Consider the following 57,671-nt stretch of genomic DNA (forward strand, 5'->3'; position numbering starts at 1 on the left):
TGGGTGGGGTTCTGCAGGTGAAGCAAATGAGGGACTTGAGCGCTTAGTATACAACAATAAGACGCCTTTTGAAATGAAAGCAGTAAGAGCTATGCCAGACGGTTTTGAGATCGAATTTACACAACCTGTTGATTTAAAATCTGCTGAAGATCTAGCTTCATACAGCGTTGAAAGCTTCATATATAAATACCATCCTGTATATGGTTCTCCTCCAGTAAATAAAGAGACTTTAAACATAAAAGGAGTTAAGGTTTCTTCTGATGGACTAAAAGCAAGAATTGTTGTCGATGGTTTACGTGAACATTATATCCACACCATAAGTGTAGATGGTATTCGTGAGAAACAAAACTTTTATTCAATTGTCCATCCTGAAGCTTACTATACTTTAAATGCAATTCCATCTGGAGAAAAACTAGCAATAAGTTCACTTAGCACAAGGAATTCTACTCACGACCCTGTAGTTGAAGTTACAGCTAAACCGGCAGAAAAGACAGTAACAGCAAATAATAAAACTGTTGCCGGTAAAAAAACTGCGACTGTTAAAACAAAAAACACAGAAGCGAAACCTGTTGAAGCAAAGGCTAAAGTACATGAAGTGAAAACAGTAACTAAAGCTCCTACTTATGCTGAGGTGAAGGGAATTTTGACTAGTAATACTTGCTTAGCCTGTCACAATCCTACGAAAAAACAGATTGGACCGTCATTCACTGATATTGCAAAACGCAAATATTCAAATGAGAAAATTTTGCAGCTCATCTACAATCCTAAACCAGAAAACTGGCCGGGATACGCGACTGAGATGCCTCCAATGCCACAAGTTTCTAGAGCCGATGGCTTGAAAATCGCGGCTTATATCAATTCATTGAAATAATACTTTGATGGTATCAATGTCTTAAAACAAACAAAGCCATTCTGTAAAAAGAATGGCTTTCTTTATTTTAGAATAAACTATGTTCGGCTTGTTACTTATAGATGTATTATACAAGTAGTAGTAAAATTACTTCTCGCTATGCAAAGATTTCCAAATTAAATCGTAAACCTCAGTTGCCTGTACATTGCCTATACTTAGATCAGGATCTGTAATTAAAACAGGGTGAAATTCCTCAGGTGTATTCACGCTACCATGTGAACCTTTTACCAAATTAGCATTTAAAGGTATTACATCCATAACGTAACGAAAACCTGCTTTTTTTCTCAACAGTTTATATAATGCACGAAATTTAGAAGACATAAACATTTCAACAGGATCATATCCTGGTTTTTTATGGATATCGACGCATCTTGCATAATCGGGTGCTTTAGCATCATCCTGCCAGAAATAATAAGTAAACCAACTTTCTGGATTTGCAACCAAAACAAAATCTCCTGCACGGTCATGGTCTATCCCATATTCCTTTTTACCTTCTTTGTCAAGCACTATCGCAATTCCTGGTAATTTATCTAAAATATCCTTCACCTGATCGACTATCGATAAATCATTGATATAGACATGTGCAACCTGATGATCTGCCACTGCAAATGCTTTAGAGGCTCCAGCATCCAATAATTCCAAACCTCGTTCTACACGGATCTGTAATAATCCGGCTTCCCTTAGTATTCGATTAATATGAATGGGATTATTTACAGGTACAATACCATATTCCGAAAGAATAATGATGTTCGCTCCTCTTTTTTCATAGAAATCAACTAATTCTTTAATCAGAATATCAATCTCACCTAATTCCTTACTGATATTAGACCAATCATTTCCAAATTTTTGCAAGCAATAATCCAAATGTGGCAAGTAGATTAAAGACAGTGTAGGATCATACAGTTCATCTGTGATCATAGATGCATCAGCAATCCATCGGCTTGATTTAATATTAGCACCTGGCCCCCAAAAATTAAAAAGAGGAAACTGACCAAGTTTATCCTGCAAAAGATCTCTCAATGTTGCCGGTTCTGCATAACAGTCCGGAAGCTTTCGACCGTCGGCCAGATAATTAGGTCGTGGTGTAACGCTATAATCTGCATTTGAGTACATATTATACCACCAAAATAGATTTGCGCACGTGAAGTTCGGGTCTTCTTTTTTTGCTCTATCCCAGATCTTTTCCGCTAATACAAGTTTGTTAGACTGCTTCCAAAACTTAATTTCCGAATCTACATGATCATACCAACCGTTTCCAACCACACCATGCTCGGTAGGTTTTTTACCTGTAAGATATGTAGACTGGACGCTGGTAGTAACAGCCGGTAACATTGGAGCTATAGTTGCTAAATTTTTTCTATTTATGTATTGTTCCAAAAATGGGGTATACTTTCCTATTAAATTTGCAGATAGCCCAACTACGTCAATTACAACTGTTTTCTTCATCTTATACATTTGTTTTAATTACCCACTCCAGTTCATTACTGATAGAGGCAGCTATTGGTATCTTTAACTGTTCGGGCAATACTTCCCAAGTATAGGTTTCCACTTCCAAATGTTCGGTAAAAGGCGCAACTTTTTGGAGATTCAACACTTCTATAATATCTTGTTGCGTTGACTGCAAGACTCCAATATCCCGAACAGATATAGGAACATGAAAATGTGCGCGCCATTGCATCACATCCTGGTGCTCAAAATCTGCTATGGCTGGTGTTAGATCTGTATAACGAATAAGCTTGCCATCTCTTTTTAAGGCCACGACCTGATGTAAATATGTCGGTTCGTTGAATTTTTGAAAACTTTCTTTAATAGCTATACGCTGATCAGGGGACTGATCCATATTTGCTTTCAAAGCAGCAGATATCTGTATCTTCCCTACTGCAATACCTTTCTCCTTAAGTTCTTTTAATACATCGGCGTGATCTTCATAGCCAATTGCAAAATGGCATACGTCATAACAAAGGCAAAGATGTCTCTTGGTAAGAGCTTCAGCTTCGATAGCGGTAATGCCAAATGAATCTACAAGATCTGAAATAGCAGTTGGAAGCAGATCGTCTGTATACCAATCTATAAATTCTCGTCCAGTTTCAATGATTCCATCAGGTTCTGGTTCCAAGTCAAGGTGCATAACCGTACCTGTCGCATTTGCTATTGTAACTAATTCTTGTATTACAGCAACTATATTTATCGTAGCAGCATTTTTGGCTTCCGTAAAATCGGTAGTCGTCTTGAACCAGTGTCTATAACTAAGCGGCGATGTCGAAATTCCACCGACCATTCCTTCTGGTAATAAGGATTGAAGAATAGTGAAAAGTCTGATTGTATAATCTTTACGTGCTTCTGTAGTCCAGTCAGGGGTATGTACATCTTCTTTGACAACAGTACGGTGAAATTCTCCATAAGGAAATCCATTCATTGTAAAAACATAAGCATTATTTTCTTTTAACCAATGTTTAAATTCCGCTATATTACCCTGCTCGCTAAGTTCTAAACTCGATACATTTGATAATCTTAATCCTATTCCCAATGGCTGGCCAGGCGAAACTGATTCTTTGATAAAAGAAAAATTATCTTTTAGAGCTGTAAAATCATCATTCCAATTTTTCCCTGGATGAATATTGGTGCAATAGGTTAAATGTCCTGTATTAACTTTCATTTTAACTAATTTAATGATCCAAACCAGCTGTTGTGCTGGTAAAATTTAAGACATAGTTACTTGCCGCTATCAATAACTGGTGATCCATGTGGTGAACTTCCTTACCTGTTCCGAGATCCGTCAATAATGTAATGGTCAATTTACCGCCAAGATGTTCCTGGAATTCAGTTAAACCGCGAAGTATTGGTGATTCTTCATCATTGATCTGAATAAATGGATTAGAAATATCAAATGATAAATGAAGCAGCACATTCAATATGCGCAAAAGCTTATCTTCTGTTAACAATCCACTTAAGAAAGAATACGTGCTATCCAAAGCTATTCCCATGGCTACAGCCTCCCCATGCAGCACACTGAAATTACTCAATTGTTCTAGTTTATGTGCACTCCAATGACCGAAATCTAATGGTCTCGCAGATCCCATCTCAAATGGATCGGCTGATGCGATATGGTTTAAATGCAATTCGGCACAACGTACAATTAAGTAATCCATGGTCTCTAAATCACGACTCACCAGTTTCGCTGCATTATCTTCGATCCAATAAAAGAATGTAGGATCTTTGATTAAAGCAACTTTAACTGCTTCAGATATTCCTGACCGCCAATCTCTATCCGTTAATGTTAACAAAAACTGATCATCATTAAACACAGCAGCGGGGGGAGCAAAAGTGCCTAAAAAATTTTTCTTACCCTTATAATTTATACCGTTCTTAACACCAATCCCAGAGTCATTTTGCGAGAGTACAGTCGTTGGTATACGAATATGTTTAATTCCACGATGTGACACTGCGGCTGCGTAACCGACAAGATCAAGCACGGCACCACCACCGATCGCAGCAATGTAAGAATGTCGATCTATTCCGTATTGATCTACTGCTTCAACCAAACGATCGAATAGACCTGTATCATTTTTTGAGGCTTCTCCTCCTTGTATAATCAAAATTTCAGGAATCAGCTGTACTTCTTGCTGATGATCGAAATAGGTTCTGATCGCTGAAACCAGATCTGGGTGTGCATCAGCAACTCCCTGATCTAGGACGAAAAAAATCTTACGCAATACATCTGTCGGATTGCTTTTAAAAAAATCTGTAAAAGTAGGGTTATCGGTGTGAAATAACGATTTAGTAAAATGTATTTTATATTCAAATTTCACACTAAATGACTGTTCTAAAAAACTCATAATTAAAAATCATTAATTAAGTAACTGCGAATGCTTTACTCAGTATAATAGATAATGGTAATAAAAAAATAATGACAAGTGCAATTTTCCAATCAGCAAATACACTTGCCCATGCAGCATTCATGAGGATCAATGCAATCACTCCTGCTTTAACGGCTTTACCTATATTGGGGCCTATCGGATTATTTATAGCTCTTAATAGGGGTTTAAAAATCATCCAAGCGAACGGAATGATAAACAAAAGAGTAATAATAATATCCCCCTTCGTTTGTGCAAAAAATAAAATGCTAGTGATAACAATTGCATAAAGTACAGCGGCAAAATAAAGCATTTTTTTACTTCCTCCATGTACTTCTCCCCGACTTATCATTGTAATAGAAGCGATGTAGATAATAGGTACAATAGCCAAGAACCACCATTGACTTACCTCTGTACTTATAATACTAACTCCCAACAAGAGGTTTAGGCCACGGCAAAGTCCCATATTAAGCGGACCTAAAAATGAATGATGTTTTGCCCATCTGTTGTAGACAAGACAAGCTAAAATAATCGCTATAGCTAATATTACTGTGATATTTCCTACGAAATAGGCTGCTATTAGTCCAACTAAGAAGAATAAAGATCCAAATACTGTGGCCTCTTTTTCGCTGATCAATCCACTAGGTATGGTTCGCTCAGGTCGTTCTATTCTATCCAGATCTGCATCAAAAACATCGTTAAAAATAATTCCACCACTATACAGCCCTATTGTTGAAATGCAAAGTAAAATAATAGGTGCTGGAGAATTCCATCCTTCTGTTAATAAATATCCGGATATTGCTATACCAGCGAGTGCGTCGGCTACTGCAGTAACGACATTTGCTGGTCTCATTAATCGTATATATCCTTTTAATTTTTTCAATATGTGTACGATTAAGTAATAATGATCGAATTCTTATCTATCCTTGGTTGTTGACCACCACGCAAAATAGAATTACTTTCAAATTTTTGAGACTGATCAATATTTTTTATAGTTACAAAATCACGTTCGTCTATCTGTCCACTTTGACCAAAAGCCGTAATTGCATTCCGGTAACTCACCAATTCAATATCATCTAAACTAATACCTGATTGTTTCATCAGAGCTGCCGTTTTAGGAACAGCGAGCGGATCAGAAATTCCCCAATCTGCAGCTGAATTAATCATAATTCTTTCAGAACCATATTGTTTAACAACCTCAACCATACGTTCATTTCCCATTTTCGTAAAAGGATAAATCGTAAAAGCTGCCCAAAACCCTCGATCTAAGACTTCTTTAACCGTTTCTTCATTATTATGATCTATAATCACTGAATACGGAGAAAGTCCATGTTCAATAGCAATATCCATGCTTCGTTGCGTGCCTTTTTTCTTGTCTCTATGTGGTGTGTGAATCTGCACTGGAAGTCCAGCTTCTTTAGCAAGCTCCAGCTGTAACCGGAAATATTTTTCTTCGGCAGCAGTCTGATCATCAAAACCAATTTCACCAATACCGACCACACCTTCCTTGAAAATAAACTGAGGCAGTAATTCCATCACCTGTTCGGCTAATTGCTCATTGTTCGCCTCACGTGAATTTAATCCTATAGTACAATAATGCTTAATACCAAACTGAGAAGATCTAAATCTTTCCCATCCAATTAAGCTACTGTAGTAATCCGTAAAACTATCGATCCCTGTTCGAGGTTGTCCTAACCAAAAAGCAGGTTCAATAATTGCCACAATCCCGGCATCAACCATTGCTTGGTAATCATCGGTAGTTCGTGAAGTCATGTGAATATGAGGGTCAAAAAACTTCATTCCACTAATATCATTTAAATCAAGAGTACTTTGGTTTCTTTCGCCTAAATTTCTTTCTTGGAAATTTTCATTACAGCACATAATTCAATATTTTTTTATTTTCCTAATTCTATTAATTGGTAGATTTCTGGATGAACAGTTCTATGGGCCGCCAAGCGTTCCTGTACATAATCGTTCAAGGTATTCGCTAAAGCCTGATTAACGCGCTCTTTTAATCCAGTAATTTTTTTAACATCTTTCTCTGTAAAAAATGCTTTCAAAATCATTTGATTCCATGCTCCTTCTGAAAGCATAACTGATGGATAAGGATTATGATACATAATTGCTTCCAATACAGTACCTATATTACTACGGATTCCTTCTTCACATTTACCGACCCATTCTTCGGTATGGCTCAAGAAAGGTAAAGCGGAGTATAATGCAATCAGTTCATTCATTTCTGAAGCAATAAATAAAGTATTGATTTTTTTCAGATATTGTTCCTTGTTCTGATCAGGTAACTGCATCAACAACCATACTCTACATAATCGATCAATGGTCCATGTTTCCAAAGAAAAGCCAGGTAATAATTGTTTTAGATCAGCAACATCTTCGGATTGGACAACAATATTTTCTTTTCCAAGCTTTCTTGGGAGCTGGGAAAAACTCAAATTTAATTGAAGTGTTTTTTCTTCATTTTTAATCAATTCCACTTTATTGTCCAACCAAGACCATGCATCTAATTCTAGGTTTTGTTGGATAATTTTTTGAAATATATCACTTAGCTGTTTTTTCCTTTTTAAATCAATCACAAGTATAAATTTTATAAATTAACAGCAACAAAATAATTTATAGCTAATGCGCCACTAACAATCAGAAGACCAAAAAACTCTCTTGTCTTCTCAATATATGGCTTCGTTGCTTGCATACTTTCCACAATACTTGGTCTACGATATTTCATCAACCAATCGCGAACGCCATCTTTTGCAAAAAAAAGTATAATTGCATAAACTAGATAAAATACAATAGCACCAAGGTATATAAATGGATAGTAGAAATTAAACACGGCTAGTCCGCAACAAATAGAGGCCAGCATATAAATTGGGATCCATAGCCATGAATCTTTATCATTGAGATTTACATAGGCAAATCCAATAAAGGCAATACAAAAAATAATATTTAAAATAATTAACGCCATACGGTTAGGTTTATTCGATGAAATTTCATCATTACTGATACACAAATAAACAGATTATAAATCTGTTTTAATCAGTCAAATTGTAAAAAAATTAAGACGAAAGTAAAATCACAATAAGAGAGATGCTTAAACAACTAATAAATAGGTTTAAATTTCATCTTTTTCTATCCATTTAGTAACCTTGGGTGCTTCGTACCGTTCCATTTTTTCTAATAACTCTTCAATGGTATTTCCAAACAGAAGCATGGATTTATTTTCGCTTTTCAATAAACCTTCTACTGTCATATGATCAATAAACAATATCAAATGATCGTAATAACCATTTGTATTTAGAATTCCTACTGGTTTTTTATGCAAACCCAGTTGTCCCCAGGTTACCATTTCGAATAATTCTTCGAGCGTTCCAAAGCCACCAGGCAATGCGATAACTCCATCTGAATAATCATGCATAATCCGCTTACGGTCATGCATGGTATCTACTGTAATTAACTTCGTAACACCGGTATGCTCTCTTTCCTTGGAATTGAGAAACTCAGGAATGACACCTATCACTTCGCCTCCTTTTTCTAATGCACCATTGGCAACTGCTCCCATCAATCCAACTCGCCCACCACCATATACTAGACGAATACCTTTTTTCGCAAATACGTGCCCAACATGTGAAGCCTGCTCCTCATAGATGCTTTCTTTACCTAAACTAGAAGCACAAAAAACAACGATACTTTTAACTTTTCGCATCATAAAACTTTTTTTTATTTAAACAATTGAGGAACAAAATCATTGAGATATTTTCTCCAGTTGCTCCAAGTATGACCGCCTTCTGATTCCACATACTGATAGCTAAAATTCATCTTATTGAGTTTATCCCTAAAGCCGGCAACATGCTTGTATAAAAAATCCGTTTTTCCAATGGCAATCCAGTACAAGCGGTAAGCGTTGTTTTTTTGAATCTGAAGCTTGGCATCAAGATTTTCGTAAATTGGACTTTTCTTATTTTCTGGAGGAAGAATTGCAGGAGAAAATAATCCAATATAATCAAAAGTTTTAGGCTGGTTAGCTGAAATATACAAGGAATGAAAACCTCCCATTGAAAGTCCAGCAATAGCTCGATTTTTCGCATCAGCTTTCACCCGATAATTCTGTTCTGTAAAAGCTATGATTTCATTAAAATTAGCTTCCATATCTCCTTTAAAAATATCCGGAGTTACCATATCAATTTTATAAAAACCCTTAGAAGACTCCCCTGGTGCAGCCGCATTACTCGTGTGACCATTCGGCATAATGACAATCATCGGCTTTGCTTTTCCTTGCGCTATTAGATTATCTAAAATTTGTGAAGCTCTCCCTAAGGTCATCCAAGCTTCTTCGTCCCCCCCCATCCCATGTAAAAGATAAAGGACAGGATATTTTTCTTTTGAAGCCTCATAACCGGGAGGTGTATAAACGGTTAATCTACGATCTTCTTTTAGCCCTCTTGAAGTATACCATCTTTTAGCAACAGTACCATGAGGGACATTTTGAACAGTATAATTGGATGATTCTGGTCCATTTACGATAAACATGCTCATGACAGAACTCACATCCCGAACCTGATAAGCGTTATTGGGATCAGTAGCTTTAACTCCATCCACAATAAAAGAATAGGTATAAATATCGGGTTTCAGATCTTGATTTGTAAACGACCATACTCCCCTTGAATCTTTAATTCCAGAATTCAAGTCATCAGTTTTCATCCAATTGCCCTGTAACTTTACAGTCTTCGCTTCTGGAGCCAAAAGTCTGAAGGTTATCTGTTTTCCGTTAATCTCGGGAGAAACAATGGTTTTATTGCCACTAAAATCGAGATTTTCCTGGGCGTTGCCAATTTGGGGCCCAATAGCAATAAATATAAAATGGATGTGATCTTCATTTCTATGTTTTTATGAACATTAACAATACAAGCTTGACAAAAAGCTTAAGGCTAATAAGATATTGATTAACTAAACCCGCTAAATATTGGAGTATTTAAATTTAAGGAATTTCAGTGGGAAATACGAATATTTAAAATCACCATATGCTTTTAAAATGATAAAACGAATATTGTATTTCATCACCCCATATTACAGCACTTTAAGTAATAGTCAATTGAATATAAAATAGACATCACATTTAATGAGCCCACACTAGCATCAATCAGCTCGATCGGAACAAAATAAACGTCAATAATAGAAAACAGAGGCAATTCTAATTTTTGAGTTCTACTACCCACTATAGCAAACACGAAGTTTTATTCAGCAAATCATTAATCACAAAAAAACACTAACAATCTGACTGTTAGTGCTTTTTTATTGTTAATCATTCCAATTATTATTTTCCGATACAGAATTTCGAAAATATGTTATCCAACAAATCATCGGTTGAAACAGAACCTGTAATTTCGCCTAAATGATATAGTGATTGTCGTATATCCATGGCTAAGAAATCAGATGTAACCGGGTTGTCAATTCCGTTGAGTACGCGTTCCAAGGATGTTCGTGTATGCTGAAGAGCTTCTACGTGACGGATATTGGTTACTAAGACATCGTCAGTATTTAAGTTAGATAGATTTACTTGATTTAATAGTTCATCTTTTAGCTCCTCTACTCCTATTTGTTCTTTTGCAGATATGTATAGCGGTTTTAAAACCTCATACTGCTTTTTCTGCTCTACTGTAAGCAAGTCAGCTTTATTAATAATTGTAACAAAAGGTATGTTCAATACTGCAACTTCTGCAATCTGCGCCTCAATATCTACCACCTCGTCTTGTGTAGGATCAAATAAATAAATGATTAAACGTGCCTGCTTCATTTTTTCTCGTGTACGCTCTACTCCTTTAGCCTCGATAACATCGATAGTTTCACGAATACCGGCAGTATCAATAAATCGGAAAGTAATTCCTTTGATATTTATTTCATCTTCAATCGTATCTCTTGTGGTACCCGCAATGTCCGATACAATGGCACGCTCCTCATTCAATAAAGCATTCAACAAAGTAGATTTTCCGACATTAGGTTTACCTGCAATTACAACTGGAACACCATTTTTCAAGACATTACCTTGTTCAAATGAAGAAATCAACTTACTCACCACTTGATTAATTTGTTTAATTAAACTTTTCAATTGATCGCGGTTCGCAAATTCTACATCTTCTTCTGAAAAGTCAAGTTCCAATTCTATTAGTGATGCAAAGTGGATCAAATCATCTCTCAATTTTTTCAACTGATTGGAAAATCCGCCTCTCATCTGTTGCATCGCAATTTGATGGGAAGCAGCAGAATTTGAAGCAATCAAATCAGCAACAGCTTCTGCTTGAGAAAGGTCCATTCCCCCATTTAAAAAAGCACGTAATGTGAATTCCCCTGCTTTAGCTGCTCGTGCTCCTTTTTTAATAAGCAAACTCATCACACGTTCAATTATATACTTAGAATTGTGGGTGGAGATCTCAACTACATTTTCTTTAGTATAAGAATTCGGACCTACAAATAGTGAGACCAATACCTCATCAATGATTTCTTCTCCATCTCGTACTGTACCGAAATGAAGAGTATGTGAAGCTTGCTTGAGCAAATTCTTACCCCGAAATACCTGGTTGGTTATTTCAATAGCATCTTTACCAGAAAGACGTATTACAGCGATAGCACCATTACCACTTGCTGTGGCTAATGCCACAATTGTTTCTTGTTCCAAAATAGCGTGTTCAGACATGATACAAAGATAAGGATTACTACTTTAGTTCATGGGCAAATAAATTACAAATTGACGTATAAAAAAACGAATAGCGAATAAATATTTTTTAGTTATTTTAATCTTTCACAAACGTGTAATCTCCATCGATCATTTATCCTATTTCTAAAGTTTGTATTAAAACTTTTCAAAATGAGTTTCAACCTATAGTCATCCTATAAGCTCATTCGGCTATTTGTTGTGTGTATATTGTGCATAGCAGGTGCATAGATAACCTATTCATTGTGTCGATCTAGGCTGATGGTATAGTCAATGTTATCTACTTGCAGGCTCATTCCTATGTCGCGCTAGGCTGATGGTATAGCCATTGTTATCATCCTGCAGGCTCGTTCTTATGTCGTGCTAGGGTGATCGTATTGTTAATCTTAAAAATACAAAAAGCATCACCTTTGTGGGGCAATGCTTAATATAAATCCTAATAATTCCAGTTATTTACCGTCGTAAATTAATTTATTTTCGATCATTCGGTTATTATATTGCTGTTCAAAAGCTTTAAATTTTGTTTCCATGGTATCTAGCACTAGGGGTGGTTGTTTCAATAAATCATGTTTCATCAACCGATCTTCTTTTAGATTGTGGAGGGAAATATTTTTTATTCCATCGTTGATCAGCAAATAATCTTTGTAATAAAAATTAAATATTCCTGAATTATTGTTGACTACAAAATTTTCCTTTGTTGGATTTAATGCATCGAAACCAAATGCAAAATATGGTTTATCATAATTCAAATAATTTAAAACTGTAGGCATGATATCTATCTGTTGCGCCAATTTATCACTTCTACCTTTTAAATCTCCTCCTGGATGGTAAAGGATAATAGGAATCGCATAACTATTGGCCGCAGTCTGGTATTCTGGCAATGCGCTTACCGTTGCATGATCTGCACAGATAACAAACAAGGTGTTTTTATACCAAGACATAGAAGATGCAGTTTTAAAAAATTGACGCAGTGCATTATCAGTATAACCTATAGGTTCTTGAACAGGTAAAGGTCCCTTTGGAAAAACTCCTTCATATTTTGAGGGTACTTTAAAAGGGTGGTGAGAAGAAAGCGAAAAGAAGCTTGCAAAAAATGGCTGTTTAAAGGAGTTAATTTCATTAGCCATATATTGCATAAACGGTTCGTCCCATATGCCCCAGATACCGTCAAAGTCTGCATCGTTATTGTATTCATTTTTACCATAATAATGTTGAATACCGGCTAACTTCATATATGCAGAAAATCCCATACTTCCATTTGGAGCACCGTGAAAAAATGCTGTTTCATAACCTTTATTTGCTAACAAATTAGCAATACTGGTCGTTTTATTACCTGAATATACCGACAATACAAATGGTTCACCTACAGATGGTATTCCTGTTATAACAGAAGGCAGTGCATCAATTGATTTACGTCCGTTAGCATAGGTATGTTCAAAAGTATATCCTTCCCGGATTAAAGAATCCAAAAATGGTGTATATCCTTTATACTGTCCGCCTTGAATATCTTTATTTAACTCTCCAAAATGTTCTTTTGCAAAGCTTTCCAAAATTAGAAAGACAACATTCATTTTTTTAAAAGGCTCCTTACTTTGAGGATAATGAACAGGATTATAAATTGTAGTCAGCTCTTGTTCGGTATACGTATGAATAGGTTTTAAATTAACCGCTTTTAACGTCTTCATTAAACTAAAAGGAGTATTTAATACAATATTCATCTCTTCTGGATTCGTTACATAATCTCCTGCATTACTTAATGTAATAGGCCTTGTACTATGCGCCCATCCTCCACGAACACCTCCAATAAACAGAAAAATAGCAATTAAAAAACAAGCCGATTGAATGCTATATGTAGGCCATCTAAACAGTAGTGGACGCTGCACTTGTACGAGATCATATAGCTTAATTAAAGCATAAATCAATATCGCAAATAGTATAAAAAGATACCAGTAGTCAAGGCAAAAATCCAAAGCCAAGGAACCTAAATTTTTTTCATTTGCAAACTGATCAAATACCGTCCCTGTAGTTCGTTTCAAGGTAAATGGATAATAAGCAAAATCAACTAAATTTAAAGCGATTCCGATTGAATTGGTAATAATAAAAATCCACTTTGCTATTTTTTGATATAAGGTATTATACTTGAATGGTGCAGGAATAATCTGCATCAATAAATATAGTATATTTAAATATAGTAGCGCTACGATATCAAATTTAACCCCACCCCATAACATATACAATAATTGAGCACTATTTACATGGGGAAAAAGAGCATAATTAATCCCATAAAAACCCAGTCTTAAAAAAGCATAAATTAACAACAGTATGAGAAATCTAATCAGCAAACCGAGATATGGTGCAAATGAACCTTTCAACTTTATCATATTTTCTATCTAATATTTTAAAAACTCTTTATACACTTCTTGGTAATAAGCTTTTCCTATATTGAGTAAACTATCTGTTTTTACAGGAGAATAGTCACTATTCTGTTTATAATTAATAATCTTCCCTACATTATCAAAACTCACGACTTGATCTGGTGTAATTACACCAAAAGCATCTTTAGAATTGTAAAACGCAATTTGAGGTGTGGTTGGATTCAATAAGTCGCGACTCCAATGGTATCGAGTAGCCGGAAGATTTAATTGATGAAGCAATGTAGCTACCATATCGGTCTGATTACCGATACGGTCGATTTTTTTACCTCTGAATTCGGGTTTGATTACATCGCCAAAAAATAATAGTGGGATATGAAAACGATGCGGGTTAGACAACTCCCATTTCTCTGCAGGCAACCGGTGTCCATGATCTGCTACAACAACAAATAGGGTATTTTTATACCAGCTTTTGGTTTTGGCTTGATTAATAAAATCATAAACAATCGAATCTGTATAGAAGGCTGTGCTTCTAAATTTATCTGCATTTGATTTAGTCCCAAATTTATAACGCCCTGGCAAGTTAAAGGGTTCGTGATTGATTAGTGTAAAAATTGTTGAAAAGAAGGGGGTTTTCTCGGTATCAAAATCATGTAGCATTCGTTTTAATACAATATGGTCATAGACACCCCATGAAGCCCGTGAAACATCTACACCAAAGTTTGCATTATCGACAACTTTCGAAACACCGTGCATCAACATGTACGATTTAAAATTGTAAAACTCACTTTGACCCCCATGATAAAATGAACCATGGTAACCTGCACTGCTTAATTCTTGACCTACGGCCGGCAAATTCTCATGTTTATCGATATACTTGATAATGCTTTCGGGGCCTTGTGCCGGAAAGGCACTGAATATTCCCACCATTCCTTTATCAGATCGATCTGCGGCCGCATAAATGTGATCAAAAAATACGCCTTGATTAATTAATTTCTCAAAATTTGGTGTAATTCCTTTTTCTCCTCCCATTGATTCAATAAGACCGCCAACAAAACTTTCTAACATGATGACAACAACGTTGGGACGTTTCGTAGTCAATATAGAAACGGATGAATCTGGATTTGCATTAAATGCAGGTTTTAAAGTCGAATGGAGCTGGGCTTCATCATTATAAAACTGATAAGGACTTTTTAACCGGGTACTTTTCGCAAAATAATCCCGCAACAGTGCCCATTGTGTATTTACCGCAGCATGATTATAAAAGCTTTGCTCAGAAAAATAAGCTTTGCTCGGATTTAAAGTTGCTCTTCCATATCCTCCTCTTATAAAAGTAAATAGCAAAATAGCTCCAATCAATAATTTAATAGCATTCTGCCAAGGCAACTTAATATTATAAAAATGCACTTTTTTGAACATCCAACGATATAAAAAATAGCCCACAACGATTCCGACAATCATTCCAAAAACTGGAAAGAATACAGGTGTTGATTCGGCAGAAGCAACGGCTCCAGATGGTGATGCTAAAAAAGCATCAATTGCTCTCTTTGAAATTTTATCGCCCCATTCCCGATAAATATTGATATTAATAAAAGAAACAACAAAATAAATAACGAGCAAAGTGATGGTGTACACATCCAATATTTTTCTTTTATAATGTACAGTCGGTAAAAAAGATAAGATACAGTAGATAAGAAATGGAACTGCACAGATATAGGATACTGCTGAAAAATCTAAACTAAGGCCGTGATAATAGATTTTGAAAATCTCTGAGAAATTTTTCGATCCAATTTTATCAAAAAAAGCTGTTATAAACAGCAATCGATCAATAAAACATATGATGAGCCAAAATAAAAAGTACTGAGTTAGGGCCTTTAACTCATTGGCAATTCTATTCATTTTTAGTATTTATGTAAAACACGCAAATGTACGCTATTTCAGTAATAATAGTCTAAAATGTTATGATTATGTTATAAAAATATTACCATAAGGTCAATTTCAATTTTACAGTAGAAATGGTTGCAAAACCAACACTACAACAATATCATAATCAATACATTAAAGCTTGATAAAATTTAAGATATACTCTTAATTATATATTTATACTTACTAATGTGGTTTTATACGCAATGAAAAGCATAAATGAGTCGTAAACCAATTTTTGAAATAGCAATATTAAACTTCTATAAAACAACTAAATTCGCTAAATTTGCAAACGATTTTGAAAAAAAATTATCATGAGTATAGCAAAAACTTACAATCCTAAAGAAGCTGAAGACAAATGGTACAGCTACTGGATGGAGAACGGATTTTTCCGTTCTACACCTGATGAGCGTGAACCGTACACAATAGTAATGCCTCCTCCGAACGTCACCGGTGTATTGCACATGGGACATATGCTGAACAATACCATTCAAGATGTATTGATTCGTCGAGCACGTATGCAGGGTAAAAATGCTTGTTGGGTCCCTGGAACCGATCATGCCTCTATTGCAACTGAAGCAAAGGTTGTCGCTATGTTGAAAGAGCAGGGAATTGATAAAAAATCATTATCGCGTGAAGATTTCTTAAAACATGCTTGGGAATGGAAAGAGAAATATGGTGGCATCATCTTAAAACAACTTGAGAAATTAGGTGCCTCATGTGATTGGGAACGCACAAAATTTACAATGGACGCTGATTTATCAGAATCAGTGATTGACACCTTCATCAAGTTCTATAAAGAAGGTTACATTTACCGTGGTGTCCGTATGGTAAACTGGGATCCACAGGGAAAAACAGCTTTATCTGATGAAGAGGTAATCCGTAGAGAGGTCAACCAAAAACTATACTACATCCGTTATCAAATTAAGGATTCAAATGAACAAATCATCATTGCTACGACTCGTCCAGAGACGATCATGGCCGATGCAGCTATCTGTATTAACCCTAATGATGAGCGCTATACACACCTAAAAGGTAAATCAGTTATTATCCCATTAATAAATCGTGAGATTCCAATCATCGAAGATGAATACGTGGATATAGAATTTGGTACAGGTTGCCTTAAAGTAACTCCTGCTCACGATTTGAATGATTATGCTTTAGGTCAAAAACATAACTTAGAAATCATTGATTTATTAAACGATGATGGAACATTAAATGCCAATGCTCAAATTTTAGTTGGTGAAGACCGCTTCATTGCTCGTAAAAAAATTGCGAAACTTTTAGAGGAAGTCAATCAGATCGAAAAAATTGAAGATTATAAATCTCAAGTAGGCTTTTCAGAGCGTACTGATGCTGCTATTGAACCAAAACTTTCCATGCAATGGTGGTGCAAAATGGATAAATTAGCTCAACCTGCATTAGATTATGTTGTAAGCGGAGAAGTAAATTTAATTCCAGACAAGTTTACATCCAGCTACAAGCATTGGATGGAAAATGTAAAAGATTGGTGTATTTCTCGTCAGCTATGGTGGGGTCAACGTATTCCGGCATGGTACAATGAAAAAAACGAATGGGTAGTTGCAAAAACTGAATCTGAGGCAATTCAAGAGTTTAAATCTCAAGGTAAAGTTGCTGGTGCGATCCGTCAGGAGGAAGATGTACTCGATACATGGTTCTCGTCTGGTTTATGGCCTATGTCGGTATTCGACGGGGTTCGCAACCCTGAAAATGAAGAATTCAACTATTACTACCCTACAAATGATTTAGTAACAGCTCCCGAAATTTTATTTTTCTGGGTAGCGCGTATGATGATCATGGGACATGCATATACGGGTAAAGCTCCTTTCAAAAATGTATATCTAACAGGTATCGTTCGTGATAAATTGGGCCGGAAAATGTCCAAATCATTAGGAAATTCTCCTGATCCGATCGAACTGATGGCTCAATACGGCACCGATGGTGTACGCGTAGGTATGCTACTTTCTTCGCCTGCTGGAAATGACTTAATGTTTGATGTCTCTTACTGTGAGCAAGGTCGTAATTTTGCGAATAAAATATGGAATGCATTCCGTTTAGTTAAAGGTTTAGAGACTATAGATGCTCCTGCAACTGAAGCTCAGAAAACTGCGGCAAAATGGTTTGAAAGCAAATTTAATGCTACTTTAATTGAGATCGAAGATCACTTTAATCATTATCGCCTATCCGATGCCCTGATGTCTACTTACAAATTAGTATGGGATGATTTCTGTGCTTGGTATTTAGAGCTTGTAAAACCTGCGTATCAAACTCCTCTTGAAACGGAAACTTTTGAAGTGGTAAAGGGATTTTTCAAACGTATACTTACATTGGTTCATCCTTTTATGCCTTTCTTGTCTGAGGAACTTTGGCATGATGAACTATTTGGAGAACGCGATGCAAAAGATTGTATCATTGTTGCAGAGTATCCAACGGTTGGCGCTATCGATCAAAAAATCATTAAGGAATTTACTTTTGTTCAGCAGATTATTTCTGAAGTTCGAAATATCCGTAATACTAAGCAAATTTCACCTAAAATTGCTTTACCGTTAGCTATCAATGCAACAGAAATTGATTTTACAAACTATCAAGAAAGTATTATCAAGTTGGCTAACATTGAAAAACTAACCTTTGTTCAAGAAAAAGTAGCTGGAGCAGTTAGTTTCTTAGCTGGCAAAGAAGAATGTTATGTTGCGCTTGAAGAAAACATAGATGTAGACGCTGAACGTGAAAGAATCACAAAAGAAATCGATTATTTAAAAGGATTTCTCGTTTCTGTAGACAAAAAATTATCGAATGAGCGTTTTGTTCAAAATGCGAAGCCAGAAATTATTCAAAATGAACAAAACAAGAAAGCTGATGCTGAATCTAAAATTAAAATATTAGAAGATAGCTTAGCTAGTCTTGCTTAAATCATTTCAGAATTAAAAATTTAAGAGGGCCAATTTTCATTAAAATTGGCCCTCTTAAATTTTAGCGTTTCATCCCCATAGCCAATGCTACCCTATATTAAAAATATGTGCGTTTAAAGACGATATAAACAATTAAAATTCAAACGCATAGAACTGAACAATATTTTCATTTATAATGATGTGTAAAAATAATTGCATTCATATCCCTAATTGGAATCAAATTTGTCATCTAATTGATTATGATCATTCCAAAATAAGTATTTTACACAAAAAAACTAGATTGTTAAAAACATGAAAAAAAAAGCACTTCTCTTTCTATTTTCAATTACCTTTTTATTGGTTCGTGCACAGGAACAACCTGCAGCGTATGCTGTCAGTGATGAATACACTTTATGGAATTTTCAGAAAGGTGATACAGCTTATGTATTCGCTGACGTGGCATATGTCCGTGAAAATGCGGATACTAAATCGAAGTTGGTCGATTCTCTACAAGAGGGCGCAATGGTTGTTATTAACAGTGAGGGGTACAATGGAAGTACGATAAGAGGATTTTATGCGCCATGGTATAAAATTAGTTTTATAAAAGACAATGTCAAAAAAGAGGGTTTTATATGGTTAGGTTTACTAGCTCTCAACAGCATACTTAACCAGGAGGGCGAACAGTTCATTTATGGTTTTAAAAAATTCAGATCCTTTACTGAAAATTCACCATCTTATTATGACGCCGAACTCAAAGTTTTTGATCGAGAAAAAAAAGTTATTGCGCGCGCTTCATATCAAGCTGAGGTAAATGATCAAACTGGTACCGAGACTAAGATCTTAGGAGGAATGGGATTAAAAAACATTAAAAATATTCATCGTTCTGCTTTTTTAGGTGAGGCATGTGGAATCGCTACCCAATATTACTATTTTGCATGGACTGGTCAAGAATTGATTCATTTCCCAAGCAAAATGACTGTTTCTGATGCGGGGGTATTCTATTACGATGAAACAATCCTATTCCCCTCCGAACATAAAGGTGATCCCACTATGATCTATAAAAAAATAGTTGAGGGCGAAAATATTGATGACAATTTAGATGAGCCGAATTACAAGGAAACAAAAAGTCAAAAGAAATACACCTGGGATGGAAAAACGTTAAGTGAGCTCATCGAAATGAGGTAAGCAATTGAAAGAAGGAATTTATTCACCTTTTTATAACCTATGTTCGCCGATGCTTCTTCTAGGTTTACCTAAAAAAGACGTGAATAAATTATTGTAGGATTTATCTTTGGCTAAACAAAGAAACAAAAGATATGATCTTAATAGCAGTATTATTACCTTGGCTTTCCTTTTTTTTAAGAGGGAAAATATTTTCTGGAATTTTATGTTTGATTTTGCAATGCACACTTATCGGTTGGTTGCCCGCGGCAATATGGGCAGTAGCTTCACGAGTTGATGGTAAAAATAAATCCAGATTTAATCAGTTTAAGCGTGAGCAACGCTTTTAACATTTCTATCCAATTATTTGGACAATAATGATTATATTTATTGGACATCATTTTAAAAATCAAATCATTATGAGCATTAAAGAAACTTTCTCGATTACAGGTGAAAATCTACTAAAGAAGATTAAAGAACTCATTGCGGATGGAAATGTGACGAAAATCAGCATATCCGATAAATCAGGAAAAGAAATCATGAGTTTCCCTGTTACTGTAGGTGCTATAGGCCTCATCTTTGCCCCTATATTTGCAGCAGTTGGTGCTATGGCGGCTTTATTGACAGAATGCAAAATAACTGTCGAACGACAAGAAAAAGATGATAATGACCAAGACAATCAAAATACATCTCAGAGTATTGAAGTAAAATGATAGACATATGAAAGAGAGCACTTATGATCCTCTCTTTCACATTATGCTTTTTATTAAGAACTAGCTAATAACCGTATCTTTTACTTCTACTTTTACCCAATACTTACTATATTGATCAATCCCAGCTAGATGATCTGGATGTTCTTCATATTTTGTAATTGCTTCCAGATTTTCAAAGGTCAACATGATATGATATGAAAAAGAATTATCGACCACTGGTCTTGGATTAGTTTTAGCGGGTTTACCGATATGGCAAGATTGTACTCCTGGCACTTTTTTCAAAATGTCAAAAAACTTTAAAAAATCCTTATCTTCCTCTGCCGTGATTCCTTCTTTTAACCAGAAATAGACGCTATGAAATATAAATCCGGCATTGAATCCGGCTTGTGTTATTGTTGTTTCATTATTACTTTGTGTATTTAGACATGAAGTCAGTACTGTTCCACCAACGCTCGCTAGCGCTAATGAGCTTAAAAATTTCTTTCTTTCCATTTGTTTTATGTTGATTATCTCGAATATACGTAGAAAAAAAGCAAAAAACCAATCTAAAAGCCAAACTTAAAAATAGAGGTTGTATACTAGAAATAAGGCACTATTTTTGATTAATTTCGACAACATTACAAATACTTCTCCCTATATTTAGTTCTTGGAGAAAAACTGGAATATCCATCCTTCTTTGTAATAAAATTAAATGTAAAATAGTAAATAAGATATAAACATAATCACTTGTTTTACGTTATAATAATAAATTAAGGTTTATATAAAGACTAAAAAATATTTTGAATAAATTTAGCCGTATCGCATTAAAGACCCTTTTATGGATTATTGGATCTGTCATTGGACTCTTACTTCTCATTATTTTTTTGATTCGACTTCCTTCCGTGCAAAATTTTATTGCCGGAAAAGTAGCCACTTATGTTGAGGGCAAAATTGGCACGCCCTTTCATATTGGTCGCATCAATATTGAATTTCCCAAAAAACTTGTTTTAGAGAACATCTATCTGGAAGATCAATCTAGAGATACATTAGTAGCAGGTGAGGCCATCAAAGTGGACATCAATATGATGAAACTACTAAAAAGTACAGTAGAAATCCAGCAACTGGAAGCTACTGGCATTACCGCAAAAATACGCCGGTCTATGCCTGACAGCAGTTTCAATTTTGACTATATCATAAAAGCATTTGCGAGTCCTGAAAGTACCAAAGCAAAAACTGATACTTCTTCTGCTATGGTATTCAATATGGACAAAGTTATCTTTGATCGTTTTCATGTGGTATATGCCGATGACGTAATTGGCACGAGCGCTGACGTCTATTTGAAACATTTTGACACCAGGATCAAGAAATTTGACTTGACAAAAAATATGGCATTTGATATGCCAAAAGTTACTATTGATGGCTTAAGTGCATTAGTCACACAATGGAATCCTACCCAAGAAGGCGATGGCCCTAGTGTTGAAGATTTTGGAATTACTGATTCCACTGCAATTGCCACTTCTTTATTACCTGATATTGGTATTAATACGGCAGACCTGCGAAATATTAATGTTCGATATGAAGATAAAGCGGGAAAACTGAGAACAAGGTTTGCCATTCAAAAGCTATACGCGGATATCAATAGTATTGATCTTAATAAGGAAATTGTTTCAATAAAAAAGATTAATTTAGAAGGATCTGATTCACAGGTGTTTTTTGATAAAATAGCAAAAATAACTAAACCAGCCGCAGATAAAAATACAACAGCATCAGCACCATCCAAGGTTAATTGGATTGTTTCTGTTTCGGACATCAACATCAATAATACCAATGTATGGTATAAAGATGACAATCAAGCACGGATGAAAGGATTTGATTATTTCAATATTAAAATCCCTGCGATCAATACTGCGATGACTGATTTGTATTATAGCGCAGATTCAATTAGCGGATCGCTAAAATCATTAACAGCAAAAGATCACTCCGGTTTCGAAATTAAAAATCTAAAAGGTGATTTTATCTATACCAATACAGGTGCTGAGATCAAAAATCTGTATGCTGCAACTTCTAAAACATTATTACAAGATTATATTAAAATATCTTATCCTTCTTTAGAGGCTATATCGGAAAAACCTGAATTGCTTACTGTCAATGCCAACATTAAAAAGAGTCATGTTGATATGCGCGATATTTATTACTTTGCTCCGTTCTTGGATACGATGGAGATCATGCATCCACTCATGAATAAAAAATTCAATATTGACGGAAAAGTAATGGGAAAACTGAACGATCTCAATATCCCACACTTAGATTTCAGCACATTATCGAATACAAAAGTAATTGCCAGTGCTAGACTCAAGGGTCTTCCTGATGTTGATAAGATGTCTATTGACCTTACGCTCAAAAAATTCACAACTGGCCGATCTGATATTGAACAACTTGTTGCAAAATCATTATTCCCTAAAAATCTTGAACTTCCAAATGCAATAGGGCTTACTGGAACATTTAAAGGTGGAATGCAATCATTCAATACCAACCTATCCTTAGTGACAGAAAAAGGAACAGCTAAAGTAAATGGTAAATTTGATATGGCAAAGCGTGATACGACATACGATGCTTACGTATCTATTAAAGACTTTGACATCGGAAAAATTTTGAAACAAGATTCTGTTTTAGGTATCTTATCATTTGAAGCCAATGTAAAAGGCCATGGATTAGACCCTAAAAAAGCGATAGCGAATGTAGACGGAAAACTAATTCGTCTGGATGCTTTAGGATATCAATACCAGAATATCGATATGAATATGAATGCTAATGCAGGCGATATCGAAGCTTCAATTAATAGTATTGATCCAAATGTCAAATTCAATTTAAATGCTAACGCTAATATGCATGCAAAATATCCGAAAGTCGATTTTGAACTGATGGTCGATAGCATTAATTTACAGAATTTAAAGTTAATGGATGATGACTTCCGTTATCATGGCAAAATGGTCGGAAATTTTGAAACAGCAGACCCTAATTTCCTGAATGGAGAAGCACATATCATCAATTCTTCTATTGCATACAATAATGACCGCTACACTCTTGATAGTATTTCAATTATCGCTCGTTCGGATAGCAGCTCAAATCTTTTAATGTTAAAATCTGCCTTTCTAAATGCCCATTTAGTTGGTAAATATAAATTAATGGAGCTTGGTACAGCAATACAAGACATTGCACACGTTTATTATCAACCTGGAGCTCCGGCAACTATTCCAAAATACGAAGATCAACAATTTGAATTTTCTGCTCAGTTGACCAGAACAAAATTTATAAAGGACTTCTTACCTGATCTGACTGAAATGAAAGACATCACACTTGATGGTATGTTTAATAGTAAGAACAAGTTAATCCAGGCAAAGCTCGATGCACCAAAAATTGTTTATGCAGGCACAGATATTAATAGTGTGACTTTTGATCTGACAACAGTTGACAGCACCATGTATTATTCTGCTTTGATTAACAAAATAAAAGTTAGCAACATCGAATTGATCAATACGGTACTCAGTGGTAAAGTCATTAAAAATAACTTAGATTTTGGCGTTTGGATTAAAGACAAAAAAGATAAAGAACAATACCATTTAGGTGCCCATATGAAAGTAGATCGTGGCAACTTTCTTTTTAGCTTACTAGAAGATGGATTAATGCTAAATTATGACAAATGGAATGTCGATAGTACGAATGTTTTATCCTTTGGTAAAGCGGGTATTCAAGCTCATAATTTCATTCTGGAAAACAAGGGGCAGTTATTGGAAATTAAATCACAGGATAGTGTTCTGAATTCACCTATAGATCTACTTTTTAAAAATTTCAGAATTGAGACCCTCAGTAAAATGATTGCTGCTGATGACATGAATATTGGTGGTGGTATTAATGGACAAGCAACGATTTCACGCCTTGAAAGTAACCCTGTCTTTGTATCAGATATTGGAATTGATAAATTTTACTTAGGGACGGATACAATTGGAAATGTCAATATTAAAGTTAATAATGAAAAAGAAAACACGTATGCAGCCAATGTCAGTATTACTGAAAATGGTAATAACGTCAGTTTAATCGGAGAGTTTATAAGTCCTCCAACCGGAGAAGCTACTTTTGATGCTACGCTCAACATTGCTCCTCTAAAAATGAAGACTATTCAAGCTTTCAGCTTTGGGTACTTAAAAGAATCTAAAGGGGATGTCCAAGGAGAGCTTAAAATATCCGGGACGACTGATAGACCTGTTATCAACGGTGATCTGAATTTTAATGGTGCTGAATTTAATGTTGCTATGCTTAATGCGGCGTTCTTAATTGATAACGAAAAAATTAGTTTTGATAATAGGGGAATCTCTTTATCCAATTTCAACATCAAAGATAAAAAAGGCAATACTGGTGATTTGAATGGTACCATTTTAACTAAAAACTATACAGATTATGACTTTAATTTGAATCTTAAGACTGATAACTTTGAAGTTGTGAATTCGACTCGGGAGGATAATGATCTGTTCTTTGGTAAAATGTACGTTTCTTCTGATCTACGTATAAGAGGCACGTTGGATAAACCTGTTGTCGATGGAAATATCAAAGTTCAAGATAAAACTGATTTTGTATTCATTATGCCAAATGATGACCCTGGCATGGTGGAGCGAAAAGGTGTCGTAGAATTTGTTGATAAAAGTGATACAACAAGAGCAAATGTTTTTGCAAAATTGGATTCACTAACAACAACAAAATTAACAGGAATCGATGTGACGCTGAATCTTCAAACTGACAAGAATGCTAAATTCAAAGTTATTCTTGACGAAGGATCTCAGGACGCCTTAAACATCCAAGGTGAAGCTGAATTAAATGCAGGTATCGATGCGAGTAACAAAATCACCATGTCGGGAACTTATACGGTGGACAAAGGAAGTTATTCGTTTTCTTTTGGGCCTGTGAAACGTGAGTTCTTATTTAAAGAAGGAAGTACAATTACATGGGCAGGAGACCCTCTAGATGCGCGAATGGATATCACTGCAGTATACAAAGTCAAGGCCCCTACCCTTGAATTGGTACAAACTCAACTTGGTGCAGATAACTCTAATCTATACAAACAGCGAGTACCATTTAATGTCAATTTATTAATCACAGAAAAGTTATTCGAGCCTAAACTAGGCTTTGATATTGATCTGGATGAAAATAACGCCATTGCGTCTCAAGATGTGGTGAGTAAAGTCAATAATGCCCTTTCACAAATACGAACAGACCCTTCTGAAATGAATAAGCAGGTTTTCTCATTGATCGTGTTAGGACGCTTTTTGGCTTCTAATCCTTTTGAAAGTTTATCTGGTGGTGGCGGTGTCGAATCTATGGCTCGTAATAGTGTGAGTTCATTACTAACGTCACAGTTAAACCGACTAGCTTCGGATTTAATTAAAGGAGTGGAATTAGATTTTGACTTACAATCCGAGCAGGATTTTACAACTGGAGTTGGGGAAACACGTACCGATTTAAATATTGGTGTTTCAAAAATGCTATTTAACGACCGTTTGAAAATCACTATAGGTTCGAATTTTGAAGTTGAAGGGAATTCAAGACCTGGAGAGCAAGCTGCGAATATTGCCGGAGATATTAGTCTAGATTATCAACTGTCTCAAGATGGTCGCTATTTCGCTCGCGTATATCGGAAAAACCAATATCAAGTAACACTTCAGGGCCAATATGTTGAAACAGGTATTGGATTTATCATCAATATGAGCTACAATAAATTCAGAGAAATTTGGATGAATTCTAAAAAATTAAATGAATATAATACCCGAAGCAAAAATTTCCGTAAACGTTTTGACGTAGAACGTATGGAAACCGACTCCGTTTACAGAGATAGCGTCCGCTTTGCAATTCGAGATAGCATGATGCGTAACGATCCTAAGAAATATAAAGAACGTTACTTGGATAGAAAACAAATCCAGCAAACCAAACCAAGCAATAAGACTGATTCAACGAATCAGAAAACAGATACAATAGGAGAAAAAGTGATTAGAAATGAAGAAAGGGAGAATAATGAAAAATAGCAATCAATTTATAGCTTTTGTTGTATTTATAGGGCTTTTCATTGCTTCTTGTTCGACCACAAAAAATTTAAAAGAGGGTCAGTCCTTATATGTGGATGGCCATGTCGATATTGAATCGGATACGATTTCCAAAGAACATAAAAAGGCCTTAGCTACTCATCTGGAACAGGTATTAATGCCCAAACCCAATAAGACACTTTTTGGATGGCGTTACAAACTAGCTTTCAACAATATGGCTGGTGATTCAGTTGGAAAAAATTTCATTCGCAGACAACTAAAAAAAATGGGTGAAGAACCCGTTTTATTGAGTGATGTAAATAGGGAATATAATGAAAACCTGTTAAGAAATCGACTTGAAAATATTGGTTTCTTTAATGCAGAGGTAAAGTCTGACACTACAATTAAGGATAAAGAAGCGACCATACACTATATTGCGACGACTAATCTGATTTATAAAATAAAATCTGTTACGTTTAATGTAGACAGTACGATACAGCTTGGCCGAGATATACTCCTATCTCGTGATAAGTCTCTTTTAAAGGTTGGTAAGCATTATAGTTTAGATGATATCCTGAATGAACGAGATCGGATTGATAATGAACTTAAAAATATTGGGTACTATTATTTCAGTCCCGACTATATATTGGTGGAAGCAGATAGTACAATTGGAGATAATAAAGTCAATTTATATGTCACTATTAAACCTGAAACACCTGTTATAGCTAAATCACCATCCAAGATAAATAATATATACATCTATCCAAATTATACGGACGAAGGTACAGGATATCAACGTGCTCCACGTAATGCGCAATTATTCGATAGTTCATATTACTTTATAGATCCAAAAAATACCTTTAGAAAACCCGTTATAGCTAACCATATCTTCTTTAAAAAAGGAGATCGTTATAATCGCGGTGCCCATAATAAAACAATCAGTCATCTTGTAAATCTAAATAGCTTCAAATTTGTTAAAAACAACTTCGTTGATAGTAAAGATGTCAAAAACGGACTAGATGTATATTACTATCTTACTCCTCTTCCTAAGAAATCTATTCGTCTCGAATTGTTAGGAAAAATGGCTTCGGTATATAATGGATCCGAACTTAATGTGAACTGGCAATTACGCAATGCCTTTAGAGGTGCCGAACTGTTAAGTCTAAATGTGTTTGGTGGATACGAAACACAGACCGGTGGAAGTGTAAGTCTAAACTCAAGCTATTATCGCTATGGTGCAGATCTTACTTTAACGTTTCCCCGTATTCTTTCGCCTTTCAAAATAAATCCCAGTCGTAGATTTATACCAAAAACCTACATCAAAACGGGATTTGAATTCTTAAATAGAACTCGAGCATATACATTACGATCTCTAAAACTAGACTATGGTTATATCTGGCAGGAATCTGAAGAGAAACAACATGATTTGGGATTATTAGAGATTACATATGTACAGCCCAGCCGTATTTCAGATGAGTATAAAGCCCAGATGGATACGGTACCAACGCTAAAACATGCTATAGAACCACAATTTACTATTGGTCCAAATTATAATTTTACTTTATCCAATATGATGAACAAAAATCTAAAAAACACCTTTTATTTTAAAGGAAATTTAGATTTATCTGGTAATGTATTGGGATTGATAAAAGGTGCCAACTACAATGAGGGTAAAACATTTAAATTATTCAACGCTTATTTTTCTCAATATATTAAGGCAAGTGGTGATGGTAGACATTATTTAAAACTAAGTGAAAATTCACAATTAGCATCGCGAGTCAGTTTAGGTCTAAGTTACTCTTATGGTAACTCCCGTGCTTTACCCTATCTAAAACAGTATTATGTGGGTGGTCCAAACAGTATTCGCGCTTTTGCTGCTCGAGCAATTGGTCCAGGAACTTTAAAACCTCAAAACATTGGGACCAATAAATTCTATGCTGATCAAACTGGAGATATAAAATTGGAAATGAGTACAGAATATCGTGCTAAATTGGCTGGTTTTGTCCATTGGGCGGCATTTATTGATGCTGGTAATGTGTGGCTACAAAACACAGATGATGAAAAGCCCGGAGCAAAATTTAGCAAAGATTTCTTGACTGAATTAGCTGTCGGTGGCGGTTTAGGTTTAAGATTTGACTTTACTTTTCTTATATTAAGAACAGATTTTGCTATTCCATTCCGTATTCCATATTTGGATAAAGGAGAGCGTTGGGTCTTGAAAGATATTGATTTAGGAAGTAGCAGATGGCGCAAGGACAATTTAATGTTTAATCTAGCTATTGGCTATCCATTTTAATAAAAAGGAGAACGAAAGTTCTCCTTTTTATTTCCTGTCATTTTTTATACAACTTAATTGCTTTCCTACTATTTATTGAGTAAATTCAAAGAAAAATTAATGTCTAAGGACCAAAATTAAAAGGCTTATGAAAGTTACAATAGTTGGTGCAGGAGCAGTTGGAGCGACAACTGCAGATAATTTAATCAGAAGAGAGGTTGCTGAAGAAATCATCCTTTTAGATATCAAGGAAGGGTTTGCTGAAGGTAAGGCACAAGATATGTCACAGACTGCTGCTTTATTGGGATTCGACTCAAAAATAATAGGTGTAACGAATGATTATAGTGCAACCGCAGGCTCCACTGTTGCAGTTATCACTTCAGGAATTCCTAGAAAACCGGGCATGACCAGAGAAGAACTAATCGGCACTAATGCAAATATTGTTAAAACAGTAGTTGATAATTTGATAAAACATTCTCCTGAGGTCATTATTATTATTGTTTCAAATCCAATGGATACCATGACATATTTGGCATTAAAAAGCTCTGGTCTTCCAAAAAATAGAATCATAGGTATGGGGGGAACATTGGATTCTGCACGATTTAAATATCAGCTAAGTCAAAAATTAAACGCTTCTGCAAGTGACCTTAATGCAATTGTTGTCGGCGGTCACGGCGATACGACCATGATTCCTCTGATCAAACATGCCACATGGAATAGTATTCCTGTAACTGATTTTTTAACAGAGGAGGAGCAAGAAGAAATTATTCAGAAAACAATGGTAGGCGGTGCAACTTTGACATCCTTAATCGGAACCTCTGCATGGTATGCTCCTGGGGCAGCTACTGCAGCTGTCGTTGAAAGTATCGTTAGAAATCAAAATAAGCTTTTCACAGCAAGTGTATTTTTGGATGGAGAATTTGGATTATCGGATATCAATTTAGGTGTTCCAGTCATCATCAATAAAAATGGATGGGATAAAATTGTACCTTTGAAGCTTTCGGAAGAGGAAAAGCAAAAACTACACAAAAGTGCTGATGCTGTTCGAAACATGAATAATGTACTAAAAGATATTAACGTTTTATAAAAATAATATGCAACTCTTTATTAAAAATATGGTCTGCAATAGATGTAAGATGGCTGTAGAAAATATATTTAAAGAGTTGCATATCCCTTATCATGATCTACAACTAGGTGTTGTTACGTTGGACCATTCACTACAGCCTGAACAACGAAAGAAAGTGAAGGAAAATCTGCATGCTATTGGTTTTGAATTAATCGATGATAAAAACACGCGTCTTATTGAAAAAATAAAATTGCTGATCATCGATTATACACGCTATCCTTATAACTATCTGAATAAAAATTTATCAGATATATTAAGTGATCATTTACATGTTGAATACAGCTCTTTAAGTGCCCTCTTCTCTTCTGTAGCAAGTATCAGTATTGAAAAATATGCAATCTTCCAAAAAATAGAATATATTAAGGAGTTATTAATTTACGATGAACTTTCATTAGCTGAAATCGCTGAAAAACTTAATTATTCAAGCACCGCATATCTCAGCAATCAATTCAAAAAAAACACAGGTTTAACACCAACGCAGTTTAAAAATTTAAATAATCCTACCGCTTTACGGCAAACTTTAGATCAAGTGCATTAATATATCTAAATAAAGATACTTTAACTTTCATGAAGCACATATTTTTTCTATGTTTGGAATATGGCAATCATCCCCTTACAGATTTTACAATTACAGGAGCAAGGCACTCATATTTTAATAGAGGTCACTTTATACGAAACTACCCATTTAATGGTTTTAGATACTGGAGCTTCAAAGACTGTTTTTGATAAAAACCAATTAGAAAAAATTCACACAGACCAATTCCAATTAGAAAGTACCGATACGCTTTCAACAGGTTTGGGCACGAATAACATGGAAAGTTTTTTGATTCATATTCCTCTTTTTAAAATCCATGATTGGAAAATAAAAAATTATAGGGCTGCAGTTCTTGACCTCAGTTCTATTAACTATGCTTACGAACAGATGAATCTACGTCCTGTGATTGGAGTGATCGGAGGAGATATTTTAGCTCCTTATGGCGCAGTGATTGATTACAAAAAGAAAACGCTTAAATTACTCAAGAGAAAGTTAAAACTTAAAGAGCCTTTTATGAATATGCAAACGTAAATATAGATAATAAGATAAAGCAATCAAAACACCTGCTCCACCCATAAAATATAAGACACTACGTAATCCGAAATAGCTTGCTAGAGCCCCTATAAGCAAACTACCTATAGGGAAAATACCTTGAAATGCCATTACATAATAAGAAATTGCTCGTGCTCTATAGATCGGCATCGCATGCGTCTGTATATACGTATTAATACTGGAGTTCTGCATCATCATAGCGAAAGAAACGATCGCCGTATATAAAAGAGCAAGAACTAAAACAGATGAATGCCCGAGTAAAAACAAGGCAGCTCCCATTAACAGTGCTGCGCCCATTACTTGATAGCGCATATTAGTTCCTGATTTTAGCCGTGCCATATTAATCGCTCCTATCATTGCCCCAAGACCAGCTGCACTTTCAAACCATGAAAATGTACCTGCATCGCCATTAAACATTTCTTTTGCTACCGCAGGTAATAAAGAAGTATATGGAATTACTAATAAGCTAGAAAAAGTCATCACTATAATAAGCGAAAAAATATGGGGCGATCGTTTCAAATAGTAAAACCCTTCGACCAAGCCCTGCCAATTACTTCCTTTGCTTAAGCTTGCTGTACTTTCTGTGACATTCATCATCCATAAAGTAATCAAAACAGGGATAAAACTCAGAAAATTACTGCTGAAACACATCATTTCACCGTATGTACTCAATAATATACCACCAATAGCCGGACCAACCATACGCGCGGCATTAAATATAGAAGAATTTAGTGCTATTGCATTAGGCAGATCTTTTCTATTATCTACTAGATGTACCATCAACGATTGTCTTCCCAACACATCGAAAGCGTTGATCACTCCTTGTGCAAATCCCAAAATAGACAACCACAATACTGTTTCCATCTTCAGGTACACTAAAAGTGTTAAGATTCCTGCTTGAATCATTAGACCTATTTGTGTAATAAAAACAAGCTTATACTTTTTATGTTTATCTACAAAGCTTCCAATAAAGGGAGATAATACCAAAGAAGGAAGCAGGGAGATGAAAGATACAAAACCTAACCAGAAAACAGAATCTGTTAACTTATATACTAACCAACTTATAGCAACACGTTGCATCCATGTGCCCATCAATGAGATTGCCTGGCCAATTATATGTAATCTAAAATTTGGATACTGAAGCGAACGAAATATCTGCATATCAATGAATAATAGAAGTAAATGAAAGGAATGATCTAAAATGAACAGTAATGACTAAGCAATATTTGTGCAGTAATTTCATTTCTGCACAAGATTAGTGAATTTTAATCGATAACTTTGCCACTTAATGGTAAATAAACCAAACAATTAACAATCAATTCAATACAAGATGAAATTTTTTATTGACACAGCAAACTTAGAACAAATCAAAGAAGCACAAGATTTAGGTGTATTAGACGGGGTAACAACAAACCCAAGTTTAATGGCTAAAGAAGGAATCAGTGGTGACGAGAATGTAATCAATCATTACAAAGCGATCTGTGCTATCGTAGATGGCGATGTAAGTGCGGAGGTAATTTCTACGAACTACGAAGAAATGATCAAAGAAGGAGAAGCACTTGCAAAGTTAGATGACAAGATTGTTGTTAAAGTTCCTATGATCAAAGATGGTATCAAGGCAATTAAATATTTCAGCAAAAAAGGAATCAAAACAAACTGTACTTTGGTTTTCTCTGCAGGTCAGGCACTCCTAGCTGCAAAAGCTGGAGCTACTTATGTTTCACCTTTCATTGGTCGTTTAGATGATATTTCTACAGATGGTTTAGGACTTATCGAAGAGATCCGTTTAATCTATGATAACTACAGTTTCCCAACACAGATCTTAGCGGCTTCGGTACGTAACAGTGCGCACATTTTAGGTTGTGCTAAGATTGGAGCTGATGTGATGACGGGTCCTTTATCTGCAATCACAGCCTTATTAAAACACCCATTAACAGATAGTGGCCTTGCTACTTTCTTGGCTGACCACGCGAAGGCGGCAGGAAAATAAAATCGATATAAAACGACTTTAAAGAAACGGTCAGAAACGAGTATGAATAACTTGTTTCTGACCGTTTTTTTATATTAGAATAATGATGTATTTTTGTATTATGAGTAAAGAGCAACAACAGGAAAAAACAGTACATGAGCGTGTCGATTTTACAACTTTACTAAAACAATATCAGCTTAAGGTTACACAGCCTAGACTGCGAACTTTAGAAGTTATATCGACTAAGAAATCAGCCATTTCACAACCAGAGCTCGAAAAATTAATCGGTAAAGAAATTGATCGTGTCACCCTCTATCGCGTGTTAGCTTCATTTGAGGAGAAGGGAATATTGCATAAAATTTTTGATTTAAATGGTACAGCTACTTACGCCCTCTGTTCGACCAACTGCTCCGAGCACAATCATCATGACCAACATGTGCACTTTATCTGTAGAAACTGTAACTCCGTATTTTGCATGGATGAAATCACACTTCCAAATTTCAACATTCCGGAAGGTTACAAACTTGAAGCTGTAGCGATAAATGCACTGGGTCTTTGTGATCAATGTCAGGAAAAATAATCAAAAACAAAATTTCACTGAATAAGAAGGAAGGTACCAACATTTCTGAAAACCTTTACTTTGCACGTGCTTCTCATCAATCCTGATGCTAAAGTCCTTTCTTATCGTCAACTAAAATTTAGCGAAAAAAAACCTAACTAATTGACACAGATTATTTTATTAAATTTTAATAAATAAGAATTTGATAAAAACACATTTAGCAAAATATTAAAAATCGAGCAGAACCTGAAAGTATATTGTTTATCAACATTACAAATAATGACTCATTAAGCTATTTAATATTTAATACACTGTTTATCAAAATATTAAATAAGCTAAATAGAATTAAATATACACTTAATTCTATAACCAAAACAAAGAACATTTATATATCCACAATTTCGGATTAATATTTGTATATTGTATGTGATAAGACATCGGGAATAGCCTAAATAGCAATGGTATTATATTGCAAACTACAGTAGCCTTCTCCCCCACTTACAACACGATAAAAGTAAATAAAAACGTATGACGACAAAAAAAGAAAACCCGTACCAAGAGGTTTTAACACAGCTCATCATCGACATCTTCGAGAAGTCAAACAACAAGCCACTCAACTATAAACAAGTCGCATCAAAGCTGAACGTTCACGATTCAGATTCAAAAATAGCAATCGCCAACATTCTGACTGACCATCCAAGAAACAGCCCTTTTTTAGAGGTTGAAAAGGGTAAATTCAAACTTCGTCAACTTAAAGTTTACGTGACTGGAAAAGTCGATATGACTGCTGAAGGATCGGCTTATATTATACCTCAAGACGAATTTGAGAATGATATCTTTGTGGCGCCTAGGAAATTACGTCAAGCACTGCATGGAGATATTGTTAAAGTACATACTTTTGAGAAGAGCAGAGGCCGTAAAAAAGAAGGAGAAGTTGTTGAAATTATACAGCGTGCAAAAACAGATTTCACAGGTATTATCAATCTTTCTCAAAACTTCGCATTCTTTATTGCAGACGATAGAAAGATGTTGCATGATATTTTTATACCGCTTGATAATCTTGAGGGTGCTAAGGATGGAGAAAAGGTGGTAGTCTCTATTATTGACTGGCCACAAGGTGCAAAAAATCCGATTGGCAAAGTCAAGACTATTTTAGGTAAAAAAGGAGAAAACAACACGGAAATGAATGCTATATTGGCAGACTACGGATTTCCATTAAAGTTTCCTAAAAAAGTTGAAGAAGAGGCAAATGCTTTACCAGAGACCTGCTCTAAGGAAGAAATTGCAAAACGCAGGGATTTTAGGGCAATCACCACATTTACAATTGATCCTGCTGATGCAAAAGATTTCGATGATGCAATTTCTTTTCAGCAATTAGAAAATGGGAATTATGAAATCGGAGTCCATATTGCCGATGTTTCGCACTATGTTATTCCAGAGACTGAACTGGACAAAGAAGCATACGAAAGAGGTACTTCAGTATATCTTGTCGATAGGGTAATCCCCATGCTTCCAGAGCGACTTTCCAATGGTGTATGTTCATTACGACCACATGAGGATAAACTTTGTTTCTCAGCGGTCTTTGAGCTTGATGAAAAGGCAAATGTTGTAGAGCAATGGTTTGGAAGAACTATCATTCATTCTGATCGACGCTTTTCTTACGAAGAAGCTCAAGAAGTTATTGAAACAAAAACAGGAGATTTTTCTTCAGAGATACTAAAACTAAATGAACTTGCTTATATTCTTCGTGAGCGCAAATTTAAAAATGGTGCAATTGCATTTGAAAGTGAAGAAGTAAAATTCACGTTGGATGAGAACGGTAAACCAACGGGGGTCTATACCAAAGTAAGAAAAGATGCGCATAAACTCATTGAAGATTTCATGCTTTTAGCCAATAGAAAAGTTGCTGAATATATTGGGAAACAGGGAAAAGGAAAAAATAAATTACCATTTGTTTATCGTTTTCACGATGTCCCGAATCCAGAGACATTAACTACATTTTCTCAATTTGCTGCTCGGTTCGGGCATAAGTTAACGATCAAATCTGACAAAGAAACTGCAAAATCTCTCAATGCTTTAATGACTAAAATTGAAGGCAGTAAAGAGCAAAATATGTTAACATCCTTGGCGATTCGTTCGATGGCAAAAGCGATCTATACGACAAAAGGAACAAGTCACTATGGTCTTTCATTTGATTATTATACGCACTTCACTTCACCTATTCGCCGATATCCTGATGTAATGGTACATAGATTATTAGCATACTATTTAAGTGGAGGTGATAAAATCAATGCCGATCATTATGAAAAAATGTGTGAACACACTTCACAAATGGAGAAGAAGGCAGCAGAAGCCGAACGTGCTTCAATTAAATATAAACAAGCTGAATTTTTACAGGAACAAATCGGGACTGAATATACAGGAATTATCTCTGGTGTAACTGAATGGGGTATGTACGTAGAAATTGAAACCAACAAATGCGAAGGTATGGTTAGATTACGAGACATTAACGACGACTTTTATGTATTAGACGAAAAGAACTTTGCAATCATAGGTCAACGCAAGAAAAAGAAATATCAATTAGGTGACGAAGTACAGATCAAAGTTAAAAAGGTTGATCTTGACAAACGTCAAATCGATTTTACTTTAATCAGTTAAGTCATATTAAAATACAATGGACGCCTCCAATCAAGTAAAACACTTTTTTGGGGGCTTTTCATTTCAAAGAGAAACTAACCATCCAAATGTCTCAACATCTCATCTGTAAAATGCTCAATATGCCTGGTCTGCGTAAATTTAACAGCATTAAAAACTTCTGATTCGCCCTTCGGGATGGATAGTGACTTCCAATTATTCCCTTTCATCATTTTTCCCAACATAACAATTTGTCCTACATGATAGGGATAATGAGCCAATTGTCGATTAATTGCTTCTACCACTGTATGGCCCTGATTACGTATATAAATTAGCTTTCCTAGATCTTCAAATTCCAAACACTTCAAGGTGTTAAATAAATTGTCCCATGCTTCATTCCATTCCCGAAACAACCTATTCTTGTCCTGATCCACCAATTCAAACTCTGCATCACGATTTCTCCATTCTTTTTCACCATCAGAAGTAAGAAAATCTGTAAAACGAGACTTCATATTACCGGATATATGCTGAATAAGTACAGCTACACTATTACTTTCATCATTGTAACGCCAAAATAACTGGCTATCACTTAACTGATTCAAAGTACTATCAACTAAATGCTTATAATACAAAAACAACTTTTGAACATCCTCTAAATAATTCATAACAATCTGATTTACAAAATAAAACAATCTCTCATACACCTTCCAATTATTCTTAAATCTAAGTAGAAAAATTCACTTTTTTTTAGGTAAAACCCAAAAATTGACATTCAATTGAAAAAATAGCCATCATTAATAGTATATATTAAAAGACCATTCGTTTTCCTTGCTCCGGAAAAATAAAATTAACTTTATAAGAATTATTTTCCAGCAATTGCCGTTTAATCGTGTCAACATTATCGGAAACAGGCTTCATATGGGTAACAATAACATTTAAACCTTGTAGCACATCTCTTCCGGTAAAAGTTGCTAGCTTTCCCAATTCTTCATTTAAAAGTAGAGGTGTTAAATGTCCAAAAAGTAATTTTTCTGGTTGTGCATTGGGAAATGAAACTTCAATCATTAAAGCTTTCAATCGTCGTGATTTAATTATGGGTGCTATAGACTGCCATAAATTTTCAAGATTTGTAACCTTTTCCACACGGTCTGCTCCTGTATCTCCTAGGTATACGATAGAACTGTCGCCTATAGTTACTAAAACTGCTGAACTCTTCATCGGGTTCACATGGCTTAAATCAAAAGCCTGAATAGTCATTCCGGTATTTGTTACCGTATCGATCTCGCCAATTTTTAAACGTTTATATTGATATTTCCGTATGGGTAAATCACCTTCATTAGCAAAATTAGCCCATGTATCGTTTATGAAATAATGCGCTTTCAATACATCTATCATTGCTGCTGTTGCGTAAATATTTTTTGCAGCATCTGAGGGAGAATTGATTATCATCCCTGCCAGATGATCAAGATGTCCGTGCGAGATGAAGTACCCTTTGATATAATCTCGCAATACCCTGCCGGCTGGAACCTCAAATGTTTTTAAGGTTATTGCTTTTCGAATTCCAGCATTTATAGTACCGGCATCTAGCGCTAAATACGCATTTGCCTTATACTTACCAATCAAGTATGAAGATAGATTATCTTCATGATCTCCTCCATAAACTCCCAAAGGCACTACTTCAAATGTCTGACTATATACTTTAGAACACAACAGAGTCAGCGTAAGCAGGATGATTTTTTTCATATTGATACTTTCGATTTTGATAAACGATACAAAAATATCATAAAAACATGAACGCAATTTCATGTTTTATGATATTGTCTAAAAAATAAAATGGAACAAAATTTAATAGGTGAAATAAATTATTTTGTTCAGATTTGCAGTTTACAAGTTACTTTAAAAATGAAATTTAGAAATGATATAGGGGCATTACGTGCTTTAGCGGTACTGGCAGTAATTTTTTTTCATTTCAAAGTACCCTATTTTGATGGTGGCTTTAGTGGTGTGGATATTTTTTTCGTCATCTCTGGCTACTTAATAACCCGAATTATTTTAAAGGGCTTTGAGAATAGCAACTTTTCTTTTAAGCAATTCTACACTAAACGTATAACACGCATTATTCCTGCACTTTTGTTTCTTCTTGTAGGTGTGTCTATTATTGGGAGTTTTATATTACTTCCAAAAGACTTACAGCAACTTGGAAATAATGCATTTTTCAGCATAATCTTTAGTTCCAATATTGAATATTATTTAAATAGTGGATATTTTGATGTTGCCTCTCAAAATAACATCATTTTGCACACATGGTCATTATCGGTCGAATGGCAATTTTACCTTTTATACCCTGCCCTCTTATTCCCTTTTAAAAGTCTTTACTCGAACAATAAAATAAGGTTTGTTATCTTTTTCATCTTTTTGATTATCCTGTCATTAGGTCTGAACTTATATTTCAATAATACAGATCAATCCTTCAGTTTTTATATGTTCCCGACGCGGGCATGGGAAATGTTAATTGGGGGACTTGCATTTTTAGGAGAGTCTTATACTCAAAAGTCGATACCCAAGCTCTTCAGAAAAGTAGTTGCAATTACGGGATATGCTATTTTAATTGTTAGTATCTATTTATTTAACGAACAAAATATAAGCTGGCCTTCCTATTATACACTTATTCCTGTCATTGCGACCTTTGGTATCATTATAGCACAGTGCGATTTCAATTTTTTATCCATTAAACCAATACAATGGGTAGCGAAACTATCCTATTCTTTATATCTATGGCATTGGCCAATTTATGTATTCGCCATTTATCTTGGATTGAATCAACCTCTTATTATCATTCCCATCCTCACACTATCTTTACTCTGTGCAAGTATTTCCTATTATTTCATCGAGGCCAATAAGAAATTTGATCAACTACCATTTACAATAGCTGCTACCGCCGCTGTTGGGTTGCTAACAGGAATTATGATGTTATTTCCTTATAATAGATTACAAATAAACAAAGAAATTGATTACCTGACGAACTATAACACCAATTACAGAAAAAACAGACTTGCTTCACAATTCAGAAAAGGTACATGCCATCTGGATATAGACAATACATTTAAGCAATATAATTTTGAAAGCTGTGCCACCATCATTCCAAACAAAAAGAATATTCTTTTACTAGGGGATAGTCATGCGGGTGTTTTCGGACAGAGTTTAAAAGAGCAATTAGAAAAACAAAATATCAATCTTTTACAAGCAACCGTATCCACCACTTATCCACTTTTGGACACCAAAGGGCCAAAGGCATCTTGCGAACTGATCGATTATATGTATCAAAAATTTATACCAGAAAATACGAAAAAAATTGATGAAGTGATACTTGTTGGTTTTTGGGGCTCGCAACAATATCCAGATGAAACCTTAAAAATAAAACTTCAGCAAGTAATTCAATATTTCAAAGAAAATGGTATTCCGCTTAAAATGATCGGACAGACCCCTAGTTATTCTATCATCTTTCCAAATATTTTGGCTCTACAGATAAAAAATAAAAGTGTAAAAGAAGAAAACTACGTTGAATCCCGATCTGCACATATCAACACTTATCTAAAAACCTTTATTCCAGAAGATATTTACATTGATATTTACAATTTACCTGAAATAATTAAATACAATGGTCAAGATCCCTACATGCATGATGACGATCATTTATCGAAATATGGAGCTGATCAAGTTGTTCGTTACTTATTACAAAAAAAACTAATCTAACAGCTAACTCTAAGATTTTCAAGCAAAATGTGGAAAACTAATTGACTGGACATTTCGATTTAACAATAAAATGGTTATCTTTGCGAACTTATAATAATTTAAGAATAAAATTAAATAACAAAATCAGGTAAATGCCTACTATTCAACAATTAGTTAGAAAAGGTAGAGTAGCTCTGGTTGACAAGAGTAAGTCACCAGCGTTGGACTCATGTCCACAGCGAAGAGGTGTATGTACACGTGTATATACTACTACCCCTAAAAAACCAAACTCAGCAATGCGTAAAGTAGCTCGTGTACGTTTAACAAACGGTAAAGAGGTTAACGCTTACATCCCAGGAGAAGGTCACAATTTACAAGAGCACTCAATCGTTTTGATTCGTGGTGGTCGTGTTAAAGATTTACCAGGTGTACGTTACCACATTATCCGTGGTGCATTAGATACTTCAGGTGTAGCAGGTCGTAACCAACGTCGTTCTAAATACGGAACTAAACGTCCTAAACCAGGACAAGCAGCGGCTGCGCCAGCAAAAGGTAAAAAGAAATAATTAAACGGAGGAAAGAAAAATGAGAAAATCAAAACCAAAAAAGAGAATCATTTTACCTGATCCAAAGTTTAACGACACTCAGGTAACACGCTTTGTAAACAATATGATGTACGATGGTAAAAAATCTACAGCATACGAAATTTTTTACAATGCAATTGAATTAGTAGAGCAAAAAACTAGCGAAAGCGGTTTAGAAGCTTGGAAAAAAGCTTTAAACAACGTTATGCCAGCTGTAGAGGTTAAATCTCGTCGTGTTGGTGGTGCTAACTTCCAAGTTCCTATGGAAGTTCGTCCTGAGCGTAAAATTGCTTTGGGTATGAAATGGTTAATTTCATATTCACGCAGACGTGGTGAGAAAACAATGTTTGAAAAATTAGCAGGAGAAATCATTTCAGCTTCTAAAGGTGAAGGTGCTGCTGTTAAGAAGAAAGAAGATACGCACAAAATGGCTGAAGCTAACAAAGCGTTCTCACACTTCAGATTCTAGTTTTGAACTTACACACAAAAATATGATTACACCGATCTTTGGTAAACGTTCATTCTTTTATCAGGATCGGTGTACTTATTTAGACAGAAAAATATTTAGCTCCATCTGGGCTAATGCTTAAAAATATTATGGCAAGAGATTTAAAATTCACTAGAAATATTGGTATCGCTGCTCACATCGATGCTGGTAAAACAACTACAACTGAGCGTATTCTTTACTACTCAGGAGTTAATCATAAACTTGGTGAAGTGCACGAAGGTGCTTCAACAATGGACTGGATGGAGCAAGAGGCTGAGCGTGGTATCACGATTACTTCTGCAGCTACTACAGTTTTCTGGCAGTACCGTGGTAACAAATACCAAGTAAACGTTATCGATACTCCAGGTCACGTAGATTTTACGGTTGAAGTAAACCGTTCATTACGTGTATTAGACGGATTAGTATTCTTATTTTCTGCAGTTGATGGTGTTGAGCCTCAATCAGAAACTAACTGGAGATTAGCTGATAACTATGCCGTTCCACGTATCGGTTTCGTTAACAAAATGGACCGTTCTGGTGCTGATTTCTTAAAAGTTGTTGGTCAAGTAAAATCAATGTTAGGTTCTGAAGCAGTTGCTTTGCAATTACCTATCGGCGCTGAAGACACTTTTACTGGTGTTGTTGATTTAATTAACAACCGTGGTATTGTTTGGAACGAGCATGATAAAGGTATGACGTTTACAGAAGTTCCTATTCCAGAAGATATGTTGGAAGAGGTTGCTGAATACCGTGAGCGTTTATTAGAAGCTGTTGCGGGTTATGATGAATCTTTGATGGAAAAATTCTTCGAAGATCCTAATTCATTAACTGAGCGTGAAATCTTAAATGCTTTACGTGCAGCAGTATTGGATAACTCTATCGTTCCTATGGTTTGTGGTTCATCTTTCAAAAACAAAGGTGTTCAAACTATGTTGGATTTAGTAATGGAATTATTGCCTTCTCCAATGGATTCAGAAGGTGTTAAAGGTACTCATCCAGATACAGGTGAAGAATTATTACGTAAACCAGATGTTAACGAGCCTTTCGCAGCATTAGGTTTCAAAATTGCAACTGACCCTTTCGTAGGTCGTTTGTGTTTCATCCGTGCTTATTCAGGTAAGTTAGATGCAGGTTCTTATGTATTGAACACTCGTTCAGGTAACAAAGAGCGTATCTCTCGTATCTTCCAAATGCACGCTAACAAACAAAACCCTATCCCTTTCATCGAGGCTGGTGATATTGGTGCTGTTGTTGGTTTCAAAGACATCAAAACTGGTGATACTTTATGTGATGAAAAACACCCTATCGTGTTAGAGTCAATGAACTTCCCAGAGCCAGTTATCGGATTAGCGATTGAGCCTAAAACTCAAGCTGACATCGATAGATTAGGTATTGGTCTTGGTAAATTAGCTGAAGAAGATCCTACATTCGTAGTAAAAACTGACGAAGAAACTGGTCAAACAGTTATCTCTGGTATGGGTGAGCTTCACTTAGAGATCTTGATCGATCGTTTGAAACGTGAGTTCAAAGTTGAGGTTAACCAAGGTGCTCCTCAAGTATCGTACAAAGAGTCTATCAATGGAACTACAGAACACCGTGAGGTATTCAAAAAACAATCAGGTGGTCGTGGTAAATTTGCGGACATTAAAGTTGTTATTTCTCCAGCTGATGCTGACTACGATTTAACTAAATCTCCTCTTCAATTCGTAAATGAAATTGTTGGTGGTAAAATTCCAAAAGAATTTATCCCTTCAGTTCAAAAAGGATTTGAAACTTCAATGAAAAATGGTGTATTAGCAGGATTCCCATTATCAGGAATGAAAGTTCGTTTGATTGATGGTTCATTCCACGCTGTCGATTCAGATTCATTATCGTTTGAATTAGCTGCTCGTTCAGCATACCGTGAAGCATTGCCAAAATGTTCTCCTGTCTTAATGGAACCAATTATGAAAATAGAGGTTTTAACACCAGAAGAAAACATGGGTGATGTAATGGGTGACTTAAACCGTCGTCGTGGTTTAATGCAAGGTTTAGATAGCCGTAATGGTGCTCAAGTAATTAAAGCATTAGTTCCACTTTCGGAAATGTTTGGTTACGTAACACAATTGCGTACTATCACTTCAGGTCGTGCAACTTCTACTATGGAATTTGATCACTTCGAAGAAGCTCCACGTAACGTAACTGAAGAAGTTGTTGCAAAAGCAAAAGGTAAATTAAAAGGAGAATAATCCTTTCTAATATAAAGTAAACCGATCTCCTGTTGATAATAGCTCTAACGGGAGATCATTTTAAACAAAAACAAAAATGAGCCAAAGAATCAGAATCAAATTGAAATCATACGATTACAATTTAGTTGACAAATCAGCTGAGAAAATCGTAAAAACAGTAAAACCTACAGGTGCAGTTGTTAGTGGTCCTATTCCATTACCTACTGAGAAAAAAATCTATACAGTTTTACGTTCTCCACACGTTAACAAAAAAGCGCGTGAGCAATTCCAATTATGTTCATACAAGAGATTGTTAGATATTTATTCATCTAACTCTAAAACTGTTGATGCATTGATGAAACTTGAATTACCTTCAGGTGTTGAAGTAGAAATCAAAGTGTGATAGAATTGCACTGATTGAAAACAAGAAAGGCTTCTAATGTTAAATTAGAAGCCTTTTTTATATGCTGCTTTTTACTACTTATGGCGCCTTGTAATGAATAATTTATATAATTCCTAACATAGGTGTGACTTAAAAAAAAACAAGCTTTAAGCTCAAATACAGTATTTAAATCACAATGACTTTTAAGTCAATTCCTAATCATGGCTTTACGCTGAAATACTCCAAAAAACTAATTTATTGTTACTTCTTAGAACTTATTGTATTACGTATAGTGGAATAAGTATCTCCTTTATGATCTTCTTCTCCAAGCAAGTAGCCCCATGGCTTCAATTCTTTTACACGGTCCATCACAATTTTGCAGATAGCTAATATAGGAATTGCTAAGAACATACCTGAAATCCCCCATATCAACTCTCCTACGATTATCGCCATCATCGCAAATAAAGAATTTACTTTTACTTTTGAGCCAACTACCTTTGGAACAATAAAATTACTATCAATAAGATGTATAATAATAAGTGCTCCAGTCACAATCAGTACATGTGTAAAGGAGGTCGTCGCAAAAGTAAGTAATGCAATTACTAACATAGACGTGAAAATACCAATATAGGGAAGCACATTAAACACGCCCGTGATAATAGCTAACAGTAAACTATATTTCACTCCAATGATACTCAAAGCTGCAAATACCAATGTAGACACGATCAGCATCTGTAGCAATAAACCAATCAAATATTTTTTTACTACATACTGCACTTGGCCAACGACATCCATAACGATATTGTGATGTTCTTGATGATTTAACAATAACAGAAATCGCACGATGTGACTACGATAGATAAGTAGAAAGAAAGTATAAAGGAAAGTAAACACAAACAGTATCAAGAGAGAAGATAAAGATAACAAAGCTGTTCCCAGTAAGAGCGTACCGCTATCAAGTGACTTAGTTGCCGTCTTATTAAGGATATCCATTTGTTCGTTATGCATAACGCCAAAGCGATCCGTAACCCAGATCTGCACATTATGAAATCCCACTAATATTTGTTCCTTAAAAGCTGGCCAATCTTCCTTAATCATCGATAATTGTGAAGCAAGCATGTAAAATCCAAATCCTAAAAGGCCAAAAAAAAGTAGAACGGTAATAATTCCAGCAAGAGTGCGAGGAAATTTCAATTTTCTCTCAAAAAAATTACTTACGGGAACGAGCAACAATGCTAAAAGCAGCCCTAGTATAAAGGGGACTAATATTGTATCCCCTATCTTTGCGAGATAACCTAAAATAACAATGGAAATTAGCGTACAAGCTAATTTGACGTAAAATGGTAAGCCCAGGAATTTTGTCATAGTATCATCTAATTGTAATTGTCAAACAATACTACTAATGTAAAGTTTTAGTTGACAATAAAAAACCCCTGCTCAAAAAGCAAGGGTTTAATTTTAAAAGATTTAATTAGAATCTTAATCCTTTTAATTAAATTCCGAATCCGAGGCCTATTGACCAAACACGGTTTTTAACATCTCCTTTTCCAATAAATTTAGATCCAGCAATGTTAGTTAAACCTAAGCCATAACCTGCATTAATAGATATTCCACTACCCAATTGATATCCTGCTAAAAAATTCACACCAAAGTCTGTACCTTTAAGAGTTTCATCTTTACCAAATTTGAAATCATCGCTAACAGATGTACTTCCACTTCCTGATTTAGCTTCATATTTATTTTTTCCGCTTAAACCAAATGATACATATGGACCAGCTCCAACAAAGAATTTACCTTCTCCAGCAGTTGGGAATTTCAATACAAAATTCACTGGTACTTCTAACCACATTGTATTTTGTTTCACTTCATAAGTATTTTCACCAATTTTATAATCTGCAAACTTAGCTCCTTTTCCTTGTAAAGAAACTCCTGGTTGAATATAAAAGTTGCTCGTAACAGGTGCATCTAAATAACCAGTAACATGAAAGTTAACAGTGGATTTTGAATCAGAAAGGTCACTTCCTCCGTAACTGTAAGAAGGAAGATTGACACCTGCTTTAACTCCGTATCCTAATCCTCCTTGTGCATATGCACCAACAGAAAGTAATACTGCTGCAGTAGTTGATAATAATAATTTTTTCATCGCTCTATTATGTTATTAGTGTTTTCACAAACAATGCAAGTTACACGCCAAATGGATAAACCACTAATATTCAGACACATATCAAAAAAACAAAAGTCAAGATTACTGTACAATAAAATAGACAAGGACCTGTTTCTTGCTACAGTCTTTCTGAAACACGGAGTATCAAAAAAAAATACAAAAAACAAAACAGCTTGATAATGATTATTTTAAAAAATAATTGCACAATAGTCTTTTTTAATCCAAATATTAATTTTACTTTTGCATTCCCCTAGGGGAACAAATAGGGTCGGATGGCCGAGTGGCTAGGCTGAGGTCTGCAAAACCTCCTACAGCGGTTCGAATCCGCTTCCGACCTCGTTTTATTGAACAATAAAAAAATTTATCAAAATGGGAGTTACACGTTTAAAAAGAAAAGATAGAAGAAATAAAACTACTTCACGTGTTGAAGTTCAGTTCTTAAGTTTAGGTAGTAATGTTGAACTTGGTTCAAGATCTAAAATGAAGAAATCAAATCAAATCGTTAAAAACGATGCTATCTTAAACCAATTAGTTTTAGAAGCTAAATAGGTTAAAAAATATTAAGAACAATAGCGTTGTAAATTACAACGCTATTGTTTTTTAAGGATGTCTACCAATTGGTGGACTTTTTCTTTTGATGTACGATAGATCGGTTCATTCATACCTTCCACTTCACTTCTATCATAAGACATTTGTGAAAAAACTGTTTCTTTCGCGGAACTATGTATAGCAGTCGTTCCAGTTGTCTTTAAGATCATTTCAATATTATTACTATCCACTCCTGCACCAGGCATAATAACAATTTTTCCTTCCGCATATTTGACCAATTCTTTAAGTAATTCAACTCCATCCACGGCTTTATTCTGCAATCCTGAGGTCAATAAACGATCAATTCCCAATTCGATTAAAATAGCTAACGAAGACAGTGGATCGGCGCACTTATCAAATGCGCGATGAAAGGTTACATGCATAGGTCTTGCAGCATCGACAAGGGCTTTCGTTCGTTCAATATCAACTGTTGCATCGCTCTTCATTACTCCTATCACCACACCATCACAGCCAGCCTCTTTACAAAACTGTACATCAGCCATCATCTCATCAAACTCTAAATCGGAATAAACAAAATCACCTCCTCTTGGACGTATGAGGACATGTATTCCAATATCGATCAACTTTCTTGCTTGAACGATCTGACCGTAAGAAGGTGTGATGCCGCCATTTTCCAAATTTTGACAAAATTCGATTCGCGTAGCCCCACCTTGCGCAGCAAACAATGCAGATTGAGGTGAATTGGAACAAATTTCCAATTGATACCCGTTTATAGTGATTTCTTTTCCCATTAATTTAATATACAATAATCTTTTCTGAAGTTTTCGAATAAAAAGGGAGAAAGATCAATTTGAACTTCCTCCCTTCTATATTAAGTACAAAATCCCAATTATACTCAACCATTAGGTAGATGTAGAGTCCTGTAACAGCCTCTAATCTTATTTACCTAACAAAGGTACAATAAACTAATAATATACACTAAAACTTCTTTAAACTAGCTGTATGGGTGATATAAAAAGCTCGATGCAAAACAAAAAAACTTTATTTCGTTTTTTTTGTTTTACACTATTGTAATTTAAAATGATCAAAATTTTAATTATATTCATACAAAAAGGGGTATTATGTCAATCGTATCAAAAGATTTTGAAATTCAAGAAAATCTCATTGTACTCATTGAAGATCTTGAAAGCACGATTTATGATCTTAATCATCGTCTTGCTGGTTACGGCCAGCTCTATAATAAGGCACGTAACCAAACGAATGACTCTAGCGTAGCATATGAAGAAATTGCAGATCAAATTGGTGAAAAGCATCATATTTTATATCACAAGATGAAATCGCTTAATCATTTGCTCGAAATAATTAATGACTATCGTGACAGCAATGGTATTTTTCAGGACCATAATGATCTAATAATACAAATACAGGATATTATGCTTACTCATGCTGAAAAAGAGTCTTATGAGGAAGCTGCGACTATCAAAAAATGGTATGACCGACTCCATTCAGCTGTCGACGTTAAGTAAAGCTCCTTGAACTTTATTTGTAGCCTGTTAATCTTACTTTTGTACCTTTGCAAAAAGATTTACATGAAAAAACCCCCTGTACAAATAGATTTACATGCTGAAGCCTTTCTATACGACTGGCAGGATTATACACCAGATGAATTAGCCAATGAGTCTCTCATCTACATGCGCGATATGTTGGATGCTGCAATATATTGGGATATGCCTGAAATAAAATTTGTACATGGAAAAGGTAAAGGAATTCTGAAAAAAATGGTCTATGATGAGCTGATGATTTATAAAAATCAAAGAGCAATTTCCCATTTTCATCCTGCTTATCATAATGATGATATTGTCGTAGTTGTTATTGGACTTTAATTCCTAAGTCTTTCCTAATTTCGGAATTAACTTTGTTAGCTAATTAAAAGATATGAAAATATTACTAATCGAAGATGAAGTTGCCTTGAGCCAGGTTATCATGCAATCTTTAGAAGCTGAAAAATACCTTGTTGAACAAGCTTTTGATTACAATAGCGCATTAGAGAAAATATCAATTTATTCATATGATTGTATTTTACTCGATATCATGTTACCCGGAGGTTCTGGATTGCAACTCTTAGAAAAGATTAAAGAAATTGGAAAAGAAGAATCGATCATCATCCTGTCGGCCAAAGATTCTGTAGACGATAAAGTAAAAGGTTTAGAGCTAGGTGCTGATGACTATTTAGCCAAACCTTTTCATTTGGCAGAATTACATGCACGGATCAAATCGATTATTCGCAGAAAGAATCAACATGGTGATGATATCATTACGTATAAAAATATTGCAGTAAACACAACAGACAGAAGCATACAGATTAACAACAAACCGGTGATTCTCAACCGGAAAGAGTTTGATTTACTCTATTATTTTATTATCAGGCCAACTAAGCTTATTCAAAAAAATAGCTTAGCAGAGTCAATTTGGGGTGATCATATTGATCAGGTTGACAGTTTAGACTTTATTTATTCACAAATAAAAAATTTAAGAAAAAAATTAAAAGATAATCATGCTGATATCGATATCCAGGCTGTTTATGGTATAGGATACAAATTGATCTAATGACCCACAAGGCAATAATGGCCAAGATCTAAAAAGATATTCACGATTGTTTGAAGAGCTTCAAAAACTGGTGAAGTGATCTTTATATTGCCACTAACTACTATTACCATTATTTAAAACCAGATATTTTAATGAAAAAGTCGCTCAAGAATTACACTATAAGATACATTACAATCATGATTTTGATTGTAATTGCGGTGTGGGCAACATTATTTTATGCATACATCACAGAAGAAGTGTATGATAATGTAGACGACGGCTTAAAGAATCAAAAAATTGAAATTATTCGTGCTGCATACCAAGATGAATCTATTCTAAAAACGGATACATTTGGTATTAATCAGTTTAAAATCACCAAATCTGATGTGCAAGTAAACAAGGATGAAAAAAATATTTTCAAAAACGATCTCATATATATGCCATATGATGAGGATATGGAGCCTTATCGAATTTTAAATACTTACTTCTATGGTAAGGACAAACAGCTGTATCAATTGGAAATTCGAACTTCAACCGTAGAAGAAGATGAACTAAAATATGATCTGGCAACTGCTTTGATAATACTATACATCTTGATTATTGTGAGTATATTTTTACTCAACACCCTTGTATTTCACCGTGCTTTTAAGCCTTTTTATCAAATTCTTGACAAGTTAGAGCGCTACCAGTTTGGGAAAATAAAAACAGTTGTACCGATCACCAGTAATGTTAGCGAATTTATTCTATTGGATACCGAAATCGATAAAATGCTTGATCGCAATGAAAAAATATTCCAGCAACAAAAACTGTTTATTGAAAATGCTTCCCATGAGTTACAGACGCCTTTAGCGATCAGTAGTAATAAACTAGAATTACTGCTAGAAGATGAACAACTGGCAGAGCATCATTTAATCACGATCAGTGAAACTAAAGAAGCTTTAGAACGTATGATTAAATTAAATAAGGCATTACTTATGCTATCTCGCATTGAAAACAATCAATTTGATGCTACGCAAACAGTGGATTTTAATAGCGTAATTCACGAAGCGTGTGAAGAGTTAGCAGACTTGATTGAATTTAGGGGAATCACTTTAGAAGTTCTTGAACATGGAAAGTTCTCCACTGATTTCAATGTGGATCTGGTAAAGATATTAATTTCCAATTTACTCCGTAATGCTATCAACTATAATAAATCAAAAAATGGATTTATAAAAATCGATATTCATAAGGATTTCTTTACAATTGCAAATTCAGGCAAAAACACTGCACTACAAGCAGAAAATATTTTTGATCGATTTCACAAAGAAAATACTGCAATCAATTCAAATGGATTAGGTCTTTCTATAGTTAAAACAATCATAGAGACAAATAAGACCATCAGCATAAATTACTCATACTTAAATAATTTTCATATTTTTAAGATACAAAAGCTCTAATTCCTAATTCTTTACCAAATTGTATGGGAACTTTGTTATATAAATAAATAGGAGGATATATTATGAACAAAATTAAAACAATGGCGATCGTTGCTTTAGTAGCATTATCGACAGTTAGTTATGCACAAAAAAAGGTGATTAACAGCAATCAATTACCTGCAAATGCACAAACATTTATTAAAAACAATTTTGCCAGCAATCAGATCACAAGTACAATTGAAGAAAAAGAAAATCTACTTTCAAAAGAATACCAAGTGATTTTAAATAATGGTACAAAAATAGAATTTGATAAATCAGGAAATTGGGAAGAAGTAGATGGTCACAATAACGCTATTCCTTTAAAATTTGTACCAAAATCAATTCAAAATTATGTTACAAAAAGTTTTCCTAATACCCACATTGTAAAAATCAAAAAGTCAAGCCGTAAATTTGAAGTTGAAATTTCAAATGGTCTTGAATTGGAGTTTAATAAAAAAGGGCAGTTTACTAAAATAGATGATTAATAGAATTAAAATATGAAAAAACTAATTTTAACATTTACAGCCTTACTTGCTCTTGCATTCATCGTGGTATCATGTGACAAAGATGATGATCATGAAGTCCCTGCTACATCTTTACCAGCATCAGCATCCACATTTCTTAACACCTTCTTCAAAGATGTAACTATTCGAAAAGTTGAGAAACAAACTCCTACTGCAACAAATAAAACAGCTTACAGTGTGGAGTTAGCCAATGGAATCGAAGTTGATTTTGATCAAGAAGGTAATTGGAAAGAAGTAGAATCTGACAATGATACCGCTATTCCAACGGGTTTTATCTCAACTACTATAGTCAGCTACGTGGATACAAATTATAAAACTGCACAAATCAGCGCCATCGATAAAGTTACTGCTGGATTTGAAGTCGAACTGACAAATGATATCGATTTATTGTTCGATCCAAGTGGTCAATTTGTAAAAATCATCTTATAAAATTAAAAGCCTCCTTCAGTAGAAAGAGGCTTTTTTATTTGTATTGTTATTATTTCTTAGCTGGTGTGATCTTTATTTTTCTAAATTCAACCGGAGCATGATCTCCTTGTAAATATATAGGTCCTGGTTCACCTTCTTTACTATCTAACGCACCACCTGTTATTCCTGGTATTTCTTGATTATTAATAATCGTCTTACCATTTGCGACAATAGTCACCAATCTTCCAACCAATGTAACCTCATACTTCTGCCATTGATCTGGTCCTAATGTAGCCATTTCATTTGGAGCTAGAAAGCCATAGATACCGCCAAAATAGAGACTTCCTGGATGTTGATCCTTTGGACTGTCTTCAATTTGCAATTCGTATCTTCCTCTTAAATAAATACCAGAATTACCACCGGTTGTATATCGAAATTCTGCTTCTAATTTAAAATCTTCAAATTTTTGATCTGTTACCAAATTAGCACCCGCCTTTGCATTCGTCAAGATCCCCTCTTTTACCGACCAGTTATTCTCGCCACCAATCGTTTTCCAACCTGTCAAATCTTTACCATTAAAAAGCTCAATAGCCTCTCCCCATTGAACAGTTCCTGTACGATTTAAATAAGGTGCTTTTTCACCTGTAAAGTTATAGCTAACACCTTTATTAGTCGTCACGGTCCCTTTAATACCCGTAGCCGTCAATTCACCTGCAATCACAAAATCACCTTCTCCACCTTCCCATTGTGGCGGAATAGCAAATGAAAATTTTCCATCCTCAAGTTTAACATGAGAAACAGGGCGAGCACTGCCACTGTCACCAACATAACTTCCTACCAATGTGTTAAATCCAGATAGTTTTACTTCAATCCAAGATGGTACTACTTTTCCATCTTTATCCACATTCAAATCCCAACGACCGATCAAATCTTTAGCTCTTTCAGGTACGACTTGTTTTGCAGGATTATGTTCTACTTCTGTTTCTTTTTTTTGATCTGTCGTTTGACATGAACTTACACTTGCTCCCAATAAACAAAAGAGAACACTATATTTTAAATGATTTCTTAACATTTTTTAAAGAATTGTAACAAAGATTTAGATTTTTTATTATAGTTATCAAAACGAATATACTAAAAATATCAATTATTGAATCTAGTAACTCCGAATCAACACAAAAAAATTACGAATACAGGCTTGGATATAATAAGAAATACTCTTCCTAAACTAGAAATCGCGCATCTATCGCTAAAACAAAAAAATTACGTTACATATAGTTTTTATCAAATGTTAAAATTAATACCACTTTTAGTAAAGATATTTGTATCAGTAATTTATATATGGAAACAATATGAAAACAATACTGAGTACAAAAACAATAATCCGATTAATCACCATCTGGATTATTGTCATCGGTTTAATGCTATTTGATCAACAGATTTTTAAAACAACATTTTCTCCTGTATCGGCAATCACCATATTTATCATTCTTTTGGCTACAATTTTAACCGCTTCTTTTGGTGTTGTAAAAGAAGCGGACGAGCTTGCACATAAGTTAGGAGAACCTTTTGGTACACTTATTCTTACACTTTCAATCGTTACGATCGAAGTGGTTTTGATTGCTGCTGTTATGCTTGGTCCAGCAGAATCTCCAACAATCGGAAAGGATTCAATCTTTTCTGTCATGATGATTATCATGAATCTTGTGGTAGGACTTTGCATTTTACTTGGAAGTGCCAAATATAAAGAACAAGAATATAATGCTCAGGGAACACTGTCTTATTTTTCAATGATTGTAATACTTGGAGCAACTTCATTATTACTTCCTAATTTTATTCAAGGAGCAGGCAATGGCGCATTTACGACTTTACAAGCGATATTCATTTCAACTTTAATTATACTTGTATACATCGCATTTCTTTACTATCAATTAAAAGGATATAGTCACTTATACATACAACCGGCAAAAGGAAATCTTGAAATCCAATATCCTAGCCAGATACAAAATTCTGTTAATAAAGATGCCCCAAAATCTCAGGATAAAAAGGAAATATGGATTCGTTCAGCCCTTCTTATTTTAATGATTCTACCAATAGTATTGCTATCACATCAAATGGCAGTGGTGGTTGATTATGGTATTGTTACCGCAAAACTTCCAATAGCATTGGGTGGTATTCTTATTGCTATCATTGTATTTACCCCGGAATCTATTACAGCGGTTAAAGCAGCTCGTAATAACGAATTTCAAAGAAGTATCAACTTATGTCATGGTGCTTTTGTTTCGACTGTAGGTTTAACGGTTCCCGCTGTACTGCTAGTAGGATTACTAAAAGGAAAATTAGTTCTATTTGGATTAACTGGTACAGAAACTGTTTTATTTACAATGACACTCTTACTAAGCTTGATCAGCTTTTTAGGGAAAAGAACTACTCCTATTTTAGGTATTATTCATTTGGCTCTATTTGCTGTGTACATGATGCTGGTATTTAATCCATAAGCTGTTTGAATTTCGTCATCTTATCGCCATATAAAAAAGCGCACCTATGAAGTGCGCTTTTTTTATGAACCTTAAAAAAACCAACGATCTACATTATATATTGGTCGACCTAAGAATGATTAACTACATCTCCCATTAAGGGATCAGTCTTACTTGGCATCCCATTTTCAATATGCCCAGCAAATACAAAACAAAATTCTGGATCTTCTTTACAAGTTATCTCAAGATCATACCATCCATGGCTTTTGCTGAAGTCAAGTATTTTGGTACCTGAAAAAGATTGATCTAGCGAAAAAGGCTCAAAGCAATCATAATTCCCATCTTTAATCAAATAACTGTGTCCTTTATTAATCTTTTTCAGTTCCAATGCTATCGTGTTTTTTTTGTGATATTGTTTAACGATGATGGCATGTGGCTTTTCTTTATGCAATTTGAACATTCTGAAAAAGCCGTTAGGACCATGTAGCTCCATTTCGATACTATCGCCCTTTAATTGATCCATATGCCAAGCATACCTCAAAGGTTCATTTTCTTTAACCGCAAAATTCCAAACCTGACCTGCACCTACTTTTCCATAAGCCATTTGGGATCTAACCTGAAAAGGAACTCCAATTTTTTTCTTCGATTTAACAGGAACTTTAGTTTCAAAAGTAATTTCAAAACTATTATGTTTCAACTCTGCATTGACTTCCAATGCATATGGCAATGCACATGCTTGTTTGATACCTTTCTCCTGTATAGCTTTTATTGAAGTTGGTAAACCTTTTTTACGAATTTGATCCAATTCTGAAGGTGCGATCTGTACAAATTCTGTTGGTAATTTCTTTGCACGTGCACTATAAATACGCTCCACATACTGATCCCGATTAACAGGAACTAAAGAATCAAGGGAAGTATCTGTTACTTTACGAAATACAGAATTTAAATCTCCACATACCAATCTTCTCCATGAGGAAATATTTGTTTCTTTGATATCTTTTCCTGTTTTCTGGAGTAGAAATTGTTCCAAGAACTGTAAACAAGAGGTATGATCGAAAACTTCCGAATTTACCCATCCGCCTTTAGACCAAGGTGAAGCAATCACTAATGGAACTCGAAACCCTAATCCTATCGGGCTTTCCAGTTCCGAATCGGTTTTCCCTGTTCTTCTCCGCTCCTGTTCTTTAGTAACATATTCATCTGCCGTATGGATACCTACAGCAGTCTTTCCGGAATCTTTATTACCTTCCAAAGGTGGGACAAATGGAGAAATATGATCGAAATATCCATCATTTTCATCATACGTCAATATAAAGATTGTTTTTTTCCAGACCTCAGGATCCTTTGTCAAAATATCTAATGCTTCCGAAACATACCAAGCTCCATACCAAGGCGACCCAGGGTGGTCAGAAAAACGACATGGGGCTACCAACCACGACACTGTAGGTAAGTTCTTCTCTTTAACATCTTTACGAAATTGATAAAACACATCTCCAGCAGGTACATCAACTTCCTGCTTACCCTGGCTATCTTCGTAAACCAATTTTTCTACCCGATGATAATCAGGATCACCAATATTAGTTACAAAAGCTTTTTTATGAATGGCCTGATGTAGATCGGATAACTTTTCGAAATTCTGTTTTGAAAAGCGCTGTAAATCTTGTTTTAGATCTTCAATTTGCTTTTTTAACTTAGATTCTTCGACTGAGTCTTTTAAACCGATTACATCTTTTTCTAGCTGTTTCAATTTGTATTCCATCCAGGTACGGTGCGCAGGGTGATAGCGGACACCATATTGTTTGTGAAATTCCAGATTATTATCTGTAAAGTTGGCCAACCAGTCTTCTTCCTCACCTTCAAATCCGACAGGGATACTCAGTTCGTTTTGATATACCTTCCAAGATACTCCAGATTCTTCTAACCGTTCAGGATAAGATTTCCAACTTACATCTTTGTAATTGATTTGGCCATTATCCACATGGGCGGTTGATTCAGGGTCACGTGGATTTTCGCGCACTGTTCCTGTCCAAAAATAGGAGCGATTAGCGCTTGTACCTGTCAGAGAAGAGCAAAAATGTTGATCACAGACAGTAAAAGCATCGGCAAATGCATAATAGAAAGGTAAATCTGCCCGATTATAATAGCCCATCGTAAGCGGCATAGCTTTATAATCTTTAATACCTGAACTTTTTGCTTCCAGCCAATTGTCCATCCGGCCATCATTACGCGCGGCTACCATATCTCGCCAACCATGTGGCAAAGAACCCATCCAAGTGGATTTACTATTAACAATATCTAAATGAAAAGGTGCAAAATATTCTCCTTTTTTATTTCCTTGTATCCAAACAGGAAGACCGTTAGGTAGTTTTAGTGCTCGAGGGTCATTAAAACCGCGCACCCCTTTGAGTGTACCAAAGCAATGATCAAATGAGCGGTTCTCTTGCATTAAAAAGACAATATGCTCTGCGTCCATATAGGTCGATCCCAACGGTGCTTCAATAGCTAATGCGCGTTGAATTGATTCAGGTAACCAATTAACGACTGCTGTAGCGCCAGCTAATGCTGACGCTTTTTTTATAAATTGTCTTCTAGATTCCATTATTTCAACCACCAGGTCTGTAAGTTTATATTATCATTGCCTGCAAATTGACGTTTAATCGCTTCGGAGACTTGTACCGTATTATTATTGTATTCGTCTTGAGGATACATCCAACGGTAAGCAATTTTTACGTTATCGGCTTTAAGCAAACTTGGATAACCCGTTCTTAAATGATCAAAATATGCTGTATAGCCTCCTTGATGAAAAGAGCGTAAATATTTTTGCATAAGGATACGTTCCAGTTTTTCTTCCGAAGTTTTTGCGTTATCCAAATTAACCATTTTTTGTGACAAATAACTTTCTAAACGTGATGCATCAACGTAGGTATTTAAATTTTTAGCATAATTCTCATAAAATTTAAAAGATGCCTTAATACCATTCACATAACAATCTTTCTCATTTCCTGTAATCCATCCTCTTACTATTGCCTCCGCTATTATAAATTGTAGTTCTGAATAGCCTATCAGAACCAATGGTTCGGCAGTTGGATCTTTGTAAAAGCGTTCGTGCACCTTCGATAGTTTCCCTTTTACAGCTTTTTCATTGACTTCTGCATAAGGTACAATAGGATTACCGCCTTCATATGAACTAAAATCATCAAGTGCCTTACCCGCCTCTTTTCCTAAACGTGTTTGTGTGGCCAAAACAAATAAACGTGGATCTTTATGATCCTGCAATCGTTGAATAAAAGTGGAGTCCATATACATACCCGATCCATAACCACTTGAATTAAACTCGGGATAGCGATTACCTTCTTGATTTAAAAAGATTAATTGTCCGTCCTCTGATCCTGTGACATCAGCGATCAAAGTCTCTCCTTTATAAATCTTTGCAAACTCTGATTTAATATCTATAGGAAAGTCTGCACTTTTACGGGATAAAGTAAGTAATACTTTTAATCGAAATGAATTGATCAGCTTTCGCCACTTATCAGAATTTCCCCCATAAATAATATCTCCATTAATCGGATTGGTATTTGATTTCAATAAAGTATTTGCTTCTTCTAACTCCTTTAAGATTCCAACAAAAACTTCTTTTTGTGTGTCATACTTCGGCAGAAACATTTCAGAACTTTCTCCTTTTGCAGCTTCAGCGTATGGAATATCGCCAAAAGTCAAGGTTAAGTTATAAAAATAATATGCCCTAAAAAATTTGGCTAAAGCTTGATAATTATTATCACTGATCTTTTCTGCCTCCTCAGTCATTTTAGTGATATTACGCAAAAAACTATACTGCTCAAAACTACCACGTTGCCAGTTATAAA

At 35.1% G+C, this 57,671-nt stretch carries 48 protein-coding genes and 1 tRNA gene (2 of these 49 cut by a window edge); 27 read left to right on the plus strand and 22 right to left on the minus strand.

Annotation, left to right across the window (positions count from 1 at the left end; genetic code table 11):
- Positions 1-871, plus strand: partial view of a c-type cytochrome gene (locus EDF66_RS11350; RefSeq protein ID WP_132842751.1) — the 3' end only. Its footprint begins 1,142 nt before the window's first position; 871 of the gene's 2,013 nt are visible here — the last part of the coding sequence; its start codon lies beyond the left edge, outside the window; its stop codon occupies positions 869-871.
- A gap of 126 nt (positions 872-997) precedes the next feature.
- Here EDF66_RS11350 and EDF66_RS11355 read toward each other — a convergent pair whose 3' ends face one another.
- The 12 genes from EDF66_RS11355 to EDF66_RS11410 form a co-directional block, all read right to left on the minus strand.
- Positions 998-2,356 (minus strand): alkaline phosphatase family protein, encoded by a 1,359-nt coding sequence (locus EDF66_RS11355; RefSeq protein WP_132842753.1) that lies wholly within the window; start codon positions 2,354-2,356, stop codon positions 998-1,000.
- 1 nt (position 2,357) lies between these two features.
- Positions 2,358-3,566: a metabolite traffic protein EboE gene (eboE, locus tag EDF66_RS11360; RefSeq protein ID WP_132842755.1), complete on the minus strand. Its 1,209-nt coding sequence runs from the start codon at positions 3,564-3,566 to the stop codon at positions 2,358-2,360.
- Between the two features lie 10 nt (positions 3,567-3,576).
- Positions 3,577-4,746 carry a 3-dehydroquinate synthase gene (locus tag EDF66_RS11365; RefSeq protein ID WP_132842757.1) on the minus strand — a complete coding sequence of 390 codons (1,170 nt, stop codon included), beginning with the start codon at positions 4,744-4,746 and terminating at the stop codon, positions 3,577-3,579.
- Between the two features lie 16 nt (positions 4,747-4,762).
- Complete coding sequence (eboC, locus tag EDF66_RS11370) at positions 4,763-5,617, minus strand: UbiA-like protein EboC (protein WP_132842759.1); 855 nt, start codon at positions 5,615-5,617, stop codon at positions 4,763-4,765.
- A gap of 41 nt (positions 5,618-5,658) precedes the next feature.
- Entirely contained in the window at positions 5,659-6,645 is a 987-nt protein-coding gene (locus EDF66_RS11375) for a TatD family hydrolase (RefSeq protein ID WP_021189017.1), read from the minus strand.
- Between the two features lie 14 nt (positions 6,646-6,659).
- A complete protein-coding gene (locus tag EDF66_RS11380) occupies positions 6,660-7,355 on the minus strand; it encodes an EboA domain-containing protein (protein ID WP_243656034.1) in 696 nt (231 codons plus the stop codon).
- An 11-nt stretch (positions 7,356-7,366) separates the two neighbouring features.
- Complete coding sequence (locus EDF66_RS11385; RefSeq protein WP_132842762.1) at positions 7,367-7,741, minus strand: transmembrane 220 family protein; 375 nt, start codon at positions 7,739-7,741, stop codon at positions 7,367-7,369.
- A 147-nt stretch (positions 7,742-7,888) separates the two neighbouring features.
- Positions 7,889-8,482, minus strand: a complete 594-nt coding sequence (locus tag EDF66_RS11390; protein ID WP_132842764.1) for a TIGR00730 family Rossman fold protein — start codon at positions 8,480-8,482, stop codon at positions 7,889-7,891.
- Positions 8,483-8,493: 11 nt separating this feature from the next.
- Entirely contained in the window at positions 8,494-9,474 is a 981-nt protein-coding gene (locus tag EDF66_RS11395) for an alpha/beta hydrolase (RefSeq protein ID WP_132843054.1), read from the minus strand.
- A gap of 613 nt (positions 9,475-10,087) precedes the next feature.
- On the minus strand, positions 10,088-11,464 hold the full coding sequence (gene mnmE, locus EDF66_RS11400; RefSeq protein WP_021189022.1) for a tRNA uridine-5-carboxymethylaminomethyl(34) synthesis GTPase MnmE: 1,377 nt from the start codon (positions 11,462-11,464) through the stop codon (positions 10,088-10,090).
- 467 nt (positions 11,465-11,931) lie between these two features.
- Positions 11,932-13,863 carry an LTA synthase family protein gene (locus tag EDF66_RS11405; protein WP_132842765.1) on the minus strand — a complete coding sequence of 644 codons (1,932 nt, stop codon included), beginning with the start codon at positions 13,861-13,863 and terminating at the stop codon, positions 11,932-11,934.
- 9 nt (positions 13,864-13,872) lie between these two features.
- Positions 13,873-15,753 carry an LTA synthase family protein gene (locus EDF66_RS11410; protein ID WP_132842767.1) on the minus strand — a complete coding sequence of 627 codons (1,881 nt, stop codon included), beginning with the start codon at positions 15,751-15,753 and terminating at the stop codon, positions 13,873-13,875.
- 338 nt (positions 15,754-16,091) lie between these two features.
- Between EDF66_RS11410 and EDF66_RS11415 the strand changes: the two genes are divergently transcribed.
- The 4 genes from EDF66_RS11415 (at position 16,092) to EDF66_RS11430 (ending at position 20,560) form a co-directional block, all read left to right on the plus strand.
- Positions 16,092-18,707 (plus strand): valine--tRNA ligase, encoded by a 2,616-nt coding sequence (locus EDF66_RS11415; RefSeq protein WP_132842769.1) that lies wholly within the window; start codon positions 16,092-16,094, stop codon positions 18,705-18,707.
- Positions 18,708-18,998: 291 nt separating this feature from the next.
- Positions 18,999-19,871, plus strand: coding sequence for a hypothetical protein (locus EDF66_RS11420; RefSeq protein WP_132842771.1), 873 nt, complete (start codon positions 18,999-19,001; stop codon positions 19,869-19,871).
- Positions 19,872-20,002: 131 nt separating this feature from the next.
- Positions 20,003-20,197, plus strand: coding sequence for a YqaE/Pmp3 family membrane protein (locus EDF66_RS11425; RefSeq protein ID WP_021188471.1), 195 nt, complete (start codon positions 20,003-20,005; stop codon positions 20,195-20,197).
- Between the two features lie 69 nt (positions 20,198-20,266).
- Positions 20,267-20,560 carry a DUF4342 domain-containing protein gene (locus EDF66_RS11430; protein ID WP_037525171.1) on the plus strand — a complete coding sequence of 98 codons (294 nt, stop codon included), beginning with the start codon at positions 20,267-20,269 and terminating at the stop codon, positions 20,558-20,560.
- Positions 20,561-20,620: 60 nt separating this feature from the next.
- Here EDF66_RS11430 and EDF66_RS11435 read toward each other — a convergent pair whose 3' ends face one another.
- Positions 20,621-21,052, minus strand: a complete 432-nt coding sequence (locus EDF66_RS11435; protein WP_132770829.1) for a Dabb family protein — start codon at positions 21,050-21,052, stop codon at positions 20,621-20,623.
- Positions 21,053-21,339: 287 nt separating this feature from the next.
- Here EDF66_RS11435 and EDF66_RS11440 point away from each other — a divergent pair, with 287 nt between their 5' ends.
- The 5 genes from EDF66_RS11440 to EDF66_RS11460 all read left to right on the plus strand — a co-directional run bounded on the left by EDF66_RS11440 (position 21,340) and on the right by EDF66_RS11460 (position 31,074).
- Positions 21,340-26,610, plus strand: coding sequence for a translocation/assembly module TamB domain-containing protein (locus tag EDF66_RS11440; protein ID WP_132842773.1), 5,271 nt, complete (start codon positions 21,340-21,342; stop codon positions 26,608-26,610).
- The gene (locus tag EDF66_RS11445; protein WP_243656035.1) at positions 26,600-28,903 is read left to right on the plus strand and encodes a BamA/TamA family outer membrane protein; all 2,304 of its coding nucleotides are present in this window, start codon (positions 26,600-26,602) and stop codon (positions 28,901-28,903) included. The genes EDF66_RS11440 and EDF66_RS11445 overlap by 11 nt, the downstream gene beginning before the upstream one ends.
- Positions 28,904-29,030: 127 nt before the next feature.
- Positions 29,031-29,969 (plus strand): malate dehydrogenase, encoded by a 939-nt coding sequence (locus EDF66_RS11450; protein ID WP_132770832.1) that lies wholly within the window; start codon positions 29,031-29,033, stop codon positions 29,967-29,969.
- Positions 29,970-30,018: 49 nt separating this feature from the next.
- A complete protein-coding gene (locus EDF66_RS11455; RefSeq protein ID WP_232789184.1) occupies positions 30,019-30,546 on the plus strand; it encodes a helix-turn-helix domain-containing protein in 528 nt (175 codons plus the stop codon).
- Between the two features lie 60 nt (positions 30,547-30,606).
- Positions 30,607-31,074 (plus strand): aspartyl protease family protein, encoded by a 468-nt coding sequence (locus EDF66_RS11460; RefSeq protein WP_021188476.1) that lies wholly within the window; start codon positions 30,607-30,609, stop codon positions 31,072-31,074.
- Here EDF66_RS11460 and EDF66_RS11465 read toward each other — a convergent pair.
- Positions 31,036-32,256, minus strand: a complete 1,221-nt coding sequence (locus EDF66_RS11465; protein ID WP_021188477.1) for an MFS transporter — start codon at positions 32,254-32,256, stop codon at positions 31,036-31,038. The two genes, EDF66_RS11460 and EDF66_RS11465, sit on opposite strands and share 39 nt — an antisense overlap.
- A 169-nt stretch (positions 32,257-32,425) precedes the next feature.
- Between EDF66_RS11465 and fsa the strand changes: the two genes are divergently transcribed.
- The 3 genes from fsa (at position 32,426) to rnr (ending at position 36,281) form a co-directional block, all read left to right on the plus strand.
- On the plus strand, positions 32,426-33,085 hold the full coding sequence (fsa, locus tag EDF66_RS11470) for a fructose-6-phosphate aldolase (protein ID WP_021188478.1): 660 nt from the start codon (positions 32,426-32,428) through the stop codon (positions 33,083-33,085).
- Between the two features lie 100 nt (positions 33,086-33,185).
- Positions 33,186-33,644: a Fur family transcriptional regulator gene (locus EDF66_RS11475; protein ID WP_132842779.1), complete on the plus strand. Its 459-nt coding sequence runs from the start codon at positions 33,186-33,188 to the stop codon at positions 33,642-33,644.
- Positions 33,645-34,151: 507 nt separating this feature from the next.
- Positions 34,152-36,281, plus strand: a complete 2,130-nt coding sequence (gene rnr, locus EDF66_RS11480) for a ribonuclease R (protein ID WP_132842781.1) — start codon at positions 34,152-34,154, stop codon at positions 36,279-36,281.
- Positions 36,282-36,355: 74 nt separating this feature from the next.
- Here the strand turns inward: rnr and EDF66_RS11485 are convergent, their stop codons facing one another.
- Together EDF66_RS11485 and EDF66_RS11490 are read right to left on the minus strand one after the other, a co-directional pair.
- Positions 36,356-36,922: a DUF1572 family protein gene (locus tag EDF66_RS11485; RefSeq protein ID WP_021188481.1), complete on the minus strand. Its 567-nt coding sequence runs from the start codon at positions 36,920-36,922 to the stop codon at positions 36,356-36,358.
- 142 nt (positions 36,923-37,064) lie between these two features.
- Positions 37,065-38,000, minus strand: a complete 936-nt coding sequence (locus EDF66_RS11490) for an MBL fold metallo-hydrolase (protein ID WP_132842783.1) — start codon at positions 37,998-38,000, stop codon at positions 37,065-37,067.
- 159 nt (positions 38,001-38,159) lie between these two features.
- Between EDF66_RS11490 and EDF66_RS11495 the strand changes: the two genes are divergently transcribed.
- From EDF66_RS11495 to rpsJ, 5 genes are all read left to right on the plus strand, one after another.
- The gene (locus tag EDF66_RS11495) at positions 38,160-40,010 is read left to right on the plus strand and encodes an acyltransferase family protein (protein ID WP_165902426.1); all 1,851 of its coding nucleotides are present in this window, start codon (positions 38,160-38,162) and stop codon (positions 40,008-40,010) included.
- A gap of 131 nt (positions 40,011-40,141) precedes the next feature.
- Positions 40,142-40,555, plus strand: coding sequence for a 30S ribosomal protein S12 (gene rpsL / locus EDF66_RS11500; RefSeq protein WP_002993550.1), 414 nt, complete (start codon positions 40,142-40,144; stop codon positions 40,553-40,555).
- Positions 40,556-40,574: 19 nt separating this feature from the next.
- Positions 40,575-41,042: a 30S ribosomal protein S7 gene (gene rpsG / locus EDF66_RS11505; protein WP_021188484.1), complete on the plus strand. Its 468-nt coding sequence runs from the start codon at positions 40,575-40,577 to the stop codon at positions 41,040-41,042.
- Positions 41,043-41,170: 128 nt separating this feature from the next.
- A complete protein-coding gene (gene fusA / locus EDF66_RS11510) occupies positions 41,171-43,288 on the plus strand; it encodes an elongation factor G (RefSeq protein ID WP_031287331.1) in 2,118 nt (705 codons plus the stop codon).
- Positions 43,289-43,364: 76 nt separating this feature from the next.
- Positions 43,365-43,670 carry a 30S ribosomal protein S10 gene (gene rpsJ, locus EDF66_RS11515; protein ID WP_013667229.1) on the plus strand — a complete coding sequence of 102 codons (306 nt, stop codon included), beginning with the start codon at positions 43,365-43,367 and terminating at the stop codon, positions 43,668-43,670.
- Between the two features lie 240 nt (positions 43,671-43,910).
- Here the strand turns inward: rpsJ and EDF66_RS11520 are convergent, their stop codons facing one another.
- Both EDF66_RS11520 and EDF66_RS11525 read right to left on the minus strand, forming a co-directional pair.
- A complete protein-coding gene (locus EDF66_RS11520) occupies positions 43,911-45,014 on the minus strand; it encodes an AI-2E family transporter (RefSeq protein WP_132842786.1) in 1,104 nt (367 codons plus the stop codon).
- Positions 45,015-45,141: 127 nt separating this feature from the next.
- Entirely contained in the window at positions 45,142-45,792 is a 651-nt protein-coding gene (locus tag EDF66_RS11525; RefSeq protein WP_132842788.1) for a porin family protein, read from the minus strand.
- A gap of 287 nt (positions 45,793-46,079) precedes the next feature.
- Between EDF66_RS11525 and EDF66_RS11530 the strand changes: the two genes are divergently transcribed.
- Both EDF66_RS11530 and EDF66_RS11535 read left to right on the plus strand, forming a co-directional pair.
- Positions 46,080-46,150 (plus strand) — tRNA-Cys (locus EDF66_RS11530).
- 32 nt (positions 46,151-46,182) lie between these two features.
- Positions 46,183-46,362 (plus strand): hypothetical protein, encoded by a 180-nt coding sequence (locus EDF66_RS11535; RefSeq protein ID WP_021188488.1) that lies wholly within the window; start codon positions 46,183-46,185, stop codon positions 46,360-46,362.
- A 41-nt stretch (positions 46,363-46,403) separates the two neighbouring features.
- Here EDF66_RS11535 and EDF66_RS11540 read toward each other — a convergent pair whose 3' ends face one another.
- Positions 46,404-47,153 carry a copper homeostasis protein CutC gene (locus EDF66_RS11540; RefSeq protein WP_132842790.1) on the minus strand — a complete coding sequence of 250 codons (750 nt, stop codon included), beginning with the start codon at positions 47,151-47,153 and terminating at the stop codon, positions 46,404-46,406.
- Between the two features lie 330 nt (positions 47,154-47,483).
- Between EDF66_RS11540 and EDF66_RS11545 the strand changes: the two genes are divergently transcribed.
- The 6 genes from EDF66_RS11545 (at position 47,484) to EDF66_RS11570 (ending at position 51,355) form a co-directional block, all read left to right on the plus strand.
- Positions 47,484-47,888 carry a hypothetical protein gene (locus tag EDF66_RS11545; RefSeq protein ID WP_021188490.1) on the plus strand — a complete coding sequence of 135 codons (405 nt, stop codon included), beginning with the start codon at positions 47,484-47,486 and terminating at the stop codon, positions 47,886-47,888.
- A gap of 63 nt (positions 47,889-47,951) precedes the next feature.
- Entirely contained in the window at positions 47,952-48,245 is a 294-nt protein-coding gene (locus EDF66_RS11550; protein WP_132770842.1) for a Smr/MutS family protein, read from the plus strand.
- 52 nt (positions 48,246-48,297) lie between these two features.
- Complete coding sequence (locus EDF66_RS11555) at positions 48,298-48,969, plus strand: response regulator transcription factor (protein ID WP_021188493.1); 672 nt, start codon at positions 48,298-48,300, stop codon at positions 48,967-48,969.
- Positions 48,970-49,145: 176 nt separating this feature from the next.
- Positions 49,146-50,384 (plus strand): sensor histidine kinase, encoded by a 1,239-nt coding sequence (locus EDF66_RS11560; protein ID WP_207898607.1) that lies wholly within the window; start codon positions 49,146-49,148, stop codon positions 50,382-50,384.
- A 62-nt stretch (positions 50,385-50,446) separates the two neighbouring features.
- Positions 50,447-50,887, plus strand: a complete 441-nt coding sequence (locus tag EDF66_RS11565; protein ID WP_021188494.1) for a PepSY-like domain-containing protein — start codon at positions 50,447-50,449, stop codon at positions 50,885-50,887.
- Positions 50,888-50,899: 12 nt separating this feature from the next.
- Positions 50,900-51,355 carry a PepSY-like domain-containing protein gene (locus EDF66_RS11570; RefSeq protein WP_132842793.1) on the plus strand — a complete coding sequence of 152 codons (456 nt, stop codon included), beginning with the start codon at positions 50,900-50,902 and terminating at the stop codon, positions 51,353-51,355.
- 49 nt (positions 51,356-51,404) lie between these two features.
- Here EDF66_RS11570 and EDF66_RS11575 read toward each other — a convergent pair whose 3' ends face one another.
- Positions 51,405-52,406, minus strand: coding sequence for a DUF1080 domain-containing protein (locus EDF66_RS11575; protein WP_132842795.1), 1,002 nt, complete (start codon positions 52,404-52,406; stop codon positions 51,405-51,407).
- Between the two features lie 277 nt (positions 52,407-52,683).
- Here EDF66_RS11575 and EDF66_RS11580 point away from each other — a divergent pair, with 277 nt between their 5' ends.
- Positions 52,684-53,829 carry a calcium:proton antiporter gene (locus EDF66_RS11580; RefSeq protein WP_132842796.1) on the plus strand — a complete coding sequence of 382 codons (1,146 nt, stop codon included), beginning with the start codon at positions 52,684-52,686 and terminating at the stop codon, positions 53,827-53,829.
- A 109-nt stretch (positions 53,830-53,938) separates the two neighbouring features.
- Here the strand turns inward: EDF66_RS11580 and EDF66_RS11585 are convergent, their stop codons facing one another.
- Together EDF66_RS11585 and EDF66_RS11590 are read right to left on the minus strand one after the other, a co-directional pair.
- Entirely contained in the window at positions 53,939-56,407 is a 2,469-nt protein-coding gene (locus EDF66_RS11585; RefSeq protein WP_207898609.1) for a phosphocholine-specific phospholipase C, read from the minus strand.
- Positions 56,407-57,671: the 3' portion of a SusD/RagB family nutrient-binding outer membrane lipoprotein gene (locus EDF66_RS11590; protein ID WP_132842798.1), read on the minus strand. Its footprint extends 235 nt past the window's final position; only the last 1,265 of its 1,500 coding nucleotides appear in the window; its start codon lies off the right edge, out of view — the gene reads right to left on this strand; it ends in the stop codon at positions 56,407-56,409. Before EDF66_RS11590 ends, EDF66_RS11585 begins: the two co-directional genes overlap by 1 nt.

Origin of the sequence: Sphingobacterium sp. JUb20 (assembly GCF_004342035.1) — a bacterium.
GTDB classification, from domain to species: domain Bacteria; phylum Bacteroidota; class Bacteroidia; order Sphingobacteriales; family Sphingobacteriaceae; genus Sphingobacterium; species Sphingobacterium anhuiense.

Bases quoted from the DNA above. Each gene is read 5' to 3' on its own strand.
- EDF66_RS11355 (WP_132842753.1), bottom strand. From the start codon at position 2,356: ATGAAGAAAACAGTTGTAATTGACGTAGTTGGGCTATCTGCAAATTTA.
- eboE (WP_132842755.1), bottom strand. From the start codon at position 3,566: ATGAAAGTTAATACAGGACATTTAACCTATTGCACCAATATTCATCCA.
- EDF66_RS11365 (WP_132842757.1), bottom strand. From the start codon at position 4,746: ATGAGTTTTTTAGAACAGTCATTTAGTGTGAAATTTGAATATAAAATA.
- eboC (WP_132842759.1), bottom strand. From the start codon at position 5,617: ATGAGACCAGCAAATGTCGTTACTGCAGTAGCCGACGCACTCGCTGGT.
- EDF66_RS11375 (WP_021189017.1), bottom strand. From the start codon at position 6,645: ATGTGCTGTAATGAAAATTTCCAAGAAAGAAATTTAGGCGAAAGAAAC.
- EDF66_RS11385 (WP_132842762.1), bottom strand. From the start codon at position 7,741: ATGGCGTTAATTATTTTAAATATTATTTTTTGTATTGCCTTTATTGGA.
- EDF66_RS11390 (WP_132842764.1), bottom strand. From the start codon at position 8,482: ATGATGCGAAAAGTTAAAAGTATCGTTGTTTTTTGTGCTTCTAGTTTA.
- EDF66_RS11395 (WP_132843054.1), bottom strand. From the start codon at position 9,474: ATGAAAACTGATGACTTGAATTCTGGAATTAAAGATTCAAGGGGAGTA.
- mnmE (WP_021189022.1), bottom strand. From the start codon at position 11,464: ATGTCTGAACACGCTATTTTGGAACAAGAAACAATTGTGGCATTAGCC.
- EDF66_RS11405 (WP_132842765.1), bottom strand. From the start codon at position 13,863: ATGATAAAGTTGAAAGGTTCATTTGCACCATATCTCGGTTTGCTGATT.
- EDF66_RS11410 (WP_132842767.1), bottom strand. From the start codon at position 15,753: ATGAATAGAATTGCCAATGAGTTAAAGGCCCTAACTCAGTACTTTTTA.
- EDF66_RS11415 (WP_132842769.1), top strand. From the start codon at position 16,092: ATGAGTATAGCAAAAACTTACAATCCTAAAGAAGCTGAAGACAAATGG.
- EDF66_RS11420 (WP_132842771.1), top strand. From the start codon at position 18,999: ATGAAAAAAAAAGCACTTCTCTTTCTATTTTCAATTACCTTTTTATTG.
- EDF66_RS11425 (WP_021188471.1), top strand. From the start codon at position 20,003: ATGATCTTAATAGCAGTATTATTACCTTGGCTTTCCTTTTTTTTAAGA.
- EDF66_RS11430 (WP_037525171.1), top strand. From the start codon at position 20,267: ATGAGCATTAAAGAAACTTTCTCGATTACAGGTGAAAATCTACTAAAG.
- EDF66_RS11435 (WP_132770829.1), bottom strand. From the start codon at position 21,052: ATGGAAAGAAAGAAATTTTTAAGCTCATTAGCGCTAGCGAGCGTTGGT.
- EDF66_RS11445 (WP_243656035.1), top strand. From the start codon at position 26,600: ATGAAAAATAGCAATCAATTTATAGCTTTTGTTGTATTTATAGGGCTT.
- EDF66_RS11450 (WP_132770832.1), top strand. From the start codon at position 29,031: ATGAAAGTTACAATAGTTGGTGCAGGAGCAGTTGGAGCGACAACTGCA.
- EDF66_RS11455 (WP_232789184.1), top strand. From the start codon at position 30,019: ATGGCTGTAGAAAATATATTTAAAGAGTTGCATATCCCTTATCATGAT.
- EDF66_RS11460 (WP_021188476.1), top strand. From the start codon at position 30,607: ATGGCAATCATCCCCTTACAGATTTTACAATTACAGGAGCAAGGCACT.
- EDF66_RS11465 (WP_021188477.1), bottom strand. From the start codon at position 32,256: ATGCAGATATTTCGTTCGCTTCAGTATCCAAATTTTAGATTACATATA.
- fsa (WP_021188478.1), top strand. From the start codon at position 32,426: ATGAAATTTTTTATTGACACAGCAAACTTAGAACAAATCAAAGAAGCA.
- EDF66_RS11475 (WP_132842779.1), top strand. From the start codon at position 33,186: ATGAGTAAAGAGCAACAACAGGAAAAAACAGTACATGAGCGTGTCGAT.
- rnr (WP_132842781.1), top strand. From the start codon at position 34,152: ATGACGACAAAAAAAGAAAACCCGTACCAAGAGGTTTTAACACAGCTC.
- EDF66_RS11485 (WP_021188481.1), bottom strand. From the start codon at position 36,922: ATGAATTATTTAGAGGATGTTCAAAAGTTGTTTTTGTATTATAAGCAT.
- EDF66_RS11490 (WP_132842783.1), bottom strand. From the start codon at position 38,000: ATGAAAAAAATCATCCTGCTTACGCTGACTCTGTTGTGTTCTAAAGTA.
- EDF66_RS11495 (WP_165902426.1), top strand. From the start codon at position 38,160: ATGAAATTTAGAAATGATATAGGGGCATTACGTGCTTTAGCGGTACTG.
- rpsL (WP_002993550.1), top strand. From the start codon at position 40,142: ATGCCTACTATTCAACAATTAGTTAGAAAAGGTAGAGTAGCTCTGGTT.
- rpsG (WP_021188484.1), top strand. From the start codon at position 40,575: ATGAGAAAATCAAAACCAAAAAAGAGAATCATTTTACCTGATCCAAAG.
- fusA (WP_031287331.1), top strand. From the start codon at position 41,171: ATGGCAAGAGATTTAAAATTCACTAGAAATATTGGTATCGCTGCTCAC.
- rpsJ (WP_013667229.1), top strand. From the start codon at position 43,365: ATGAGCCAAAGAATCAGAATCAAATTGAAATCATACGATTACAATTTA.
- EDF66_RS11520 (WP_132842786.1), bottom strand. From the start codon at position 45,014: ATGACAAAATTCCTGGGCTTACCATTTTACGTCAAATTAGCTTGTACG.
- EDF66_RS11525 (WP_132842788.1), bottom strand. From the start codon at position 45,792: ATGAAAAAATTATTATTATCAACTACTGCAGCAGTATTACTTTCTGTT.
- EDF66_RS11535 (WP_021188488.1), top strand. From the start codon at position 46,183: ATGGGAGTTACACGTTTAAAAAGAAAAGATAGAAGAAATAAAACTACT.
- EDF66_RS11540 (WP_132842790.1), bottom strand. From the start codon at position 47,153: ATGGGAAAAGAAATCACTATAAACGGGTATCAATTGGAAATTTGTTCC.
- EDF66_RS11545 (WP_021188490.1), top strand. From the start codon at position 47,484: ATGTCAATCGTATCAAAAGATTTTGAAATTCAAGAAAATCTCATTGTA.
- EDF66_RS11550 (WP_132770842.1), top strand. From the start codon at position 47,952: ATGAAAAAACCCCCTGTACAAATAGATTTACATGCTGAAGCCTTTCTA.
- EDF66_RS11555 (WP_021188493.1), top strand. From the start codon at position 48,298: ATGAAAATATTACTAATCGAAGATGAAGTTGCCTTGAGCCAGGTTATC.
- EDF66_RS11560 (WP_207898607.1), top strand. From the start codon at position 49,146: ATGATTTTGATTGTAATTGCGGTGTGGGCAACATTATTTTATGCATAC.
- EDF66_RS11565 (WP_021188494.1), top strand. From the start codon at position 50,447: ATGAACAAAATTAAAACAATGGCGATCGTTGCTTTAGTAGCATTATCG.
- EDF66_RS11570 (WP_132842793.1), top strand. From the start codon at position 50,900: ATGAAAAAACTAATTTTAACATTTACAGCCTTACTTGCTCTTGCATTC.
- EDF66_RS11575 (WP_132842795.1), bottom strand. From the start codon at position 52,406: ATGTTAAGAAATCATTTAAAATATAGTGTTCTCTTTTGTTTATTGGGA.
- EDF66_RS11580 (WP_132842796.1), top strand. From the start codon at position 52,684: ATGAAAACAATACTGAGTACAAAAACAATAATCCGATTAATCACCATC.
- EDF66_RS11585 (WP_207898609.1), bottom strand. From the start codon at position 56,407: ATGGAATCTAGAAGACAATTTATAAAAAAAGCGTCAGCATTAGCTGGC.